Genomic DNA, 54270 nt, shown 5'->3' with positions numbered 1-54270 from the left:
ATTCGCAAGAATGGCGGCCTGCGTTTCAACGATCCGTCCCCCATCGCCGGAGAAGGATGGCCGTCCTCTCCGGCGCTTCTTTATCTCACGAAGAAGCCAGAAAATCATAAGACAAGCGTTTCAGTGTTTCCGTTTAATGCTGAAGCGCTCTAAAGCTACGAGATCGCCCGCCTTTTTGCGCCAGCGACAAGAGATCTGCCCATTTCCAGACATGGGGAACCGTCTTCGGCTTCGGAGGCCGCGGCATGAGATTGCCCAATCGCGTCCAGAGCGGCAGCAATTTCTTGCTCACCGAAGCAAGTTCTTGCCCCGGTGGGCAAGAACTGAAACGGTGTGCTCTCCACTACAGACAAAAAAGTCTTTTCGTGCCAGTGCGTTGATATGGCGATTGCCTCTTCCTCCCGTTCTGGCACGCCGTCTGCATGGGGCGGGTTGACCCACGGAGGGGTCTTTCTTTTGGGAGGAAATCATGAAGTCTTTGATGCGTCACCTGCTGGTGGCTGCTGCAGTCGTTGCTGCAACCTCGGCCCATGCCGCCGACAAGGTCCGGCTCGGCAATCTCAAGTTCGCCCATTACGGGGCCATTTCCTACATGAAGGAACTGGCGCCCAAATATAACCTGCAGATCGAAGAGCGCTTCTTCGCCAAGGGCATCGACATCCTGCCGGCCATCGTCGCTGGCGAAGTCGATGTGGCCGCCAGTGCGGTCGATGCCGCCATTGCCGGCCGCGCCTCGGGTGTGCCTATCTATGCGGTTGCCGGCTTTGCCAAGGGCGGTGCACGCATCGTCGTCGGCGACAAGACCGGGATCAAGTCGGTTGCCGATTTCAAGGGCAAGAAGGTGGGTGTTGCCCGTGGCGGCGCACAGGAGCTTCTGCTTCTGGCCGAACTCAGCAAGGCGGGCCTCACCTGGTCTGAAAAGCCCGGCAAGGATGTCCAGCTCGTCTACATGGCCTTCGCCGATCTCAACCAGGCGCTGATGGCCGGCAATATCGACGCCATGTGCCAGTCGGAACCGCAGGCCAGCCAGGCCGTCAACAAGGGCTTCGGCATCGAGATCCTCAAGCCCTACGACACGCCGATGGGCATGCCCGTCCGCTCCCTCGTTTTCTCGGAAAGCTTCTACAAGAACAAGGATGTCGCCGAGCGCACGATGAAGCTTTTTGTCGAAGCAACGAAGTATTTCATCGACCACCCGGCGGAGGCCGAAAAATACGTCATCAACGACATGTTCAAGGGCCAGATCACCGACCAGGACTTCAAGGACGCGATCGGCAACTCGCCCTACTCCTATGAAATCACACCCGAGCATGTGCAGATCACGACCGACCTGATGGTCAAGTATGGCGTTGGGAAGCTCGCCAATCCACCCAAGGCAACCGACTGGGTCAAGACGGATCTGCTCAGCGACGCATTGAAGGCGAAATAAGCCATGGCGCGCACGCTCTTCAGAAATCTGGCGGTTCCGGTCGTGATCCTCGTGCTGTGGCAGCTGCTGTCGCAGTCCGGGTTCATCAAGCCGGTGATCCTGCCCTCGCCGCTCGCTATTCTCGAAAGGCTCTGGACCTATCTCCTGCCTGCGCAGACGTTTGCGGAAAGCGCCGGCTTTTCCGACTGGATCTGGTCGAGCGAATTGCTGAGCGACCTCGTCGCCAGCATGCGCCGCGTTCTCCTCGGCTTTGCCGTGGGCGCAGGCCTTGCCCTGCCGCTCGGATTGCTGATGGGCACGGATCGCCGGTTCGAGGCCTATCTCAATCCGGTGGTGCAGTTCCTGCGCCCGATCCCGCCGATCGCCTATATTCCGCTGGCGATCCTGTGGTTCGGGCTCGGCGATCCGCCGGCGATCTTCCTGATCTCCATCGGGGCCTTCTTCCCCGTGCTGATCAACACGATCACCGGCGTGCGCAATGTGGACAGCATCTATGTCCGCGCGGCGACCAATCTCGGTGCCGACCGCATGACCATGTTCCGCCGCGTCATCCTGCCGGCCGCCACGCCCTATGTGCTCACCGGCATGCGCATCGGCATCGGCACGGCCTTCATCGTCGTCATCGTGGCGGAGATGATCGCGGTCAATAGCGGGCTCGGTTACCGCATCCTGGAGGCCCGTGAATACATGTGGTCCGACAAGGTGATCGCCGGGATGATCGCCATCGGCCTCCTGGGTCTGGCCATCGATGTCGGCGTCAACCGCGTCAATAACCACCTGCTGCGCTGGCATCGCGGCATCGAATCCTGACGAGACGCGGAGCCCGTCTTGGCGGGCTCCCGCACCGACCGCTCATCGGCGAAGAGAGCAGAGATCAACTCGGGAGGAGAGACATCATGAACGCCCATCACATCGTGAAGGACATGGAAGCCCAGACGAAACCGCTCGTGCGGGCCGCAGGCGTCAACAAGGTTTTCGGCGCACAGCCCGGCGGAGTCGTGGCGCTCAAGGATATCGACCTGGAAATCAGGCCGGGCGAATTCGTCTGCCTTTTGGGCCCTTCGGGCTGCGGAAAATCGACCCTGCTCAACGCCATAGCCGGCTTCTCGCTGCCGACATCCGGCACGCTCGAAGTCTCCGGCCAGCCGGTCACCGCGCCGGGGCCGGATCGCGGCATGGTGTTTCAGGAATATGCGCTGTTTCCGTGGATGACGGTGGAAGCCAACATTGCCTTCGGTCTCGACATCCGCGGCACCGGCAAAGAAGAGAAGGCCCGCATCGTCGATGATCTGCTCGACATGCTGGGGCTGAAGGAGTTTCGGCATCGTTTCCCGAAGGACCTCTCCGGCGGCATGCGCCAGCGCGTGGCGATTGCCCGCGTGCTGGCGCTCGATCCGCCGATCATGCTGATGGACGAGCCTTTCGGCGCGCTCGACGCGCTGACCCGCCGCTCGCTGCAGGACGAGCTTCTGCGCATCTGGCGCAGCGTCGGCAAGACGATCGTCTTCGTGACCCATTCCATCGAGGAAGCCGTCTATCTGGGCTCCCGCGTCGTCATCCTGACCTATCGCCCCGGCACGATCAAACGCGACGTGACCATCGATCTTCCCTATCCGCGCGACAGCAATTCGCCCGAGTTCAACGCCATCAAGAAGGACCTGGCGAGCCTCGTCCATGCCGAGCATGACCGCTTTGCTCTTGACGAACGCAAGGGGCTGACCCTTGATTGAGGGACAGCGCACGGCAGGGGGCCGTGCGGACAATCTTCGCCTGATGGGCGAGGACACGGGTGGAGGATGGGGATTGCGTCGCCGATACTGGCCGCTCTTGCTGTTGCTTGCGATGTGTCTGGCCGCCACCGCCTTTCTGGTCCGGGCAGTGGCAGTCGATTACGGCGCGCGTGACGTTTCCCGCACCGCGCAGGAGCGCCTGCGCCTCATCTCCGCCACGCTTTCGACCAGTATCGAGCGCTTCCGCTATCTGCCGGACGTCGTGGCCCGCTCTCGCGAAATCGAGGACCTGTTCCGCCAAAGCGCGACGCCGGAGCAGGGCCTGGCGGCCAACCTGCTTCTGAAGCGCATTTCCGATGCGTCCGGCGCGATGGCGCTTTTCGTCACTGACAGGACCGGACTGACGATTGCCGCCAGCAATTTCGACAGCCCCGGCAGCTTCATCGGGCAGAATTACAGCTATCGGCCCTATTTCCTGGATGCGATCGCCAAGGGCTTCGGCAACTACTACGCCGTCGGCGCAACCACCGGCCAGCCGGGCTATTTCCTGGCGACCCCCATCACGCTGGATGGCGCCGTCGCCGGGGTCGCCATCGTCAAGATCGATCTTCTCCCGGTCGAGCAGCAATGGCGCGACGCGGGCGAGATGGTCGCGATGAATGACAGCCAAGGTGTGATCTTCCTCTCCTCCGAACCGCAATGGCGCTACACCGCCATCGGCGCGGTGAGCCCCGCGCAACTGAAGCAGCTGACCGAGGAGAGGCGCTACGGTGACGCGACGATCGGCGCGGCGGGCATCACGCTGAGAAACGAAGGCGGCTATGAGAAGGCCCGGCTTGGGAGTGCCGATGCGCCGCAGCGCCTGCGCGCCACCGCATCCTTCGGCCCGGACGGCTGGGTGCTGAACTATTTCGCCGATCTCGGTTCCGTGGAGCGGCTGGCGAACACGCTGGCGCTCGCCGCCGTTCTGGCGCTGATGCTCGCCGCCGCGGCGCTGATGATCTTCCTGCAGAGGCGCAGGGCCCAGGCGGTTGCCCGCCGCGCGATGGAGGTTCTGGAGGCGCGGGTCGACGAACGGACGAGCGAGCTGCGCCAGACAAACGATCGCCTCGCCACCGAAATTGCCGAGCGGCAGGAGGCCGAGCGTCAGCTCGACGTGACCCGCACAAACCTGACGCAGGCCGAGAAGCTGGCGGCCATTGGCCAGAGCTTTGCCGGGCTCGCGCATGAGATCAACCAGCCGCTCGCAGCACTCCAGACCTATATCGCTTCGACCCGGCTTCTGGTCGAGCGGGGAAAGCTCGACGTGGCGAAGGGGAACCTCGACACGATGGGCGATATCGTCGGCCGGGTGTCGGACCTGACCAACCAGCTCAAGCGTCTCGCCCGGCGCAAGGACGAGGATTTTGTCGAGCTCGATCTCGGTCTGCAGGTTCGGCGCACGCTGACGCTGCTGAAATTTCGCTTCGCCGATCTCGGCATTACCGCCATCGACCGGCTGGAAGAGGGCGTGATCGTCCATGGCAGCGGAACGCAGCTCGATCAGGTCGTGCTTAATCTGCTGAACAACGCCGTCGATGCTGTCCGCAATGTCGAGGATCCGCTAATCGAGGTGACCATCGAAGTCGGCGACGGGACCTGTGCGCTCACGGTTTCAGACAATGGCACGGGCATCGATGCGGCCGAGCAGGCGCGGCTCTTCGAGCCTTTCCACACCACCAAGGCCGCCGGCGAAGGTCTCGGTCTGGGGCTTGCAACCGCGAACCGCATCGTCACGGACCATCACGGCCGGCTCTCCTACTTACCCTCACGGCTGGGTGGCGCGGGCTTCCGCATCGAACTGCCGCGCGTCGAGGCGGATCGCGGGAGACTGAGTGCATGAATGCCGCCCTTGTCCTGCTGGTGGAAGACGATCACACATTGCGCCAGTCCATGGCGCAGTGGCTGGAGCTCAACGATTTCCGCGTCACCCAGGCATCCAATGCAAAGGAAGCGCTCAAGATGCTTTCGGCGGAAGAGCCGGATGTGGTTCTCTCCGATGTGCGGATGCGCGGCATGTCGGGGCTGGAACTTCTCGATGCCATCAAGGCCAGCCATCCGGCCCTGCCCGTGATCATCCTGAGCGGCCATGGCGATGTACCGATGGCAGTGGCGGCGATGCAGGGTGGTGCCTTCACCTTCCTGACCAAGCCCTATCTGCCCGATCAGCTCATCGCGACCCTGGCGAACGCGGTCGAGACATCGAGCCTGCGCCGCAAGGTGGCAGCTTATCAAAAAAGTTCCGAACTAGAGGCGCTGATCGACCGCCAGCTCATCGGCGAGGATCAGGCGACGGCGAGGCTCAAGTCGGCGATTGCCCGGCTCGCGGTACTGCCGGTCGATGTGCTGATCCACGGCGAGACGGGCACGGGCAAGGAGGTCGTTGCGCGGCTGCTTCACGATGGCAGCGCGAGGCGCGACAAGCCGTTCGTCGCCATCAATTGCGCGGCCCTGCCTGCCGATATCATCGAAAGCGAGCTGTTCGGGCACGAGACCGGCGCCTTCACCGGTGCCAGCGGGACCCGGCTCGGCAAATTCGAATATGCCGATGGCGGCACTGTCTTTCTGGATGAAGTGGAGAGCATGCCTCTCGCGGCGCAGGCCAAGCTGCTGCGCGTCCTGCAGGAGCGAACTGTGACCCGTCTCGGCTCGAACAAGGATATCAGGATCGACATCCGCATCGTGTCCGCCACCAAGGAAAGCCTGAAAGCGCTCGCCGAGAAGGGCAATTTCCGCGCCGACCTGCATTATCGCCTCATGGGGGCAGAGATCGCCATCCCGCCGCTGCGCCAGCGGGGCCACGATGCGGTCTTGCTGTTCAGCCACTTCATGGCCGCCATGGCCACACGCATGGGAACCCCGAACCGGCCCCTGACAGCGCAGGACATGGAGACCATCCTCGCTTATCCCTGGCCCGGCAATGTCCGCGAGTTGAAACTGCTCGCGGAGCGCCGGGCTCTCGATCTGGATTGGACCCCGGCACCCGCGTCAGGCCAGGATGGGCAAGCGGCGTCCAGCGGGTCGCTCACCGAACAAATGGATCAGTTTGAACTCCGCATTCTCAGGAATGCCCTTGCTCAGGCCGGAAACACTTCGGATGCTGCCAGATTGCTGTCGCTTCCGCTGCGGACATTCAATGAGAAGATTCAGCGCCTGTCGCGTCGTGCGAAGGCTTTGTAGCGCAGTGAGCGAATATGAATTCTGCCAAACGACAAGGCATCCGCCGCGCTCAAGGCGGATTATGAAGCCTCAGGCGAGCATCTTTACCGACGGAAACATTGACGCTGTTTGAATGCCCCGGGTTTTGGCGCTGACCCAGAGCATCACCCTCAAAGACGGAATCAGCAAGCAGGGCGTAGGCGCAGCCGCGCCATCTGGGTCGTATCGCCATAGCGGCCATTGCGGAAGAGATCCATCTTGAACTCGCCCTCGATCTCGAAGCCGAAGCTTCGGTAGAGTGCGATGGCGCGGCTGTTTTCAGACGCCACCGACAATTCGAGGCGGACGAGATTAAGCCAGTTGTCGGAAAGGTTGATCATTTCCGACATCAGCGCCTTCCCCACACCGCGTCCGTGGAACTCAGGATGAACGCAGATACCGAAGCTGCCGACATGCTTGCGGCGCGGCGAACGGTTGAGGATCATGCCGAGATGGCCGACCACGCGGCCATCGATTTCGGCTGCCAGTTCCACGCCTTCCGGGTCGCGCGTGCGGTAGAAATCCCGCCAGAACTGGACATCGCGATGAGGAAGCTGCGCGGTGAATGCAACCACCTCCTCGAAAGCGTAGATGGCGGCGATGTCCTCGCCGTCTTCCGCTCTCGGTCTGCGAACGACGATGCCGGACATCTCCGCCTCTTCTCAGCCGTCAACGTGGAAGGGCTTGCGGGAGAGTTCGGAGAAGACTTCAGCCCCGTCCTTGCCGAGGATCACGATCTCTTCCAGCCGCACGCCGAAGCGGTCGGTGAGATAGATGCCGGGTTCGATGGAGAAGACGTTCCCCGCCTGAAGCACGACATCGGAGGTCGCGGTGATATAGGGCCGCTCGTGCACGTCGATGCCGAGACCGTGGCCAGTGCGATGCAGGAAGCGGTCGCCATAGCCGGCCGCCGCAATCGTTTCGTGGGCGGCGCGGTCGACGTCTGAAGCCTTCACGCCGGGGCGCGCGGCAGCCACGGCCGCCTGCACGGCGCGCTCGACGACGGAGACGACCTCCTCGAAGCCTTCCGGCGGCGTGCCGCAATAGCCGACGCGGGTCATGTCGCTCGGATAGCCATCCTTGCGGCCACCGATATCGACGAGGATCGCATCGCCCGCCTTCAGGCGGCGCTCGCCGGAATGATGGTGCGGGAACGCACCGTTTTCGCCGAAGCAGACGATGACGAATTCGGCCTTGGCGCCCTGTGCCAGAAAGCGCTGCTTGATGACCTCGGCGGCTTCCAGCTCGCTGATGCCGGGCTTGAGCGCCGCAAAGGCCGAACGCATCGTCTCGTCATCGATCAGCGCGTTCATCTTCAGAAGCTTGTATTCGCTCTCGTCCTTGGCTGCACGAAGTGCGCCTACCGTATCGGCAAGGAACGCGCGTTTCGCGCCAGGCAATGCGTCCACGACCATCAGTGCGAAGTCGGCGCGCATGGTTTCATCGAGCGCGATAGACGGGTTTGCGACACCCGCAATGCCGGTCTCCGAGAGCAGCGTGGCGAAGGCATCCGCGGGACCTTCGGCATCGGACCAGGTGAAGAAGGGAAGGTCCGTGTGCTGGCGCGCGCTGTCGGCATTCAGCGCCGGCATCAGGAAGGCGGCGGATTTCGGGCCGACAACCAGCATCACCGGACGCTCGTCGCCATGCGGGTCGAACCCCGCCAGCCACTTCATATTGGAGGTCGGACCGACGAATACGCCATCGGTCTTGGTGTCAGTCATCCGCGCGGTCAGCCGTTTCATGCGCGCCTCGAACATCGGCATCGCTCCTGTGATCCAATGAGGTTAGGGGAAGGCCGCCGAACAACGCCGGCGGCCTGTCATGCAAGTGTTCGTCAGTCCTTCTTGACCAGACGGTAGAAGACGTAGTCCGGCAGCGCGCCGTTGACATAGCCCGAGACGTTCTTCGCAAGCGCAACCTGCTTGGCAGCCTGGAACATGACGACGATCGGCGAGTTGGCCTGCACCTTCTTCTGCAGGTCGATATACATCGCGTCGCGCTTGGCCTGATCGGCTTCGGCGCGGGCGGCCACGGTCGCCTTGTTCATGTCGTCCGGAACGGCCCAGGCGTTGCGCCATGTCGTGGTCGACTGGTAGTGACCGTCGCTGTTGTCGGCATTGTAGGCGAAGGCCGACGCGTTGGAATCCGGATCCATGAAGTCCGGACCCCAATAGAGCAGCATGGCCTCATGCGTGCGGGCGCGATACTTGGTGATGACCTGCGAGCCCGTGCCGGGCACGATCTTGAAGTCGATGCCGCCCTTGGCAAAGCTTGCCTGCAGCGCCTGCGCCATATCGGTGAAGGGCGAGGAGTTGATGACATCGAGCGTCGCGGTGATCGGCGTCTTGATGCCGGCATCGGCGAGGATCTTCTTCGCCTTATCCGGATCATAGGTGTAGGGCGTGTCGTTCAGCGCGCCGGGGAAGCCCTTCGGCCAGAAGGCCTGATGAATTTCCATCTGGCCCTTGAGGATCGTGTCGGTCATGCCCTTGTAGTCGACGAGATAACGCGCGGCTTCCCAGACGGCCGGGTTGGTCAGGTCCTTGTCCTTCTGGTTAAGGCTGAGGAAGTGGACGGCGGCCTGCGGATAGGTCTCGATCTTGAACGTGCCGCTGGTCTCAACGGCGGCAATCTGGTCCGGCGTCAGGTTCTTGGCAATGTCGACATCGCCCGACTTCAGCATGAGCTGCTGCGTGGCCGATTCCGCAACATGGCGGATGGCGACGGACTTCACGGCCGGTGCGCCGCCGAAATAGGACGGGTTGGCGGCAAGATTGATCAGTTGGCCGGGCTTGAAGGCCTTGAGCACGAAGGGGCCGGTGCCGGCGGAATTCGCCTTCAGCCAGGCATTGCCGAGATCGCCGCCCTTGTCATTGGCTTCGACCGTCTTGCCGTCGACGACCGAGGCCGGGCGCGAAGCGAGAACGTTGAGCACGAAGGCGGACGAGAAGTCGCCCGTATACTTGATGGTGACCGTCTTGCCGTCAGCCTTGACCATGCTGTCGAAATTGTCGGCGGTCCAGCCGAGCTGGGTCAGCAGGAAGGCGGGCGCCTTGTTGAGCTTGATGACGCGCTTGAAGGAATAGACGACGTCTTCGGCGCGCAGGGGATTGCCCGAGGAGAACTTGACGCCGTCGCGCAGCGTGAAGGTGATCGTCTTGGCCGCATCGTCGGCCTTCCAGCTGGTGGCAAGGCCGGGCGAAAGCTTCTGCAGGTCGGTCGCGTCATACTGCACCAGACGGTCATAGGTCTGGGTCACATATTCGCCGGAGGAGAATTCGTAAGCCTCTGCGGGGTCGATGCTGACGATGTCGTCGATGTTTTCGGCCACGACCAGCGTGTCCTTTGGGGTCGCGGCATGGGCCTGCAGGGCCGTCAGCGGCAAAAGTGCCGTGGCGGCGAATAGGGCAGCGTGCAAATGTTTCATGACTTTGTTCTCCTCTTTCTCGGATATTCTTGTTCTTAGTTTGGGGTCACTCGGCTTTTGCCCCGGCTTTCGGCGGGGTGGTGCGGTAGACGGGAACAGTGCCGGTCCAGAGCACGCGCACTGTCTCTTGGCTGTCGTTCCACCAGGCATGCGGGCGGTTGCCACGAAAATGCAGGCTGTCGCCGGGACGCATGATATATTCCGCCCCGTCCAGCATCTGCGTCAGCTTGCCTTCGAGCACGAAGAGGATTTCCTCGCCCTCGTGGCTGACGATTTCGGAATGGAAACCCGGCGGGATGTTGAGCACGAAGGATGAGAGCTGGTTACCGGCAAAGTCAGCCGCCACGCGCTCGTAAACCACGTCGGAACCCGGCACGGAAAACGTCTCGCGCTGACCATGGCGGGTCAAGGCATCGTCGGCACCAGGCGAGGCGATGAAGTAATCGACGCCGACATTGAGGCTATGCGCGATCTGCGCCAAGGTGCCGAGAGAAGGCGTGGCAAGGTCGCGCTCCACCTGACTGAGATAGCCGGGCGTGATGCCCGCCGCTTCGCAGATGTCGCGCAATGTCAGCTGCAATTGCCGCCGACGGGCGCGTATCAGCGCGCCGACCTTGGGCGCCTGTGGTTCTTGTGTCGTCAAGGCGAGCGGTGAAGCAGTCATCTTCGGAAACCAGTAAAATTTGTTTGATGAAAGCAAAATTATTTGTATGTTCCAAGCAGAATTTTACTGGAACGAAAATTTTTATGCCGAGGAGGCCGCGCGTGGCGACAGACACACCCTTCCCCGACGCGGGAGCCCAAGCCACTCGCAAGCGCGGCGGCGGCGCCAGGCGCACCCGCAAGGCGGCGCTGCATTTGGGCGGCATCGCTGTTTCGCTGATCGTCACGCTTCTCGGCCTCATCGCCATCACCTTCTTCATCGGCCGCGTCGTGCCGATCGACCCGGCGCTGGCCGTGGTCGGCGACCGTGCACCGAAGGCGGTCTATGAGGCCGCCCGCGTGCAGCTTGGCCTCGACAAGCCGCTGATCGTGCAATTCGTGACTTACGTAAAGGCGGTTGCGACGGGCGACCTGGGCATGTCGGTCTCGACCGGGCGGCCGGTTCTGCAGGACCTCAAGGAAGTCTTCCCCGCGACGCTGGAAATGGCCACACTCGGCATCCTGATCGGCATCGCGCTCGGCGTGCCCATGGGCGTTCATGCCGCCGCCAAACAGGGGAGCCTGACCGATCAGGTCATCCGTGTCGTAGGCCTTGCAGGCTATGCAATCCCCGCCTTCTGGCTCGGTCTTGTCGGGCTTGCGGTCTTCTATGCGCGCCTGCAATGGGTGGACGGACCCGGCCGCGTCGATATCGCCTATGATGGTCTCGTCACACCGGTCACGGGCCTGATGCTTGTCGACAGCCTTCTCGCCGGCGAGACGGACATCTTCTTCAACGCCATCGGCCATCTCGCGCTGCCGGCCTGCATTCTCGGCTTCTTCAGCCTTGCCTACATAGCCCGCATGACGCGGTCCTTCATGCTCGACCAGCTGGCGCAGGAGTATATTACGACCGCCCGCGTGAAGGGCCTGCCGGAGCGGGTGGTCATCTGGCGGCACGCCTTCCGGCCGATCCTCTTGCCGCTCATCACCGTCTGCGCTCTCTCCTATGCCGCACTTCTCGAAGGCTCGGTGATGATCGAGACGATCTTCTCCTGGCCCGGCATTGGCAATTATCTGACCGTCGCGCTGCTCAACGCCGACATGGCCGCCGTCCTCGGCGCGACGCTGCTGATCGGCACGGTCTTCATCATCATCAACAAGGTCAGCGACGCGCTTTACGACGTGCTTGACCCGCGCGCGAGGTAACCGGCATGGCCTTTGCTGACATGCGCAACTGGCTTCTCGACGAAAGCCCCGCCTCGCGCCGGCAGGCCCGCTGGGGCCGCATCTTCCGCATCTCGCTTGCCTTTCGCGGCAACGCGCTGGCCATGGTCGGCCTCGTCATCGTGCTGGCGCTGATCGCCATGGCCGTCTTCGCGCCCTGGATCGCCACGCATGACCCGATCGCCCAGGATACCTATGCGCGCCTGCGCCCGCCAAGTGCTGCCAACTGGATGGGCACGGACGAGCTGGGCCGCGATATCTGGTCCCGCGTCGTCTTCGGTGCGCGCATCACGCTCGCCATCGTCATTCTGGTCGCCGTTCTCGCAGCGCCTGCGGGTCTGCTGATCGGCGCTGCCGCCGGCTATCTCGGCGGCTGGGTCGATCGCGTCCTCATGGGCATCACCGACATCTTCCTCTCCATGCCGAAGCTCATCCTGGCGCTGGCGCTCGTCGCAGCCCTCGGCCCCGGCATTGAAAACGCCATTCTCGCCATCGCCGTCACCTCCTGGCCGAGCTATGCCCGCATCGCACGGGCCGAAACGCTCACCTTCAAGAATGCCGATTTCATTGCCGCAAGCCGGTTGCAGGGCGCATCGAGCCTTCGTATCGTCGTCGGCCATATCCTGCCGCTCTGCACCTCCTCGATGATCGTCCGCGTCACGCTCGACATGGCGGGCATCATCCTTACTGCCGCCGGCCTTGGCTTCATCGGCCTTGGCGCGCAGCCGCCGCTGCCGGAATGGGGCGCGATGATCGCGCGCGGGCGCACCTTCATTCTCGATCAATGGTGGGTCGCCACCATGCCGGGCTTCGCCATCATCGTTGTCAGCCTCGGCTTCTGCTTCCTCGGCGACGGTTTGCGCGACGTTCTCGACCCCAAGAGCGGAGAAAAGCATTGAGCGCGCCCCTTCTTGCCGTCGAAAACCTGAAAGTCACCTTCCCCAGCCCGTCCGGCCCGGTGGATGTGGTCAAGGGCATTTCCTTCTCACTCGGCCGCGAACGCCTCGGCATTGTCGGCGAAAGCGGCTCGGGCAAGTCGATGACCGGCCGCTCCATTCTCGGCCTCGTGCGTGCGCCCGGCAAGGTCAGCGCCACGCGGCTGGAATTCGATGGCATGGATCTTCTGAAGCAGGGCGAAAAGGCCATGCGCAAGATCCGTGGCGCGCGCATTTCCATGGTCATGCAGGACCCGAAATTCTCGCTCAATCCGGTCATGACGGTCGGCGAGCAGATCGCCGAGGCGCTTGTCGCCCACAAGCGGCTGCCGCGCCGCGAGATCGCCGCGCGCGTCCGCGCCATGCTGGAGGCGGTACGCATCAACGATCCGGACCGCGTTGCCGGTCTCTATCCGCACGAGATTTCCGGCGGCATGGGCCAGCGCGTGATGATCGCGATGATGCTCATCCCCGAACCGGATATCCTGATTGCCGACGAACCGACCTCGGCGCTCGACGTGTCCGTGCAGGCGCAGGTTCTCGATATCATAGACGACCTCGTGCGCAACAAGGGCATGGGGCTGATCCTGATCAGCCACGACTTGAACCTCGTGGCGCATTATTGCGACCGCGTGCTGGTGATGAATTCCGGACGGTTGGTCGAGGATTGCGCCGCGTCCGAGCTGAAAAACGCGCAACACCCCTACACACGCGGCCTGCTCGCCGCCCAGCCGCGACTTGACGAGACACGCGACGAACTGCCGGTCATCGACCGCACCACCTGGAGCGCCACATGACCGCGATCCATATCGACAATCTCGACGTCTCCTATGGCGAAACGCAGATCACGCATGGCGTGACCATCGACGTCGAGGAAGGCGGAAGCTTCGCCCTTGTCGGCGAAAGCGGCTCGGGCAAGTCGACCGTGCTGAAGGCGATTGCGGGCCTTGCGCCGGAGTGGCGCGGCACGATCGAGATCTTCGGCAAGCCGCGCAGCCACGGCATCGAAGCCGAATTTGCCCGCACCTGCCAGATGGTCTTCCAGGATCCTTACGGGTCGCTGCATCCGCGCAAGACGGTGGACGCGACGCTGATGGAGCCGCTGAACATTCAAGGGTTAAGCGACCACAACGAGCGCATCGCCGCGATCCTGAAGGATGTCGGCCTCGATAACCGCTTCCGCTTCCGTTATCCGCACCAGCTCTCCGGCGGCCAGCGCCAGCGCGTGGCGATTGCCCGCGCGCTGATCGTCGAGCCGAAGCTGCTGCTACTGGACGAACCGACCTCGGCGCTCGACGTCTCCGTGCAGGCCGAGATCCTCAACCTCCTCAAACGATTGCGGCGCGAGCGCGGGCTGACCTATCTCATGGTCACGCATAACCTGCCGATCGTTTCCTTCCTTTGCGACCGTCTTGCCGTCATGCGCGGCGGGCGGATCGTCGAAACCGCCGATGCCGAAAAGCTGAAAAAGGGGCATCTGCAGAACGAATACAGCCGGGAGCTCTTAAGGCTCTCTGCCCCTCCAGCCGTCTGACAATTCCGGAGAACACCCATGGAAAACAACTACCAGGCAGCCCTTGCCGCCTTCGACAGCGCGATTGCCAATGACACGGCGGGCGACGCACCCTGGATCGCGCTGCAGACGCTGGTTCGCGAGGTCATCGGCGCCAAGCTCTTCACCGTCATGCTTTCCGACATGAAGGCAGGCCTTGCGCGCCGCGCCTATACGTCCGATCCGGCAAACTATCCGGCTTCGGGCACCAAGCCGACGCATCGCAATGAATGGTTCGACATCGTTCACGGCGAACGCCGCGCCTTCGTCGCCAACACGATCGAGGACATCGCCAAGGTCTTCCCCGACCATGAGCTGATCAAGTCGCTCGGCTGCGAATCCGTCATCAACCTGCCGGTCTATATCGGCGGCGAGATGCTGGGCACGGTCAATTGCCTTGACGTCGCGCATCATTACACGCCGGAGCGGGTCGAGCGCGCGACGAGCCTCCTCAACATCCCGTCCAAGCTGGCCTTTATGGTCGCCGGCAAACAGGGGCTCTGAAGCGCGCTATACCCATCGTTTTCGGTTGAATGGATCACTGCCCGGTTGTTTTTGGAGGCAGTAACGGCACGCGTTGATTTGGCCGATTGGAGTGGTCCGTCCCTTGATTGGTACAAGTGAGCGGACGCTGCAGCACCGTATATCTCTGCGCCAATGTCATCGGAAACCCGGCAGCGCGGTCCGCTGCCTTACCGCGCTGCCGGGTTTCGCGTGGATCAGGAGCGCTCGTCGTGAGCTGCGAGAAAATCGGAAACTGTCTTCAGGCACAGTTCCTTTTCCTCGACATGCGGCATGTGGCTGGAATGCTCGAAGAGCACCCAGCAGATATCTGGAACGCGCTCGCGATAGGGGCGCACGACTTCCGGCGTCGCTTCGTCGTAAGCACCGGAAATCAACAGCGTCGGCGCCTTGATACGGTCGAGCCGATCCTCGATCGTCCAGTCCTTCATCGTGCCGATGACGTGGAATTCGGTCGGGCCGTTCATGTTGCGATAGACGGTGTTATCCTCGTCCATGGCAGCAAAGGTGCGCGCAACGTCCTCGGGCCACGGCGTGACGCGGCAGACATGCCGGTCGTAGAACACGCGTGACGCGGCGATATAATCGGGATGCGTCAGCGTGCCTGCTTCTTCATGCGCCAGAAGCGTTGCCTGCACATCGGCCGGAAGATCGCGGCGCAGACGGTTCGCTTCCGCGACCCAGGTATGCATGTTGGCCGGCGAATTGGCGATGACCAGCGCCTTCAGGCCCTCCGGCTGCCGCACCGCATGTTCCGCGCCCAGCATGCCGCCCCAGGACTGGCCGAGGAAGGCGTAGCGATCCGCAATGCCGAGATGCGACAGCAGCGCATCCAGCTCTTCAAGAAACAGTGAGACCGTCCAGAAATCGGGACCCTTGTCCGGCAGATGCGTAGACTTGCCGCTGCCGAGCTGATCGTAATGTATCACTGCGCGTCCATCGAGCGCGGCAATGCCCTTGAAGCTGTCGACATAATCATGTGTGCAGCCGGGACCACCGTGGGCCACGACCAGCGGCAGCCTGCCGCTATCGAGATTGCCGGTGACGCGGTACCAGGTCTGGTAGTCTCGGAATGGCAGGAAGCCTTCGCGGGTTTCGACGGACAGCAATGGGACGCTCCTTGGATTGAAAGTCATTCGGAGCATAGAATAGGCGTGCGACTGCCGAGGCGGCAGCTATCACAACTGATAGGGTATCTGGCTTCAGCTGCGCGGCTGATCGAACATGCGCAGATGCGCGGCGCGGGCCACGGCCTGGGTGCGGTTTCGCGCGCCGAGCTTGCGGGTCGCGGCGTTGAGATGCATGACCACGGTGGGCACCGAACGGTCGATCAGCCGGGAGATCTCCTTGGCCGAATAGCCTTCCGCCGAATAGCGCAGGCATTCGCGCTCGCGCATGGTGAGGCGCGGCAAGCCGGAGAGCGCCTGTTCTCCGGCAATGCGCAGCGCTGCAGTCCGCTGGAAGAGATGTGCCATCAGGCTGAAATCGCCCATGCAGAGCCGCACGTCGCGCTCAAGCCGCACAGGATCGCCGGCGCGAATGCCGGTGACGGTCGCATAGTCACCGCCCGGCAGATGGATCGGCACGGTCACGCCGGCCGTTAGCCCGCGCTCCCACAGAAATTCGGCCACGGGCGCCGTTTCCTCGTTCATGAAGGCATGAATGAGCGTCTGCGCCTTGGGATCGTAGTTCCAGAAGAAGGGGGCCGTGGTGCCGAGCGCCACATGCTGCACGGGATCGTGACGGAAATAGCCGCGCCGGCACCAGTAGTCGCGCATCGTCTCATCGACATTGCGCAGCTCCAGAACCGTCGGGATCATGAGTTCGCCGCTGAGGTCGTAGCGGCCCGGCGTGTAGTCGTAGATCAGCGTATCGAAGCCATAGTCCTGCATGGCCAGGAAAAGCTCGTCGATCTGAAGGTCGAGGCTGGTTGCCGCTGCAAAACGATCCTCGATGCCTGTGACGTTCATGCCAACCTCTTTCGCGCCGAATTTCCAAACCTGCCCCTCGGACAGCTTCACCCTATCACTTCTGATAGCTAGTGTGGAGCCTCAATTGCTCTAGAAATAACCCTGCATAAATGTTGTGCAAATGCAAAGGCGAAACCATGTGGCGCGAAATCGAACCGGACGAGAGGCACGAGCTGACAATCCAGGGCTACCGCGTCGTGGCCTATGTCTTCGGCAACGGCCCGGAAACCCTGCTTTGCCTGAATGGCGGACCAGGTCTGCCCTGCGATTATCTGCGTGAGGCGCATTCCTGTCTGGCAGACGAGGGTTTCCGGGTTGTCGCCTTCGACCAGCTCGGCACGGGCGCATCCGACCGCCCAGATGACGCCAGCCTCTGGACCATCGAACGCTATGTCGAGGAGACGGAAGCGGTGCGCCAAGCGCTCGGTCTCGGGGCCGTTCATCTGCTCGGTCATTCCTGGGGCGGCTGGCTCGCCATCGACTATGCGCTGACCTATCCTGAGGCCATCAAGAGCCTCATCTTGGCCGACACCGTCGCCGACATGCCACATCTGGCGAGCGAACTGGAGCGTCTGCGCGCCGCGCTCGGGTCCGAAACCGTGGCGATGATGCAGGCGCATGAGGCTGCCGGGACCTATGATCATCCGGAATATATGGCGGCCGTCACGCTTTTGAACTACCGCCATGTCTGCCGCCTGCCGGAATGGCCAGCTCCGGTCAACCGCTCGCTCGAAGACTGGAACATGGGGGCCTACATGACCATGCAGGGACCGAACGAATTTCTCTATATCGGCAATCTGAAGGACTGGAACCGCATTCCGGACCTGCCAAAGATTTCCGCGCCCGTGCTGATCGTCGTCGGCGAGCATGACGAACTGACGCCGGCCTGCGCGCTGCGCATGAAGAATGCCCTGCCGGAAGGCGCGCGGATCAATGTGGTGCGCAATGCCAGCCACATGCCCTTCTATGAAAACCCGCAGGGCTATTATCCGCCGCTGCTTTCCTTCCTCAAGGACGTGTCGGGCTAATGCTGCACCGCTATCGCTTCATACTGACCAGACCCCTGCAGTTTCTGCCGGTGATCCTTGGCGTTTCCATCATCACTTTCGTGCTCGTCCGGCTCATTCCCGGAGACCCGGCGCGCGTACTCCTCGGCACCAAGGCAACCCCCGAGGCCATCGCCAATATCCGTTCGCAGTTCGGGCTCGATCTGCCGATGTGGCAGCAATATTTCTACTTCGTCAAAAACCTCCTGCATGGCGAAATGGGCCGCTCGATCATCTTCAAGATCGATGTGCTGCAGCTGATCGTCACCCGCATCGAGCCGACGCTGGCGCTGGTATTTTGCTCGGTGCTTCTCTCCGTCCTGATTGCAGTGCCTCTGGCCGCAGTCGCTGCGCGCAACGAGGGCAGGTTTGTCGATCATGCCGTGCGCGTGGTCTCCACCTTCGGCATCGGCTTTCCCTCCTTCTGGCTGGCGCTCATGCTGATCCTGCTGCTTTCGGTCAGCATTCCGCTCCTGCCCGTCTCGGGCTACGGCAACACGCTGTCGGACAAGCTCGTGCATCTCGTACTGCCGTCGCTGACCATTGCGCTCTCGCTCTCCACCGTGCTGATGCGCTCGCTGCGCGCGGCGATGATCGACTGGCTGAAATCGGATGTGGCGACAGCAGCACGCGCCCGCGGCATGCCTGAGCGAATCGTGTTCTGGCGCCATGTCGTGCCCAATTCCGTCGTCCCGACGATCAACCTCCTGGCCGTCAATATCGGCTGGCTGATCGGCGGCACGGTCGTGGTCGAAAGCGTCTTCGCGCTGCCGGGCATGGGGCAATTGCTGGTGCGCGCCATCTTCTCGCGCGACTATATGGTGGTTCAGGGCGTGGCGATGGTCTTTGCCTGCGCCACCGTCTTCGTCAACTTCCTGGCCGACATCGCCACCGTCGCCGCAGACCCGCGGGTGAAGCTATGAGCGGCGGCATGATCAGGACACGCAACGCAACGCTTTATGCCGGGCTCGCCATCTTCGGCCTCTTCGTGCTGATGGCGCTGCTGGCCCCGCTTGTCGCGCCCTACGATCCGATCTTTCAGGATGCGGCGGCGCGGCTGAAAGGTCCGAGCCTTGCGCACCCCTTCGGCACCGACAATTTCGGCCGCGACATCCTCTCTCGCGTCATGCATTCGGCACGTATCGATCTCCAGATGGCGCTGATCGGGGTTGCCTTCCCCTTCGCCATCGGGACGGTCATCGGGGCCGTTTCCGGCTTCCTCGGCGGCTTCGTTGATGCGGTTCTCATGCGGCTGATTGACGTGATCCTCGCCTTTCCGTTTCTCGTGCTGATGCTTTCCATCATCGCCATTCTGGGACCGGGGCTCACGAGCTTCTACATCGCGATGGCACTGGTCGGCTGGGTCTCCTATGCCCGCCTGATTCGCGCACAGATCCTCGTTCTCAAGAACAGCGATTATGCCATGGCCGCCCAGAGCCTCGGCTTCTCGCGCCTGCGCATTCTCTTCCGGCATCTCCTGCCCAATGCGGTGGCCGGCTCCATCGTCTTTTCCATGTCCGATGTCGTGCTGGTCCTGCTCTCGGGCGCGGCCATCAGCTATCTCGGGCTTGGCGTCCAGCCGCCGACCGCCGAATGGGGTGTGATGGTTGCGGAAGGGCAGAGCTTCGTCACGCAGGCCTGGTGGATCACGCTCTTTCCGGGTCTGTCCATCGTCGTGCTCGCTTTCGGATTTTCCCTCATAGGCGACGGGCTTGCCGAGCGGCTGGGAGTGAACGGATGACCGTGCAACTGAATTCCATCCATCCGCTTCTCGCCGTCCGCGATCTGACCGTCGCCGTCGATGCACTGGATGGGGAACGCATCCTTCTGGACAGCGTCTCGGTCGATCTCGCCCGTGGCGAGGTACTTGGTCTCGTCGGCGAAAGCGGTTCAGGCAAGAGCCTTCTTTGCCGGACGCTGGTCGGCCTCATGCCGTCACGCGCAATTCATCGCAGTGGCGGTTCCATCCTGCTCGACGGGCAGGAGATCGCCGGCGCGGACGAGGCGGCGCTGCAGGCGATCCGCGGCGCCCGCATCGGTATGATCTTCCAGAACCCGACAAGCCATCTCGATCCGGTCATGCGCATCGGCGACCAGATCGTGGAAGGCGTCGTCTTCCATCAACGCCTCTCGCGCGAAGCGGCCAAATCGCTGGCGCTCGACATCATGGGCCAGGTCGGCTTCACCGATCCGCCCCGCCAGTTTTCGAGCTATGCACATGAATTTTCGGGCGGTATGCGGCAGCGGGCGATGATCGCCATTGCGCTTGCCTGCAATCCGGAAATCCTGATCGCCGACGAGCCGACAACGGCGCTCGACGTGACGATCCAGGCGCAGATACTGCATCTCCTGCTGGACTTGCGCGACAAGCGAGGCCTCTCCATCATTCTGGTGACGCATGATCTCGGCGTCGTCGCCCAGACCTGCGACCGGATTGCGGTCATGCGCCAGGGCCGCATCGTTGAGACCGGCAGGAAGCGGCAGATCCTGAAAGCCCCGCAGGCCGAGTATACGAAGACGCTGATCTCGAGCCACCCCTCCATGCCGGTGCAACCAGATGCGGCCACCGTCGCGCCTGCCGCAAGGTCGGCGGACGTTCGGCCGCTGATCGAGATCGACGATCTTGCCGTGCGGTTCCAGACGGGTGGCGGGCTGTTTTCGAAGCGCAAGCATTTCAGCGCGGTCGACGGCGTATCGCTGCAAATCTGGCCGGGTGAGACGGTTGGTATCGTTGGCGAAAGCGGCTCGGGCAAGTCGACACTGGCGCGGGCGATGCTTGGTCTGACACCCGCCTCCTCCGGCCATGTCAGCTTCAACGGTTCGAGCCTCCGCCTGCAGCGGACACAGGCGCTGCAGGCTCTTCGCACCCAGGCGGCGATGGTCTTCCAGGACCCCTACAATTCGCTCAATCCGCGCATGACGATCGGCGAGATGCTCTCCGAAGTGCTGACGGTTCAGAAGAAGATCCCGGCGGTGCAAATACCGGATCGAGTGAACGAACTTCTCGACCTTGTCGAACTCGACCGCAGCTTTGCGCAGCGCAAGCCGCGCACGATGAGCGGCGGGCAATGTCAGCGCGCCGGCATCGCCCGGGCGCTCGCCATCGATCCGCGAGTCATAGTGGCCGACGAGTGCATTGCCGCGCTCGACGTCACCATCCAGGCGCAGATCGTCGCCCTCTTCCGCAAGCTGGTTGCGACCATGGACCTGACGCTGGTCTTCATCGCCCATGACCTCCCGGTCGTTCGCTCGCTCTGCCAGCGGGTTATCGTGATGCATCACGGCCGTATCGTCGAGGAAGGCCCGTCGGATGCTGTCTTCGCCAACCCCCGTGAGGCCTATACCGCCGGCCTCATCGACGCCATTCCCGACATCGACCCGGACCGGCCGCTGTCGAGACACTCCAACCCATAAATAACAACCACCAGAGGATCGATCCCATGCAGTTCAAGATGACGAAAGCCAAAATCGCCGCCTTCGCGGCCGTCCTGTCCCTTTCGGCCTCCTATGCGGAAGCCGCAGGCGTGCTGACCATCGGCCGTAACGAGGACTCCACCACCTTCGATCCGATCAAGTCGGCGCAGAATGTCGACAACTGGGTCTTCTCCAACGTCTTCGACGTGCTCGTCCGTGTCGATGCCACGGGCACCAAGCTCGTGCCCGGCCTTGCCGAAAGCTGGACCGTATCCGACGACGGTCTGACCTATACGTTCAAGCTGCGCGACGCCAAATTCTCGGACGGTAGCCCGGTGACCGCCGGCGACGCCGCCTTCTCGCTCACCCGCATCCGCGACGACAAGGGTTCGCTCTGGGCTGACAGCTTCAAGATCATCGACACCGCGACGGCTGCGGACGACAAGACCCTCGTCGTCAAGCTGAAGAGCAAATCGGTTCCCTTCATCACGATGATGGCGCTGCCGAATGCCTCGGTCCTGCCGAAGAAGATCGTCGAGGCCAATCCCGATGCCTTTGCCGAAAAGCCCGTCGGCTCCGGCGCCTTCACCGTGGCAGACTGGAAGCGCGGCGACCGCGTCATCCTGAAGAAGAACCCGAACTACTGGGACGCCGGCCATGTCAGCCTTGATGGCGTCGAATGGATCGTCATTCCGGACGACAATACTCGCATGCTGGACGTCCAGACCGGTCAGATCGACGTGGCGATCACCGTCCCCTTCTCGCGCGTTGCCGAGATGAAGAAAAACCCGGATCTCACCGTGCGCATGGATCCTTCGACGCGGGAGGATCATCTGCTGATCAACCACCAGCACGGCGCGCTTGCCAAGAAGGAAGTGCGCGAGGCGCTCGATCTCGCCATCGACAAGAAGGCCATTGTAGAGGCCGCCACCTTCGGTCTCGGCGAAGTCGCCAATTCCTACATTCCGAAGGGCGCTCTCTACCACTACGCCGACAACTTGCAGCGTCCCTACGACCCGGAAAAGGCCAAGCAGATGCTGAAAGCCGCCGACGCCGAGGGCCTGACACTGAACTATGTGGTCAATGCCGGCAAGGAAACCGACGAGCAGATCGCCGTTCTCATTCAGCAGCAGCTCGCCAAGGCTGGCGTCACCGCCAATCTCCAGAAGGTCGATCCAAGCCAGAGCTGGGACATGCTGATCGCCGGCGATTACGACATCTCGGTCATGTACTGGACGAACGATATTCTCGACCCGGACCAGAAGACGACCTTCGTACTCGGCGATGACTCGAACATGAATTACATGACCCGCTACAAGAATGAAAAGGTCAAGGAACTGGTCGCCGCCGCCCGTCTCGAAACAGACCCGGCCAAGCGCGAGGCGATGTATGTCGATCTGCAGAAGATGGCCAAGGCCGACGTCAACTGGATCGACCTCTATTACAGCCCCTATATCAACGTGATGCGCAAGAACGTCACCAATTTCTACCAGAACCCTCTCGGCCGCTTCTTCCTCGAAGACACGGTGAAGAACTGATACAAACGCACCATGTCTAAGCGTCACAACTCGCCCAGATTTTCCAATCGAATCCGCATGGCTTGCTGAGATACACAATAAAGAGATGCGACCTGAGCGACGTCACCCAGCCGGCGGCAAGACTGCGTTACCTTATCTGATGGCAAAGGCCGGTTATCGTGTGTTCAAAGGTGTCCGTGCGCGCTGGTTTCATACGGTCAATTGTAATGACTGGCGTTCGGATTCCTTCTGTTTTATGGCGCTTTTGATACATAAGACCGCAAAAAGATGAAACGCCGCCTGTCGAAGCATTAGGCAAGGCGTCGGGTTCCCGCTATGATCCCACCCGAGGATCACGGGAGGCGGCCCTCTAGCCGGTGTGTGTATGGGTTTTTCAGATCACATCAAGGAAATCGAGCGGGTCTGGCGAGGCAGCAATACCGGGCGCGACGCCATCGTCGTGGACTCCTGGCGGCGCTGTCTGGCGACCTATCAGCTTGACCCGACGCGCCCGCAGGAAGCCGTCATCGTGTCCGAAACCCGGCTGCGCGAGCACCGCCAGCAGGCCGAAGATCTCGTGCATATCGCCCGGTCCGGTCTGGAGCGCCTCTACAGGCAGGTCGCCGAGCAGAATTACGTGCTCCTTCTGTCGGATCGTCAGGGCGTCACGGTCGAATTTCTGGGCGATGCCTCGTTCAACAACAACTTGCGCAAGGCAGGACTCTATCTCGGCTCCGAATGGTCGGAGCCCCGCGCCGGCACCTGTGCCGTGGGCGCCTGCATCGCCACCGGCGAGGCGCTGACAATCCACCAGACCGACCATTTCGACATCACCCATACCCCGCTCTCCTGCACGGCGGCGCCCATCTATGACACGCAAGGCGCACTTGCCGCCGTGCTCGACATTTCGCTCCTCAGTTCGCCGATCCTGAAGGCGAGCCAGAACATGGCGCGCCATCTCGTCTCCTCCACCGTGCGGCGGATCGAGCTTGCCAATCTCATGGCCAATAGCCGTCACGATCTGGTTCTACGCTTTGCCGGCGCGCCGGAATTTCTCGATGTCGATCCGGAAGCGGCAATTTCCGTTGATGGCAACGGCTGCATCACCGGCATGACGCATGGCGGCGCACGGCTGCTGGCCAATTCCGGCGGCGTGGACTGGCGAAGCCCAGAGCACCTGATCGGCCGGCCGGTGACGGATTTCTTCGACGCAGGGCTCGACGAGCTGGCCTCGCTAACCCGCGCCAGCCTGCCGCAGGACCGGCGCATCGCCGTGCGCGACGGCAGCCTGCTCTATGCCCATGCGATCGAACCGCAGCAGCGGGTCTCGGGCGTGGCGATCGCGCGAGCGGCGCGGCCGATTCCGGCCCTGGCAAGACTGGGCGGCAGCGTGCCCGGCATCGATGCTCTGCGGCGCAAGGTGGAAAAGCTTGCTCCCAGCCGCCTGCCCATCCTGCTTCAGGGTCAGACCGGAACCGGCAAGGAATATCTGGCGCGCATCGTCCATGAGGCGAGCGGCGTTTCCGGCCGCTTCGTCGCGGTCAACTGCGCGGCAATCCCCGAACAGCTGATCGAAAGCGAACTCTTCGGCTATACGCCGGGCGCCTTTACCGGCGCTCTTGCCAAGGGACGCAAGGGGCTGATCGAAGAGGCCGAGGGCGGCACGCTCTTTCTCGATGAAATCGGCGACATGCCCTTTGCCGCGCAAAGCCGGCTGCTGCGCGTTCTGGCCGAAGGCGAAGTTCTGCCCGTGGGTGGCTCGGAGCCGCGCAAGGTCGATTTCCGCGTCGTGTCGGCATCACACCGGCCGCTCGCGGATATGGTCGCCGCCGGCACGTTCCGCGAAGACCTCTATTACCGGCTGAATGCGGCGGTGCTGGCACTGCCGCCGCTTTGCGAGCGCGAGGATTTCCCGTGGCTTCTCGACCGACTGCTGGAAAAGCACAGCCGGCCAGGGCGGCCCCTGCGGCTCGCCGGCGCGGCAAGGCTTCTGATCCTGAACCATCGCTGGCCCGGCAATATCCGTCAACTCGACAATGCCATCGCCTTCGCTGCGGCGCTCTGCGACGACGGTTTGATCGAGGTTGAGGATCTGCCGGACCAGTTGGCGCAGCGTGCCGATCCGAGCGGTAGCACCAACGAAACCGGCCATGGCCGCGACGAGGCGGATCTGCGCGCCGTTCTCGCCGCCTGCAAGGGCAATGTCTCGGAGGCCGCAAGGCGGCTCGGCATCGATCGCACCACCCTGCATCGCCGCATGCGCCGGCTCGGTATCGACCGGCCCCACTGAGCGCGGCCTGTGGCATCCGCCACAGCCGTAGCGCCACACCTGTGGCGCAGAGGGCGGCGGTTGCGTTGAAAAGCCCAATGTTTTCAATTTCTCTCATTGCCCTGCCGCTCTGGCATGGGCGTTGCTCCCTTGAGTTTCATCAAAAGCAGCCCAGGGAGGAAACATGCGCGCGCTCCGATTTCATGCAGCCAAGGACCTGCGTCTCGAGAACATTGCCGAGCCCGGAAAGCCGGGTCCAGGCCAGATTCTGGTCCGCAACCGCTTCGTCGGTATTTGCGGGACCGATCTTCACGAATACAGCTACGGTCCGATCTTCATACCGACCGAGCCGCATCCGTTCACGGGAGCCCACGGTCCGCAAGTTCTCGGCCACGAATTCGGCGGCGTTGTCGAGGCGATCGGCGAGGGCGTGACCTCCGTCAGGGCCGGCGACCGCGTGTCGATCCAGCCGCTCGTCATGCCGCGCAAGGGCGACTATTTCGCCGATCGTGGCCTTTTTCATCTCAGCACACAGCTCGCCCTTGTGGGTCTGAGCTGGGAGGGCGGCGGAATGGCGGAAGCGGCCCTCGTCAACGAGTATAACGTCCAGAAAATCCCGGACGAGATGACCGATGAGGAAGCAGCCCTTGTCGAGCCGACCGCCGTTGCCGTCTATGCCTGCGACCGCGGCGGCGTGACTGCCGGCAACAGCGTTCTCGTCACCGGCGCCGGCCCGATCGGCATGCTGACGCTTCTGGCTGCAAGGGCGGCCGGCGCGGCGCAGCTTTTCGTCTCCGACCTCAACGACGCGCGGCTTGAACTGGCGAAAAGCGTCGTGCCGGATGTCATCACCATCAACCCGAAGCGCGACAATGTCGGCGATGTCGTCCGCTTGCTGACGGAAGGCAATGTCGGCTGTGATGTCGCCATCGAATGCGTCGGCAACGAGCATGCGCTGAAAGCCTGCGTCGATGCCGCGCGTAAGCAGGGTGTCGTGGTCCAGACTGGCCTCCACCCCCATGAAAACCCCATCGACTGGTTCCAGGTCACGTTCCGCGACCTCGAGATCAAGGGTTCCTGGGCCTATCCGACGCATTACTGGCCGCGTGTCATCCGGCTGATCGCCTCCGGCCTTCTGCCGGCGACGAAGATCGTCACCAAGCGCATCACGCTGGAGACGGCGGTGAAGGAGGGCTTCGACGTCCTGCTCGATCCGGCCGGCACACAACTCAAGATCCTGATCGATCTCTCGAAATAAGCCCTCGCCGCCATCGCCTGCACCGGGAGAGGAGCCCGGCAGGATTATGCGGCAAGGCTTTGGGGACGCCCCGCGCGGGCGTTCCAAGACCACCTACCCCAAGCATTTACGGAGGAGAAAACCATGCTTGATGTCAGCCCCGGAACCAAAATCGACACGATCCTTGCCAAGCTTGGCGACGCGCTCGCCAGCGGCAATATCGACGCCGCCGTCAACCTGTTTCAGGCCGAGTGCTATTGGCGCGATCTGGTGACCTTCACCTGGAACCTGAAGACTATGGAAGGCCATGAACAGGTGCGCGACATGCTGGAAAGCCAGCTTGCCGCCACCAAGCCGTCCAATTTCGTGCAGGACACGAAGGAGGCCGCGTCAGAAGCCGGCGGCGTCACCGAAGGCTGGTTCGAGTTCGAGACCGGCGTGGCACGCGGCTATGGCCATATCCGCCTGAAGGACGGACTGATCTGGACGCTGCTCACCACCATGACGGAACTGAAGGGCCATGAGGAGCCGAAGGGCGTGCGCCGTCCGATGGGCGCCGAACACGGCCATGACCGCAACCGCAGAACCTGGAAGGAAAAGCGCGAAACGGAGGCCGCCGAACTCGGCTATTCCACCCAGCCCTATGTCGTCATCATCGGCGGTGGCCAGGGCGGCATTGCGCTCGGCGCGCGGCTGCGCCAGCTCGGCGTGCCGACGATCATCATCGAGAAGAACGAGCGCCCCGGCGACAGCTGGCGCAAGCGCTACAAGTCGCTCTGCCTGCACGATCCCGTCTGGTACGATCACCTGCCCTACATCCCCTTCCCGGAAAACTGGCCGGTCTTCACGCCCAAGGACAAGGTCGGCGACTGGCTGGAAATGTACACCAAGGTCATGGAGCTGAACTATTGGGGCTCCACGACGGCCAAATCGGCACAGTTCGACGAGAAGACCGGCGAATGGACCGTGATCGTCGACCGCGCCGGCGAGGAAGTCATCCTCAAGCCCAAGCAGCTGGTGCTGGCGACCGGCATGTCCGGCAAGGCCAATGTGCCGAAAATCCCGGGCCAGGATATCTTCAAGGGCGAGCAGCAGCATTCCTCGCAGCATCCGGGCCCGGATGCCTATGCCGGCAAAAAGGTCGTCGTCATCGGCTCCAACAACTCGGCGCATGATATCTGCGCGGCACTCTGGGAAGCCGGTGCGGATGTAACAATGCTCCAGCGTTCGTCCACCCATATCGTCAAGTCGGACTCGCTGATGGAAATCGGGCTGGGCGATCTCTATTCGGAGCGCGCCGTTCAGGGTGGCATGACCACACGCAAGGCCGACCTCATCTTCGCCTCGCTCCCCTACCGGATCATGCATGAGTTCCAGATCCCGATTTACAACCAGATCCGGGAAAAGGATGCGGACTTCTACAAGGCGCTCGAAAAGGCCGGGTTCATGCTGGATTTCGGCGACGACGACTCCGGCCTGTTCATGAAATACCTGCGCCGCGGGTCTGGCTATTACATTGATGTCGGCGCCTGCGATCTCGTCATCGACGGGTCGATTAAGCTGAAATCCGGTTCCGACGTGTCGCATCTCACCGAAAACGCGGTGGTGCTGAAGGATGGCACCGAGCTTCCCGCCGATCTCGTCGTCTACGCCACCGGCTACGGCTCGATGAACGGCTGGGCCGCGGACCTTATCTCGCGCGAGGTCGCGGACAAGGTGGGCAAGTGCTGGGGCCTCGGCTCCAACACGACCAAGGACCCCGGCCCTTGGGAGGGAGAGCAGCGCAACATGTGGAAGCCGACGCCGCAGGAGGCGCTCTGGTTCCACGGCGGCAACCTGCACCAGTCGCGCCACTATTCGCAATATCTCTCGCTGCAGCTGAAGGCCCGTCAGGCCGGCATCGACACGCCGGTCTACGGCATGACGAAGCCGCATCACCTGTCCTGAAATGACGAGAGGCGCCGGTTCAACCGGCGCCCTTCCATCACCTGATCTCGCATCGTCTCGAAGGGCTCCGAAGCGGCGGCCAAGCCAGGTTTCATCATGGGGAATTCAGCTCTTCTGCTCCCAGGTGCGCCGCGCAACAGCGAAGACATGGGAAACGGCTGGATCGTGCATACGCGCCTTGAGGGCAATGAAACTGAGCGCGGTTTCAACCTTCACGGCATTGGCGATGATCAGGCCGTTCGATTGCTGCTCGTGCAGCGCAATGGATTCGCGACAGAGGCTTAAGCCCACACCGGCGCGGACCATGGCCAGCATGGACATTTCCTGATCGATCAGCGCCACGACATTCTGCCGGACGCCAAGCGTACCGAAAATGCGGCCCAGAAGCCGATTGTGCACCGAGGCCGGCGGCGTGCCGATCCAGGGAAGAGCTGCCAGTTCCGCCCAGCTCTTGTCGCGCACATAGGGGCCAAGCGCTGCCGGTGCTACGACACGATAGGTCAGGGGCGCCAGTTCCAGCACATGGAACAGGTTTTCTTCCGGACCAAGCCCCTGCCCCGCCAGCGGATCGAAATCGCGGATATCGCCAAGAAAGAAGCCGACATCCAGCTCGTTGCGCTTCAGCCCCTCCGGCACCTGCCCGCTGATACCGTGACGCAGCTCCGTCTCGACGCTGGGCGCGCTTTCAACCAACGCCTTCAGGAAGGCCCCCAGTCGGGTGAATTCCGGATCGATGATCGTGCCAATGCGCAGCGAGCCGCGGATTTGCGTCACCAGACTGCGCGCTGTCTGTCCGAAATCCATCAGCGAGGCGAAGATGAGCTCCGCCTTGGCGGCCAGCAGCGCCCCGTCATGGGTCAGCTCCAGCCCCCGCGCGGTGCGGCGGAAGAGCTCGACGCCGGTCTCTGTCGCCAGACGTTTCAGCTGCAGGCTGAGCGCCGGCTGCGTCACACGCAATTGCTCGGCCGCGCGGGTCACATTGCCCTCGCGCGCGACCGCCACAAAGGCCCGCAATGTCTTCAGATCGAAGTCAGCCATATTAATCCTGCTTATAATTCTCTCTCGAATTTGTCATTGGATTTCTCGCCAACTTCGCGTTTAGCCTGCGTATCAAGCGGGAGGACGCTTAACATGCCGGTTCAGCTTTTTCAGGCTCTTGCGCTGCCGCGCGAGGTTCTGATCGGGTGATATCGGCATCGGGAGGCTTGGGATTGGCTGCGAAAGCATTCGATTACATTATTATCGGGGGAGGTTCGGCGGGCTGCCTGCTCGCCAATCGGCTGAGCCGTGACCCTGAGGCCCGCGTGCTGCTTCTCGAAGCAGGCCGCAAGGATGATTACCACTGGATCCACATCCCCGTCGGCTATCTCTATTGCATCGGCAATCCCCGCACCGACTGGCTTTACAAGACCGAATCCGAAGCCGGCCTCAACGGCCGCAGCCTCATCTATCCGCGCGGCAAGACGCTGGGTGGCTGCTCCTCCATCAACGGCATGATCTACATGCGCGGCCAGGCACGCGATTACGATCATTGGGCGGCCGTCACCGGAGACGACAGCTGGCGATGGGAAAATGTACTGTCGCATTTCAAGGCACATGAGGATCACTACCGGCTCGACGACGGCCAGGACCCGACGACCGGCGGCAACAGCCGCTTTTCAGATCTCCACGGCCATGGCGGCGAGTGGCGGGTGGAAAAGCAGCGACTCCGCTGGGATCTGCTGGATGCCTTTGCCGATGCCGCCGTTCAGGCCGGCGTGCCCAAGACTGACGATTTCAACAGCGGCGACAACGAGGGCGTGGGCTATTTCGACGTCAACCAGCGCAATGGCTGGCGCTGGAACACGTCGAAGGCCTTTCTACGCCCTGCCCTGTCGCGACCCAACTTGACGGTGTGGACCGAGGCGCAGGTCGAACGCCTGCTGTTCGAGACGGACGACGATGGCGGTTTACGCTGCTCGGGCGCGCGGCTCAATCGCGCCGGCGAAACTGTAGAGGTGGGCGCGATCGCCGAAGTCATCCTGTCGGCGGGGGCTATTGGCTCACCGCAGATCATGCAGCTGAGCGGGCTTGGCGATCCGTCCTTCCTGAAGAGCCTCGGCATCGAGCCGGTGGCCGACCTTCCCGGCGTCGGCGGCAATCTGCAGGACCACCTGCAAATCCGAACCGTCTTCAAGGTGACGGGTGCAAAGACGCTGAACGCACTGACCGCCAGTCTCTTCGGCAAGGTGGCGATCGGCATGGAATATGCGCTGAAGCGCAGCGGCCCGATGAGCATGTCGCCCTCGCAGCTCGGCGCGTTCACCCGCTCTGACGACAGCCAGCCCTACGCCAATCTCGAATATCACGTCCAGCCGCTGAGCCTTGAGGCCTTCGGCCAGCCGCTGCATCGCGAGCCCGCCTTTACCGTCAGCGTCTGCAATCTCAACCCGACCAGCCGTGGTACGGTGCGCATCCGCTCGGTAAATCCCAAGGATGCACCGGCGATTGCGCCAAACTATCTGACGACGCCGGAAGATCGGCGCATCGCAGCCGACAGCATCCGTCAGGCCCGCCATATCGTGTCGCAGCCGGCGCTATCCCGCTACGCGCCGGTCGAGTGGAAACCGGGTGTCGAGTTCCAGAGCGACGAGGAATTGGCGAAGCTCGCCGGCGACATTGCCAGCACGATCTTTCATCCCGTCGGCACGACGAAGATGGGGCGCGCGGACGATCCGCTCGCCGTGGTCGACAGCCGGCTCCGGGTTTATGGTGTGCGCGGTTTGCGCGTGGTGGATGCCGGCGTCATGCCAGCCATCACCAGTGGCAACACCAATTCGCCCACATTGATGATTGCAGAGAAAGCCGCTAGCCTGATTCTGGAGGAGAAGGCGCGCAAGGAAAGACAACCGGAGGCCGACTGGCCACAGGCGCAGAGATCCCGCTGAGCGGGTGCATGGAGGAGACCGGGTCAAGCCCGCAGACAGCCGGAAAGGCGCAGCGGTGAAGGGTCCGTTTTAAAGACAGACCATCTGTCAATCGCGCGGGACACGCTTAAGCCCGCAACTCAAGGAGGAAGAGTGATGAAAGCATTTCTGTACGGAACGGTCAGCGCAGCGGCGGTCGCCCTTGCGGCAACGACAGCCCTTGCCGGCGGCATTTCCAACGATGTCGTCAAGATCGGCGTTCTCGGCGACATGTCGGGCGTCTATTCCACCGGCTTCAGCGGCGATGGCGCGGTGGCAGCCGTGAAGATGGCGGTCGAGGATTTCGGCGGCACGGTTCTCGGCAAGAAGATCGAGGTGATCTCCGCCGACCACCAGAACAAGGCGGATGTCGCCTCCGCCACGGCGCGCCAGTGGATCGACCAGGATCATGTCGACATGATCACCGACCTGACCAACTCGGCCGTCGGCCTTGCCGTGCAACAGCTGGCGTCGGAAAAGAAGGTCATCACCATGAACACGGGCTCGGCGAGTGCCGATCTCACTGGCAAGGCCTGCACGAAATACGGCATTCACTACGGCTACGACACCAATGCGCTCTCCACCGGCACGGCCTCGGCCGTGGTGAAGAATGGCGGCGACAGCTGGTATTTTATCACCGCCGATTATGCCTTCGGCCATGCGCTGCAGAAGGCCACGACCGCCGTGGTCGAGAAGATGGGCGGCAAGGTGCTCGGCAGTTCCGACGTGCCGCTCGCCTCGACCGACTTCTCCTCCTATCTCCTGCAGGCACAGTCTTCGGGCGCCAAGGTCGTCGGCCTTGCCAATGCCGGCCAGGACACGGTGAACTCGATCAAGCAGGCGCATGAATTCGGCCTCACCTCGGCCGGCCAGCAGCTTGCTGGCATGCTGGTCACGATCGCCGACGTCAAGGCGCTCGGCACCGATGTCGCCAAGGGCCTGAACTTCACCGTCGGCTGGTACTGGAACCAGGACGATGCCTCGCGCGCCTGGAAGGAAAAGTACATGAAGTATTCCAACGGTGCCGCCCCGACCTTTATCCACGCCGCCGACTATTCGCTGACCATGGCCTATCTCAAGGCCGTCAAGGCGGCCGGCACGGATGATCCGGACGCCGTGCGCGCCGAGCTTGGCAAGATGAAAATCGACGATTTCTTCGCCAAGGGCGGCCAGATCCGTCCCGATGGCCTGCTCGAGCATGACATGTATCTCGTGCAGGTGCAGGATGCGACGAAGGACCCGTGGGATGTCGTGAAGGTCGTCGAGACCATTCCCGGCAACCAGGCCTATGCCTCGCTGAAGGACGGCGGCTGCCCGCTGGTGAAATAAGCGCTCTCTGCGGGGTGGGCGGCTTGTTTGCCGTCCACCCTGCCATTCCTTGCCAACGACCTGCTCCACGTCTTGCCGAAGGACCATCATGAGCGATTTCATCCTCGAAGCGACTGACCTCAGCCGCAGCTTCGGCGGCTTCATGGCGGTCAGAAACGTCAATCTGAAGATTGCGCGCGGCTCCATCCATGCGCTGATCGGCCCGAACGGCGCCGGCAAGACGACCATGTTCAATCTTCTCACCAAATTCATCACGCCAAGCTCCGGCACGATCACCTTCAACGGACGCAACATCACGCATCTGAAACCGGAGGAGATCGCCAATCTGGGCATCGTCCGGTCGTTCCAGATCTCTGCAGTGTTCCCGCATCTGACGGCGCTCGAAAATGTCCGCATCGCGCTGCAGAAGCGGCTCGATGTCAGCTATCAGTTCTGGCGCTCGCGCAAGATCCTGTCGACGCTGGATGACGAAGCGCTGGCGCGGCTCGATCAGGTCGGGCTGAAGCGCTTCGCCCATGTGCCGGCGGTCGAGCTTCCCTATGGCCGCAAGCGGGCGCTCGAAATTGCCACCACGCTCGGGCTCGAACCGGAACTCATGCTGCTGGATGAGCCGACGCAGGGCATGGGCTCGGAAGATGTCGGCCAGGTTGCCGATCTCATCAAGCGGGTTTCGGTGGGCCGTACCATCATCATGGTCGAGCACAATCTCGGCGTCGTCTCCAAGCTCGCCGATTCCATCACGGTCCTGAGCCGTGGCGAGGTTCTCGCCGAAGGAACCTACGAACAGGTGTCGAAGAACCCCGCCGTCATGGAAGCCTATATGGGCATCAAGGCCGAGGAGGTGGCATGATGGCCGCGCCGCTTCTGAAAACCAGCGGGCTCAATGCGTGGTATGGCGAGTCCCATGTGCTCCACGGCGTCGATATCGAAATTGCCGAGGGCGAGCTGATCACCCTTCTCGGCCGCAATGGCGCCGGCCGCACCACGACGCTGCGCGCCATCATGGGCATGGTGTCGCGCCGCACCGGCTCGGTGACGATCCGCGGCCGCGAGTTCATCGACGTTGCCGATCATCGCATCGCGCCGCTTGGCGGCATCGGCTATTGCCCGGAAGAGCGCGGCATTTTCGCGAGCCTCAATGTCGAGGAAAACCTGATGCTGCCGCCCAGCGTCGGGAAGGACGGCATGAGCCTTGACGAGATTTACCGCATGTTCCCGAACCTGAAAGAGGTGCGCAAGCGCATGGGCACGCGGCTTTCCGGCGGTGAACAGCAGATGCTGGCCATTGCCCGCATCCTGCGCACCGGCGCGAAGCTCCTGCTGCTCGACGAGATCACCGAGGGGCTCGCCCCGGTCATCGTCAAGGCGCTCGGCGAGGCGATCATGCGGCTGAAGGCGCAAGGCTATACGATCGTGCTGGTCGAGCAGAATTTCCGCTTCGCAGCACCCTTGGCCGATCGTCACTACGTCATCGAGCACGGCCGGGTGATCGACCGCATCGAGGGCGGCGAGGTCGCCGCCAGCATGGACCGGCTCAACCATTACCTGAGTGTGTAGAAAGGCGAAAACATGCTGAAGCTTCTGCTCGCCCAGGGCATGCTGGGCCTCAACAACGGCGTCTTCTACGCCATGATGAGCCTCGGCCTTGCCGTCATCTTCGGGCTTCTCAATGTGGTGAATTTCGCCCATGGCGCGCTCTACATGCTCGGCGCCTTCGTGGCGCTGATCCTCTATTCCTATGTCGGCCTGTGGTTCGGGATGAGCGGCTTTCACATCGGCTTCTGGCCGGCGCTGATCCTCACGCCCATCATCGTCGGCGGCTTCGGCATATTGATCGAGCGCTTTCTGCTGCGCTGGCTCTACAAGTTCGACCCGATCTATTCGCTGCTTCTGACCTTCGGCGTTACGCTTGTCCTGCAGGGCCTGTTCGTCAACATCTTCAGCGCCTCGGGCACGCCCTATCCCGGAATGCCGGATGCGCTGAAGGGCGTGGTCAATCTCGGCTTCATGATGTTTCCGAAGTTCCGCCTCTTCGCCATCGTCTTCTCGCTCATCGTCTGCCTGATCGTCTGGTATGTGATCGAGCGGACCAAGGTCGGGGCGCTATTGCGCGCCGGCACGGAAAACCCGGAACTGGTGAAGGCCTTCGGCGTCAACGTGCCGCTGATGGTGACGCTCACCTTCGGCTTCGGCACCGGGCTTGCCGGGCTCGCCGGCGTGCTGGCCGCGCCGATCTATTCGGTCAGCCCGCTGATGGGTGCCGATCTCATCATCATCATCTTTGCGGTTGTCGTCATCGGCGGCATGGGCTCGATCATGGGCGCGGTCGTCTCCGGCATCGCGCTCGGCCTCATCGAGGGCGTAACAAAGGTCTTCTATGCCCCCGCCGCCAATACGGTGATTTTCTTCCTCATGGTCATCGTGCTGCTGGTGCGGCCGTCAGGCCTGTTCGGGCGCGAGGGATAAGCGACATGACGAAACCTGCCACGTCCCATCAGACCCTCGATGAAGCCGGCGAATTCGCCGAAAGCGTGCCCCATGAAAAGCTCGCCCGCAGCCGCGCCGCACAGGCCGTGCTCTGGGTAGTGCTGATCGCGGCGGTGCTCTTGGCACCCGCCGTGCTCTATCCCGTCTTCGTGATGCAGCTTCTCTGCTTCGCGCTCTTTGCCTGCGCCTTCAACCTGCTGATCGGCTTCACCGGCCTTCTCTCCTTCGGCCATGCGGCCTTCTTCGGCGGGGCTGCCTATATCTGCGGCCATGTGGTGAAGGTCTGGGGCCTGCCGCCGCTTGTCGGCATTCTCGCCGGTGGCGTCTTTGCGGCCGCTCTCGGCTATGTCGTCGGCTCGCTCGCCATCCGCCGTCAGGGCATCTATTTCGCCATGATCACGCTGGCGCTCGCCCAGATCGTCTACTTCCTCGCCCTGCAATTACCCTTCACCGGCGGCGAAAACGGGTTGCAGGGCATTCCGCGCGGCACGCTGTTCGGTCTCTTCGACCTGAACGACCCGCTGCCGATGTATTATTTCGTCGCGGCGATCTTCCTGGCCGGTTTCCTGATCATCTATCGCACCATCCACTCGCCCTTCGGGCAGGTGCTGCAGGCGATCCGCGAGAACGAGCCCCGCGCCCGCTCGCTCGGCTACAATGTCGACCGTTTCAAGCTGATCGCCTTCGTGCTCTCCGCATCGCTGGCCGGCGTGGCGGGCTCGACCAAGGCCATCGTCTTCCAGTTCGCCTCGCTCACCGATGCGCATTGGCAGATGTCGGGCGAAGTCATCCTCATGACGCTGATCGGCGGCATGGGCACGATCTTCGGCCCGGTCGTCGGCTCGGTCGTCATCATCACGCTGCAGCACTACCTGGCGGATATCGGCTCCTGGGTGCAGGTGGTCATCGGCGCGATCTTCATCGTCAGCGTGCTCCTCTTCCGCCGTGGTGTTGTCGGCGAGCTGGCACGGATGCTCAAGATTTCCTCGGTTTGAGGCTGCCGGGCGGGACGTCGCCAATTCTGTTCAGGGTTGGCGGATACACCGGTCGTCAGTCCGGCGATTTCAGCAGGGCGGTGAAACCGTCGGGAAAGGCTCACTTACCCATTGATGAGGCCTGGCCGATTTTGACCGAAGGTTCCCGTCCCCAAATCCGCAAGGTCCCGAGCATCGAGACGAAACCGGTCGGGCGCTCCTCACCGGGCAAGGCAATCACACCCTAATCGAGAGCATCCGCCATGCCTGCCTTTTCGAGAAGCGGCATGGCCGATGCGTCGTAGCCGATGAACTTGCAATGCTGGAAGGCGTCGGCGACAAAATCGCGGGCGGTTGCCTCCTGGACAAGATCTGCCATGGCCGCCGCCGAAGTCAGCAGCGCGACGGCGTCGAAAAGTACGGACGGCCCGCCGTCGACCATGTGATGCGCGATCATGCGTTCACGGATGGAGGCCGTTTCCACCTTGCTCAATTCAAATGTCAGGGCGGCGTCTGGCTGATGTAGAACTGCCTTGCTTGGCTGTCATGGTCGGCGAAGCTTTCGGGCCGCAGGCGAGCCTTCGCACCCTGCTCTTCTGCCGGGAAATGCCGATAGCCCCGCTCCGGCGATTCCCGCGGCCCCTCGCCAAACGAGTTCGGCTGATAATTGACCCTGCCAACAGGGTTGCGCATCGCCATGTGGCCATCCTGCTGGAAATTGGCGAAGTTGGATTCGTCCTTCGCATTCACAAACCGGAAGTTATGAACCCCGAAGCCCTCCTTGAAGCGGAAGGAACGCGGAATGGCAGGGTGGACGGGCTCAAGGGTTTCGGGGAACGGATCGAACAGATTTTTCTGGGCCGGCATTCGACAATCCAATCACCTGGTGTGGCAGTTCGAATGCATAACCTGCAACGCATCGGCGGTTCCCGACGAAGGCCTTTCGGGAAGCGACTACGCCTTCGTCCCCATATCCGGGCACACGCCGGCCCGGAACGCCCCAAAGGCCGGACCGACACTCACGAAAACTTCATGCAATCCCAATAAAATCCCAACGGTTTCACATAAGGCCTGTATATTGACAGCGGCTTATGAAGTCTCAAACGAGCGTGCCATCTGACCAACAGACGTTTGGACCGCTGCCGCATGGACATAACATCGGTCTCTCCCTATGTTCTGTGCCATAGCGGAACGGGCGGCATTGCTGGTTCTGGAAAACAAAAAAATAGGACATCATCTGGGATGGAACTGGAAAAAGCGACCCGATCCGAGCCGGTGGAAATGCAGCGCTGGCTAGGCTCTGCCAAATCCTCGGGCGCAGCAATCGTAACGCCGCTGTCCATTGCCCGCTGGCTGCTGGTGCTGGTCATCGCTCTCGGCGTCTATTTCTTTTATGGCTTCGTGGTTCCGATACTCGGCGCGCTGGTCATCGGCTTTGCGAGCTGGCCGCTTTTCAAGATCCTGAAAGCGCGCGTCAATGGCCAGCGAACGATTGCCGCAAGCCTCGCGGTCCTGATGATCGTGGTTTTCGTCATCGTTCCCGTTTTCCTGGCGTCGAGCTACACGCTGCGGGAACTCAGCCGATGGGTGCGATGGGCCGTTGAAGCGAACAAGACCGGAGCCGCGACACCCGGCTGGCTCGCAAACTTGCCGATAATAGGCGAGTGGGCCAATGAGGAATGGACCCGGCTTTTTGCCCACCCTGGCGGCATCGGCGAGCTTATCCAGATCGTGACCGGCAGCAATATCGGTGCCATTTATCATCTCGTCCTCATGACCAGCGCAGGCGTTTTCAACTTCCTGCTGACACTGATCTTCATGATGATCGTTCTGTTTTGCGTCTATCGCGACGGCGAGAATTTCGCGTTGCAGATCGACAAGTTGGGAGAACGGGTTCTGCCGAGACGCTGGGAACGGTTTTCGCGGATCGTGCCGCAAACCGTCAGTGCCACGGTTACCGGAATGACGCTGATCGCCGTCGGCGAAGGGGTTGTGCTCGGCGTGGCATACTGGATTGCGGGAGCGCCCTCCCCGATCACACTGGGCGTCCTGACTGGTATCATGGCGCTCATCCCGGGCGGGGCGCCGCTGTCTTTCTCGCTGGTGTCCCTCTACCTCCTCGGAACCGGATCACCGGTCGCCGCCGTGGCGCTTTTCGCTTGGGGAACAACAGAACTCTTCATCGTCGACAAGACGCTTCGACCGAGGATAGTCGGCGGGCCCATCCAATTGCCGTTTCTTCCCACATTTTTCGGCCTCGTGGGCGGCGTCAAGACAATGGGGCTCTTGGGCCTCTTCATCGGGCCGGTCCTGATGGCAATCCTGGTCGCCATTTGGCGTGAGTGGCTGCGCGAACTCGATGCCCCGAAGGCTGGCAATCAGTAGCGTTCAACGTCTTCAAAGGCCCTGAGAACCGTTTCCGGGCCTTTGTACTGGCCGTATTGGCGACGCGTATCGCGCCGAACGCCTACCAGAGGCGGGCGTGTCGATTGACGTCCTTGTAAAGCAGATAGCGGAACCGGCCCGGGCCGCCGGCATAGCAGGCCTGTGGGCAGAAGGCACGCAGCCACATGAAGTCGCCCGCTTCCACCTCGACCCAGTCATCGTTGAGCCGATAGACAGCCTTGCCCTCCAGCACATAGAGGCCGTGCTCCATCACATGGGTCTCCATGAAGGGGATAATGCCGCCCGGCTGGAAGGTGACGATGTTCAGGTGAAAATCGTAGCGGATATCGTTGGGGTCAATGAAGCGCGTCGTTCCCCAGGCTCCCCCCGTATCCGGCATCATGGCGATCTCGTGCTCGTCTTCATGCGTAAAGATCGCCGGCGGCGGCTCCAGCCCCTCGACGGGCTGGAAGGCTTTCCTGACCCAATGGAACCTGGCGATGGCGTCGCTCCTGTTCTGGACCGACCATGCCGAACCGGCGGGAAGGAAGGCAAACGAACCCGCCCTGACATCATGCGCGGTGCCATCCAGCGTAATCGTCATCGAACCCTCGATCACGAAGATCGCGCCCTGCGCGCGCGCATCCGGCTCCGGCTTGGCGCTGCCGCCTCCAGCCTGAACCTCCATGACATATTGGGAGAACGTCTCGGAAAATCCGGTCATCGGCCGGGCGATGATCCAGGCGCGGGTCTTGTCCCAATGCGGCAGGAGGCTGGTGACGATATCGCTCATCACGCCCTTGGGAATGACTGCATAGGCCGTCTTGAAGACCGCCTTGCCGGACAACAATTGCGTTTGAGGCGGCAGGCCGCCATAGGCGGTGAAATAGGAGTTCTGGCTCATGTCTTCCGGACTTTTCATCGAGATATCGGGGCCGTGTCTCGCCGCAGCGCTGCAAAGATCGGTCATCTCGCGCGGAAGGCTCAAACACGAAAGCAAAGCATGATCATCGAATCCTTCGGAAGCGAAGATCATGCTTTGCTTTAGCGCATAATTTCCACCACCGGAATCGCTGAGCCTGAAAATTCGTGCGCTTCCGGTTACGCGGCGGACGCGGCGAAAAAATTGACCCCACTGCGGAGCAGCGGGGCCAATCTCGTCAGGGATGTCGGGTCGCCTGCTACATCATGCCCAGCATGCGCGGCAGAATGGTCGAAATGGCCGGCACATAGGTGATGAACAGCAGGAAGACGAGCATGGCGAGAAGCCAGGGCATGACGGCGACCGTGAGCTCGGTTATCCCCATGCGCGTGATGCCCGAGGCCACGTAGAGATTGAGCCCCACCGGCGGATGGCACATGCCGACTTCCATGTTGACCACGATCATGATGCCGAAATGGACCGGGTCGATGCCGAGCTTGATAGCGACGGGGAAGAGGATCGGCGCCATGATCAGCACGATGGAGGATGGCTCCATGAAGTTGCCGGCGGCCAGCAGCAGCAGGTTGACGGCAATCAGGAACATCCACCAGTTCAGGCCGGAATTCACCATCCATTCGCCCAGCGCCTGCGGAATGTTCTCGCTGGTCATGAGATAGGAGAACAGTACGGCGTTGGTGATGATGTAGAGCAGCATCGCCGACATGTTGGCGGACGACAGGAGCACGCGCGGCACGTCCGAGAGCTTCAGGTCCTTGTAGACGAAGACCGAGATCACGAAGGCATAGACGGCGCTCATGGCAGCGGCCTCGGTCGGCGTGAAGGCGCCGGTATAGATGCCGCCGATGACGATGACGATCAGCAGCAGGCCCCAGGCCGCCTTGCGGAAGGTGATCAGACGCTCACCCCAGCTGGCTTTTGTCAGGCGAGGATAATCGTTGCGCCAGGCAATCCACCAGGTCACGGCTGCCAGAACACCGGCAAGGATCAGGCCGGGGATGACGCCGGCGATGAAGAGCTGGCCGACGGAAGCGGCAGAGACGACCTTACCGTCCGGACCCGTCGCGGTGATGCCCGATGTCGCCACCGAATACATGACCATGACGATGGATGGCGGGATGAGGATGCCCAGCGCGCCGGACGTGGTGATCACCCCTGCCCCGAACTGCTTCGGGAAACCCTGCCTGACCATGGCCGGCAGGATGACCGAGCCAATCGCGACGACCGTCGCCGGCGACGAACCGGACACGGCGGCGAAGAGCGCGCAGGCCATGACGCCTGCAAGACCCAGGCCGCCATACCAATGCCCCACCATCGATGAGGCGAAGTTGATCATGCGCTTGGCGACCCCGCCATGGGTTAGGAAGTTGCCGGCCAAGATGAAGAACGGGATCGCCATGATCTCGAACTTCTCGATGCCGGTGAAGAGCTTAAGGGCCACCGTGTCCACCGGCACGGAGGTCATGAGATACATGAAGGCCAGAACGGTAAGGCCGAGTGCGATCGAGATCGGCATGCCCGTGAGCATGAGGGCGATCAGACCGCCGAAAATAATGGCTGCGGTCATCTTAGCGATCCTTTGGGGTCAGCGGGCTGTGATTGATGGCGTCTTCGATCTCGTCCATGCCATCGACATGGCCATGGTCGTGATGCGGCAACTCGCCGGTGCGCAGATAGACATAGGCAACCTGCAGGAAGCGGAAGCACATCAGCGACGAGCCCAGCGGGATGGCCAGATAGACGATCCACATCGGCAATTCGAGATCGGGCGAGATCGACGACACGCTGTACATGTGCCAGACGAAATTAGCGCCGAGCGCGGCAATCGTGCCCGTGAAAAAGGCGCCGGCACACAGGCCGAACAGGATGAAGGCGAAGCGGCGCTCCGGGCTCAGCCGGTTGATGACCACGTCAATGCCGACATGGATGCCCGTCCGGACGCCATAGGCCGCACCGAACTTCGCCATCCAGACGAACATGATGATGCAGAGTTCCTGCGCCCAGATCAGATTGACGGCCTTCAGACCGAAATAGGACGATCTCGCCATGCTCATCAGCAGGCCGAAATCGTGGACGCGGGCGTAGGTGATGAGGGCGGCGAGGCCGCTCAGTGCGTAGCGGTGGGTAACCGAGGCGAAAATGATCGCGGTCGCGGCCGCAATCAACGTGGCAATGAGGATTTCCTCAAGCCGGTCCAATAGGCGCAGCATGATATGTTGTCCTGAAAGAATGACGCTGAAACTGGAAAACGGGCCTGCCGGGGTCTAAGGGCAGGCCCGTTCACCGACGCGGGTTATTTCGTCCCTGCAGCCGCTTCGGTGCGTTTGACGAGGTCTGCGCCGATGCGGTCTGCCATCTGCTTGCGAACCGGGGCAAGCGTCGAGCGCCACGTCTTCAGCTCGTCATCCGTCAGCGTATGGAACTGCGTCGTACCGGCAGCCTTCATCGCTTCCAGCGCCTTGTCGTTCTCTTCCTTGGCAATGCCGTTGGCATAGTCGGTCGACTCGTCCATGGCCTTGGTCAGCGAAGCGCGCACATCCTGCGGCAGGCCATCCCAGAACTTCTTGTTCACGATGACCGCATAGCCGAGATAACCATGATTGGTCAGCGTCGCGAACTTCTGCACCTCGTGCATCTTCTGCGTATACATGTTGGACGGCGGATTTTCAGTGCCGTCGACGACGCCGGTCTGCAGCGCCTGATAGACCTCCGAGAAGGCCATGACCTGCGGCACGGCACCCAGCGCATTCATCTGCGCTTCGAGCACCTTGGAGGACTGGATGCGCAGCTTCAGGCCGAGGAAATCTTCCGGCTTGTTGATCTTGGAGTTCGCGCTCATGATCTTGAAGCCATTGTCCCAATAGGCGAGACCCTGGATGCCCTTTTCGCCGAGCTTGTCGAGCAGTTCCTTGCCAACGGCGCCCTTCGTCACCTTGTGCAGCGAATCGTAGTCCGGGAAAATGTAGGGAAGATCGAAGACTTCGAACTCCTTGATACCGAGCGGGCCGAACTTGGCGAGCGACGGGGCGAGCATCTGGACGGCGCCGAGCTGCAGCGCTTCCAGTTCTTCCTTGTCCTTCAGAAGCTGCGAGTTCGGGTAGATCTCCACCTTCACCGCGCCATTGGTGTATTTTTCGGCCAGTTCCTTGAACTTGTCCGCACCCTTGCCCTTGGGCGTGTTCGGCGCCACGACGTGGCTGAACTTGATGACGATCGGGTCGGCGGCGAGCGCCATGCCGGCCGAAAGACCGAATGCCAGAATGCCGGCGGCAACGGTCGTTGACTTGATGAAATTGCGACGATTGATCATGGAATATTCCTCCTCCAAATACGCCCGGCGGCGCGCTGCAGGTCCCCACCCGCGCTTCCTCCGGCCTGTCCGTTTGATAAGTTGCAACTGATGGTTTTTCTATTGTGGATTTCCACATCGGCTTCGCAGGTCACCGTTTAAGGTGTTTCCGGATCTTGCGGACTTGTCTTTCTCTCCGCCACAGGTCAATTTCAGTTCGGGGGGAAGGGACGATATTGCTGAACAGAAGAACGGTGCTGCCGGAAAACCGTGGGGAGCCAAGGGGCTTCGACCTGATCCAGGTCGTGCCGCTGGCAACCATGTTCATTCTTGTCGCTCTCGTCGCGGCGCTCCTGTGGTTCATTAACCGCAATGCCACGGACAGTCTGCGTTCGACGCTGATTTCCGATGCGCTGTGGGTGGAGCAGACACTGCGCTTCCAGCTTTCGACCGATGAGGACGCGGTGCAGCGTCTGGCGCTGGACACCGAGCAGGTCGATGTGACGGAAGAAAGTCTGCGCAACCGCATGCGCATCCATCTGCAGAACAACCCGGAAGTCCTGCGCATGGCACTGATTGCCGACGATGGGGCGCAGGTCGTTTCGGTTCCCAGCGGCTCTGAACATGTGCCCGCCATGCTGCCGAAGATCGCGGCACGAACCTTGAAACCCGTCTACAGTCCGCTCTACACGGTGGATGGCGAACTTCTCACCGACATGTCGATCCATGCCGGAAACCGCGGCACCATCGTCGCCACCGTCTCCGTCAAATCCCTGATCGCCCGGCAGATCCCCTGGTGGATCACGCAGAAATACGCCGTCCAGCTGGTCGATGCCGGTAACGCGGTGCTTTCGGAAAAGACGCGGGTGGAGCCGGTCGATGACGATCTGGTCTACAAGGTCGCGTTCGACCCGCCGCTCGCGGGAACCTGGCTCTCTATCGCCAGCTACCGGGTGGGCAGCGAGCCGACTTATCGGTTGCTGATCGGAGCCATTCTCGCGCTGTCCGTCTTCGTCATGTTGTCCCTGATCATTCTCTACCGCCACGCGGGCCGGCGGCGTCAGGCGGAAGCTCGCCTCAGCGCTGAAATGGCCTTTCGGCGGTCGATGGAGGAGAGCCTGACCGTCGGCCTGCGGGCGCGCGACCATCAGGGCCGGGTGCTTTATGTAAACAACGCATTCTGCCGCATGACGGGTTTTTCGCAGGACGAGCTGATTGGCCGCCTGCCGCCTATGCCCTACTGGCCCAAGGATCGCGTCGAGGAGACGCTCAGCCGGCATGCCGCCCTCAATGCCGGCGGGCCAAAAAATCAGAGCTTCGAGACACGCTTCTGCCGCAAGGACGGAATGGAACTCGACATTCAGGTCTTCGAAGCACCGCTGATCGATGCCGACGGCAAGCACCACGGCTGGATGGGTTCGATCATCGACATCACGGAGCAGAAGAAGGCCGCCCAGAACGCCCGCCTGCAGGACGAAAGCCTGCAGAGAACGGGGCGACTTGTTGCCCTCGGCGAGATGGCCTCCTCGCTTGCCCATGAGCTGAACCAGCCGCTGGCCGCGATCGCGAGCTACGCCGCCGGTTCGCTCAACATTCTGAAAGATGCGAGCGCGCCCAAGGAAACGGTCTCCGGCGCACTGGAAAAGCTTGCGGTGCAGGCGGCGCGCGCGGGCGAGATCATTCGGCGTATCCAGGACTTCGTGCGCAAGCGCGATCCCAAGTTCGAAACCGTCGACCTCGCCTCCGTCGTGATCGACACGACGCAGTTTCTGGCGGCCGATGCGCGCAGTCATCAAGCCAAGATCGAAACCGAAATCGAACCGGGCCTGCCTTCCGTCCGCGCCGACCGTATTCTTCTGGAACAGGTCCTGCTGAATCTGATGCGCAATGGCATCGAGGCGATGCAGTCCGTCGCGCCGGAACAGAAGACGCTGCAGATTAGCGTAACCGGGCGCGACGGATGGGGCACGATCGAGGTGAAGGATTATGGGCCCGGCATTCAGGACGATATCGCACGCCGCATCTTCGAACCCTTCGTGACCAGCAAGAGCGACGGCATGGGCATGGGCCTTAATATTTGCCGGACCATCGTCGAGCTGCATCAGGGCCATCTGTCACACCGGCACCATGAGGGCGGCGGCGCCGTCTTCTCACTGAAACTGCCGCTCGACAGCGCCAGTGCGGAGCGCGCAGCATGACGTTTACACGACATGAGGACGCCCTGGTCTATCTGGTCGACGACGACGAGGCGATCCGCGATGCGCTGGCCTTTCTCTTTCGCTCCCGCAAACTCGCGGTGGCGGAATTCCCCAGCGGAGAGGCGCTTCTGGCCGCCCTGCCATTGCGGCCGCTAGGCTGCATCGTGATGGATATGCGGATGGATGGCCTCACCGGTCTTGAAACATTCGACCGCCTGAAAGCGGCAGGCGTGACACTGCCGGTCGTCTTCCTGACGGGTCATGGCGACGTACCCATCGCCGTCGAGGCACTCAAAAAGGGCGCGGCTGATTTCGTCGAGAAGCCCTTCAACGACAACCAGCTTGTCGATATCGTCGCCGATTGCCTGCTCCGCCGCAGCGAAGAGCTTTGCGAGACAGCCGAGCGCGATGAGCTCGCCAGAAAGTTGAAAAGCCTGTCCGACAGGGAGATCGCGGTACTCAACCTGATGTTGGAAGGACGGTTGAACAAGCAGATCGCCGACGATCTGTCGATTTCCATACGCACCGTGGAGGTTCATCGTGCGCGATTGCTCGAAAAGATGGGTGCCCGAAATGCCGTTGAACTCGCCGGTGTGCTGAAGGCGGCGGGTGTGATGCCCATCCGGCGAGGAGATTAGACGGCGGGCCTGTGCCGTTTCACCCTTGTCTCAACACGCCGTGTCCACTGAGGAAAGTCCGCGTGCTGTTCGGCGACATGCGCCAAAAATGGCGGTAAGTTTTCTCGTCTCCCCTGCGGCCAAAATCTCTTTACGCGATCCCTATAATAAGCAATCACTAAAAATAACGATGCCACTTTAGGGCATGATTAACGTTTAAAAATTCTAATTATGGTTGCGCAACAGATGGTTATGTTGCCACCTCGCATGACGCGAACCTCTAACACATTCCGGGGCCGAGTTTTATTGACCGCTACCGTAGGGTGCAGGCGGCAAGGGGAAATAGAATGTCTTTCTACACGCAAATGAAGAAATCCTCCAGATCACAGGTAGCCCTGTCGGAAATACAGCGCGTTTGTGCCGGCCTTTCGGGTGGAAACCTCTCTGAACGCGCAAACCTCGATCTGGCAACCGGCGACGCCAGAGAGATGCTCGAAGCTGTCAACGCTCTGCTTGATGCGGGCGTCCAGCCCATGCAGAAAATTGCGTCTTCCATCGCGCACATGTCAACGGAACATGATGCGGGCGACATTGATGTGATGTTGCGACCGGATGAGTACAAGGGCGACTTTGCAACGATGGCCAAGGGCATCAATACCATGGTAGGCGGCCATATCGCGGTCAAGAAAAAGGCCATGGCCTGCGTCAAGGAGCTGGGCGAAGGCAATTTCGATGCGCCGCTCGAGCCATTCCCCGGCAAGAAGGCCTTCATCAACGACACGATCGAGACGCTGCGCGGAAACCTGCGCGGGTTGATCAGCGAAATGAACAAGATGTCCTCCGAGCACGACAAGGGAGACATCGACGTCTTCGTCCCCGTCGATCGCTTCAAGGGCGACTTCGGCATCATGGCCCGGGGCATCAACGACATGGTTGCCGGCCATATCGCGGTCAAGAAGAAGGCGATGGCCTGCATCAAGCAGCTCGGCGAAGGCAATTTCGATGCCCCGCTCGAGCAGTTCCCCGGCAAGAAGGCCTTCATCAACGACACGATCGAGACGCTGCGCGGAAACCTGCGGGCCATCACCAGCGAGCTTCAGCGACTGATCGCAGCCTCCACGGCGGGCCAGCTCTCCGAGCGCGGCGCTGCGGACCGTTTCGTCGGCGATTTCGGCAAACTGGTCTCCGGCATCAACGGCATGCTCGACGCGATCATTCTTCCGATCTCCGAAGGTAACCGTGTGCTTCGCCAGGTGAGTGTCGGCGATCTCACGCAACGCGTGGACATCGCATGCGACGGCGATCATGAGCGCATGAAGAATGCGATCAACAGTCTGATCGACAACCTGCGCAACACGGCAGACATTGCAGACCAGATCTCCAACGGCGACCTGACCGTGCAGCCCGAGCCGCTTTCCGAAAACGACACGCTGGGGGTTGCTCTTCTCTCTATGGTCGAACGGCTTCGCGGTGTCGTTGCCGATGCCCTGACCGCAAGCGAAAATGTTTCGGCGGGCTCGCAGCAGCTGTCGTCCGGTTCGGAACAGCTTTCGCAAGGTGCGACGGAGCAGGCAGCGTCGGCGGAAGAAGCGGCGGCCTCGATGGAACAGATGGCGTCGAACATCAAGCAGAATGCCGATAACGCCGCCCAGACCGAAAAGATCGCGCGTCAATCTTCCAAGGATGCCGAAGCGTCGGGCGACGCCGTCAACCGGGCGGTCTCGGCGATGCGCAAGATCGCCGAGAAGATTTCCATCGTGCAGGAAATCGCGCGTCAGACCGACCTTCTCGCCCTGAATGCCGCGGTGGAAGCAGCCCGCGCAGGCGAACATGGCAAAGGCTTCGCGGTCGTTGCCTCCGAAGTGCGCAAGCTTGCGGAACGCAGCCAGGCGGCGGCGGCCGAAATCAGCGGCCTCTCGGGCGAGACCGTCAGCGTTGCGACGGAGGCAGGCGCCATGCTGGCCCGCCTCGTGCCGGACATCCGCAAGACGGCAGAACTGGTCGCCGAAATTTCCGCAGCCTGCCGCGAACAGGATATCGGTGCCGGCCAGATCAATGAAGCAATCCAACAGCTCGACAAGGTGACCCAGCAGAACGCCGGGGCATCGGAAGAGATGTCGGCAACCTCCGAAGAACTGGCCGCACAGGCCGAGGAACTTCAGAACTCGATCGCCTTCTTCAAGGTCGACAACACCGAGAGCGCCAAAGCCCAGCCATTGCTCAAACAAGCGCCCAAGGCCCAGCCCAGAAGCAATGTTGCGGCAAGGAAGCCAGCGGCAGCGTCCCCCAAGGTCGGCCAGACGGTCGCAAGACAACAGGCGCGCGTGAGGGGCCTGATGCTCGACATGACGATGGGTGGACCGGATGCCGACGATTCCGACTTCAGACAAATCGCCTGATGCAGCCTGTGAAGGCGTTTGCTGGGCTTTCCGGCCGGCAGCCCTTCGATGGCGGCATATCTGACCTCAAAAGCCCGCGCCGTACGGTGCGGGCTTTGCCATTCCCTCATCGAAATATCGGGCAGCGTCCGGCGCTTACCCAGGCCATGGGCACGAGGAAGGTAGACGCTTACCTTTTCCAATATCCGGCGATCAGATGATCAAGGTTGTCATGCAGCGCGGCGACCCTGACATGTTTGCGTATCCGCGAGGCGGCGCTCGCCTCGCAGGCAACCCAGACGAACGTCTTTTCCGCCGTCCTTCGGGCAAGAGCGCCGTTGATAGCGCACTCCAGTGCTGCGCCTGCATCATTCTCCCGCGCAAGCCAGGTCAGCGTGATGCCGGGGGGGACTTCAAGGGGAAGTCTTTCTGCACTTTCCTCGGTCTCGATCCACACATCTCCAACGCAATGCTGCGGAAGCAGGCCCATGATCCGGGCGATTGCGGGAAGCGCCGTCTCGTCGCCGGCAATCAGAAAACGCTCAGCCTGGCCGATGCCGCCGCCATTCGGGCCCGCAACGCCCACCAGATCGCCGACACGAAGACTGCGAACCCATGCCGCGCCCGGCCCGGCTTCGCCATGCAGGAAGATGTCGATATCGATCATGCTTGCCGCAAGGTCTACTGCGCGCACCGTGTAGCGACGCCATATCAACGGCGCAGGCGCGCCGCCTGTCGCGGCGACCATGTCGGCGAAATTGACGAGGACCTGAACATGCAGCGCATCGGCGCGGGCAAACCGCGCGGCATCAGGACATTTCAGCGTGACGCGCATCATGCGCGAGGTGATCGTTTGCAACGCCTCAACCTTGAGGACCGAGAAGCTCGGCGGCAAATGGCCGGCATTCCAGTCTTCTTTCCAGGCGATCTCCACCGGCCCCGTCCCGGCCAGATGCCGGAAAACGCCGTCAAGCCAGGTCCGGACGAAATAGGCGGTCTCCGCATCGCTGGAACGGGCATCGACATGAAGCAGCCCGTCATCGCACCACATGCGGCCACGAATATCCGGCAGGGTCACGAGAAAGGCGCCCTCCTCCTCCCGGATTTCCCCGTCATGCTCTCTGAGGTGCTCCACCAGATGCTCCAGACACTGGTCGGGTTCGACCAGTTTCGCGCGGGCCTTCAAACGGAAGGCCGTGGGAAAATTCGCCGTCATCATGGTTCCTTTCGATCGTCGTCCACAGGGTGCCAGAGACGAGCGCCGAAGAACTTGCGGCGGGATATCTCGACGATGGCGGCGCGCTTGCCCGGCAGATCGACCGTGGCGCTCAGCCAGAATCCGGAACGCTGGAGGTTGCGAAGCTGGCGGCTATGGCGCGCGTCCGGCTCCTGAACGATGCGCTCCGTGCGCGGCTCGTCCAGAAACATGAAATGCAGAAGCGAAGGCAGCCAGGCGGTGAACCAACTGCGCCCGCGGCAGGCGTCCTCGCCGATGATGACATGGCAGCCCCTGTCGTAATCGCCTGCTCCGCAGAAGCCGCCGACAATATCTTCCTTGGCCCAATAGACCTCGAAATAGCCGAAGGACCGGCCGTCGAACCGGGCAATCAGAGGAATGACATGCGGATCGGCGATCATGCCGGCGAGGTAGCGCCGATGATGCGTCAGGTCGCCGGCCTCGTGCCAGAATTCGTCGACGCGCGGCAGGTTCATCCAGCGGTGAATGTCCGCAAGATCCTCGAGAGTGGCCACATCCAGCGCGATGTCTCCGCCAAGCCAGGGGATGAAACGCGCATAAACGCGGCCCTCAGGCTTCGGCGGCCGCAAGGGATGAACCGTGCGCCCGTCGAAGACTTCATGTCGCGGGTAGTTCAAGGCCGGCGCGGGCGTCCAGAGCCGCGCGACCTGCCAGAACATGTCTGCCCTCACGCTCAGGGCTCCGCCGCTGACATGTCCACCGATCGCTGTCAGATCGGTGGAGGTCGGCTGCCAGCCGTCGCCGGCGAGTTCAAGCCTCTCGGCCTCCGGCTCCGTCGAAAAGACGAAACCCAGGAGAGCCGAAAGGAAGCGCCGGCACTCGCCGTCCGCAAGTTCATGATTTGATGTCCTTGCGGAGAGCACGCCCTTGGCAAGTTCCGCCTCAAGCCTGTTGCCACGCCCGTCCTCCGCCGCCAGAAGCGCACCCTTGCGGGTCACGTGGATGCTCGCCCCCGGATCGGCGGTAAAGCAGCGATACGGGGCGGAGCCTTCATGGACAGCATGCTTGATGGGCGTGACGAGCAAGGCCTTTCAGTCTCCTCAGAAGACCTTGGTCAACGAAACTGCGAAGGTGCGGCCGCGCCCCTTGTAATCGAAGACCGACTTGTCGGCGAGCGCACCGTAAAGCGCCTTCGCACGGGAGCCCCAGACGGTCGTGTACTGCGTGTCGAAAACATTCTGGACGCCGAAATTGAGGGTCGTCTTGGAGTTTTCGAACGTGTAGCTACCCGCCAGATCGAACAGCGTATAGCCGTCGATCTTGAAGTTGTCTGCGTCTGTCAGGCTGAACACGTGCTGGCCGGACAACCGCAGCGACAGCGCATCGTTGGTCCAGCCGACATAGCCGCCGAGCTTGGAAACGCTGGCCGTTCCCACCGTGTCGTTCACCCAGCCGTTCTTGCCCTTGACCTCGGTCTGGACCCATTGGCCGAGAACCCCGACATTGAAGCCGTTGTCGAACTTCACCCCGGCCGTGCCCTCGATCCCGTAGACCCGCCTGTCGCGGTTGACAACGTCGACGGCAAGCGTCGAGCGGTTGAGCTGGATAGATTTGTCAGAGAAGGAATAGAAGGCGGCAGCCTCGAGATTGTATTTGCCGTCATCGAGACGATAGCCGAATTCGACGGAATTGGTCTTGATCGCCTGCAGCGCCGATGAGCTGACATTCACGCTGTTGACGAGATTGAACACGCCGCCGCTGAGCACGTAGGAGCCGACCCCGTAATATTTCGCCGGATCAGGAAGCTCGAAGCCCTGGCTGAAATTGCCGTAGATCTGCTGATCCGGGCCCAGTTCATAGGTTGCGCCGGCATTGACCAGCAAGGCGTCGTAGTTGACCTCGCCGCCGGGAATGGATGCTGCCGAACGAGCGCGCCCCTGAAGGATCGCCACCTGCTGCGCAGCACCGACGAAATTCGACACTTTGGTGTTGACAAACTGATAGCGCAGACCGCCGCTGATCGTCAGGCGGTCGGTCGCCTCATAGGAGGCCTCCACGAAACCCGCGACGGTGGAGACATCGATGGTCGGGTAAAGCCCGGTGATGCCCATCGTGCGGAAGTTCATGCCACCGGTTCTCGCGGCCGTCAGCGTGTCGAAGACGTTCTGGCGCGACGAGAAGGAATCTCGGTCCGCATCGATCCCGTAGGTGATCTTCAGGCTGTCCAGAGGTTCGGAGACCAGGGCCGCCTTGACGCTGTAATAGTCGGTGTCCTGTGAACTGCCGGCGAAATAGGCGCCCGTGAAGGCGCTGGAAGACGGGAACGGGTTGAATTTCAGCCGCTCGCTACGGAAGGCGCCCTGCAGCAAAAGCTTCTGCCCCAGGAAATCGTCATCCGTGTAGGTGACGTTGAACATGGAGCGGGTGGTCTGCGGGTTGAAGTCTGACTTGTAACCCGGCCGCGTCTCGAACAGGGACGGCTTGGCAAGTGCGGCAAAGTTCAGACCGTAAAAGAGACCGTAATCAGACTCCTGCTTACTGTCGAAATACTGGCCCGAAAGCTCCAGACGCCGATTGTCGTCGATCTGGAAGCCGACCGAACCCATGAGATCGAGGCGCTGGTTGAAGGCCGTCGAGGTCTGCGTGATGTCCGGGATCAGAAGCTTGCCGCCGCCGCCATAGAAGGCGCCGGTCTTGTTGCCCGAGATCGAAAGCCGGCCGTCCCAGGCATCGCTGTTGTAGGTCACGGCCGCGCCGACATTGCTGTCGAGATCATTGCTGCCGCCAAAGCCGGAGCCCAGGCCGCCGGTCACCTCGGCATGGAAGCCCTGCTCGGCATCCTTGCCCTTCTTGGTGATGATGTTGATGATGCCGCCCGTCGCGTTACCGCCATAGATCGACGTCGCCCCGGACAGGACCTCGACGCGCTCGATATTGAACGGATCGATCGAATCGAACTGGCGGCTAAGCGAGCGGGCGGAATTCATCGAAACGCCGTCGATCAGGATCAGCGCGGTGCGGCCGCGCAGGTTCTGGCCATAGGAGGTTCTGGAGCCGACGCTCGCCGGATCGAAGCTCGGAACCTTGTCGGCGAGGATCTGCTGCAGGCTCTTGCCGGATCTCGCTTCGGACGCGATCTCCTTGGAATCGACGACATAGATGGTCTGGGCCGTATCCGAGATCTGCTGCGGCGATCTGGAACCGGTGACGACGATGGCCTGAAGGCTGGTGGCCGGCGTTTGCGCGCCCTGCCCCGCCTGATTTTCCTGTGCAACGGCCCCCGATGTCAACGCGGTCAAGCTGACCGACGTCCAAAGCAGCACGCGTACCCCACGCCCCTTAATCATTCACGCCTCCAGATGCGAAAAATACTCTGGCGGCGGATCAGGCCTCCAGAATTTCAAATACAAGACTATTTAACTCATGTTTTATGAGGTAAAGGATCGGCCTGCTTGGATCACGACGAACCTCATTTGGACTGACGCGAACTTTGAAGGGAAGCCTGAGCCTTGATGGAGACGATCCGCCCCTTGAAACTGGGCACCCAGTCATTGCCGGACAGCGACAGCCGGCTCCTGTGCCGCAACATTCTCTTCGACATGATGGGAGAGGCGACGATCTGCGTGGCAGGCGGTGATCTTGCAGGTCTCACCGGTCTGTACTGGCGTTATGTTTCGCTTTCGCTCGCGACGATCTATCTGCCGAAAGTGCCGCTGACGGTACAGGCAAGGGGCGCGACCGACCAGAGCATCATCGTCCTGCGTCCCATGGAGGGGCGACTGGAGATCCGGCGCCGGAAACGCAAGGTCAGCGTCGCCCAAAGCGACGTCATCTTCACGCCCGCCGACGACGCGATGGATCTGGTCCTTCCAGAGGGCGGCCGGCTCGATATCGCGCATCTGCCCGCCCATTCGGTCGCCGCCAGGGCACATATCCTGAAGCCGCTGATGCTGAAGCCGATCAAGGCCGATTGCCTGCCGCTGCAGCTGCTGACCAATTATGCCGGCTACATGCTGCGCCAGGATGCGCAGAGCCGGGAGGATGCCGCCATGATGGTCCAGCATTTCCACGATCTCCTGCCGGTTCTCGCCCAGCATTTCGGCGATGCACCACGGCCTGCCGCGCGCCAGACCCGGATGGAGTCGATCAAGGCGAGGATCGAGGACAATCTGGCCAAAAGCGGCTATTCCGTCAGCGATGTCGCGGATGCAGAAGGGATTACGCCGCGCGCGGTGCAGAAGTTCTTCAGCCGGGAGGGGACGACATTCTCGCGTTACGTTCTGGAAAGACGCCTTGCCATTGCCAAGGCAATGATGATCGCCGACGGCGCGACCCAGCCGATCAGTCAGGTCGCCTATGGCATCGGCTTCAACGACCTGTCCTATTTCAACCGGACCTTCCGCAGCCGCTATGGCATGAAGCCATCGGAATGGCGCAAGCTTGCGGCGGGCCAGGACGGCGAGACCGAGTTCGGAGGGTTGTCCGGCCAGGATGGCTGAGCGCACCCGCCGCGGCGAACGGATAGGCCCTCATCCGTTCGCCTTTGTCGATGGGACCCGTCAGGCCGCGTTGCTCTGCCGCCAGAAGGCGACGAGCGGATTGTCGACCGCGCCCTGGAAATCGGGAACCGGACGCTCATCGTCATCCGCATAGCCATGCGTGAACAGGCGCACCCGATTGAGGCACAGGCGCGGATATTCCTCGCCGAAGAGATCGAAGATTTCGAAGCGGTCACTCAGGTCCGGGAAGCGGCGCTGATAGCGAAGCACCGCATCGCGCGCGAGCCCCCAGAACGTGCTTTCCTTGAGACCCGATCGCTGATCGAGCAGCACCGACATGTAGCGGAAAACGCAGATGAACAGCGTCGTCTGGATGAAGTGAACCAGAAAATCTGGCGGCAAGCTCAGCAGCACTGCACGGACGGAATGCGGAAGGCTGGCGGTCTCGGGAAAATCGAGATCGCAGACGATCACATCGTCGATGAAATCGCGCAGCGCCAGACGCTTGGGCCGCCCGTTCTCCAGGATCAGGGTCGCATTCTGACCATGGGCGGAGAAGGCCAGACCATGCTTGCACAGCAGATGATAGACCGGCGGAATGACCGCGTCGAAGAACAGTGTGAGCCATTCTTCCACCGACAGTCCCGCCTTGTCGGCCAGCGCCTCGATCACCGGACGTCCGTCGGCACCGGCATGCAGCAACCCGGCCAACGGAATGCCCGTTTCGCCTTCCTTCAGATGGCTGGCAAGGCTGTCGCGCCAAAGGCAACCCAGCATCTCGTTGAACTGATAAGGTGCGCCCTCAACCATAGAGAATTGCGGGTGGACGTAATGCATGCCCGCCCGCTCGCCGAGAAGAGCCAGACCGCAGGTGTCGCGGAGGAAGGTGTCACGCGTCAGAAGGCCATCCAGCCAGCTGGTCAACGG

The 54270-nt window shown here is 61.9% G+C and carries 44 protein-coding genes and 1 pseudogene (1 of these 45 running past the window's edge); 29 read left to right on the top strand and 16 right to left on the bottom strand.

Translation table 11 applies throughout. The features are described 5' to 3' along the window. The first annotated feature begins 469 nt into the window (after positions 1 to 469). The 5 genes from LQK83_RS17235 (at position 470) to LQK83_RS17215 (ending at position 6378) form a co-directional block, all read left to right on the top strand. Positions 470 to 1429, top strand: a complete 960-nt coding sequence (locus LQK83_RS17235; protein ID WP_442966786.1) for an ABC transporter substrate-binding protein — start codon at positions 470 to 472, stop codon at positions 1427 to 1429. A 3-nt stretch (positions 1430 to 1432) separates the two neighbouring features. Continuing rightward, positions 1433 to 2239 (top strand): ABC transporter permease, encoded by an 807-nt coding sequence (locus LQK83_RS17230; protein WP_230838624.1) that lies wholly within the window; start codon positions 1433 to 1435, stop codon positions 2237 to 2239. A gap of 113 nt (positions 2240 to 2352) precedes the next feature. Continuing rightward, positions 2353 to 3159, top strand: coding sequence for an ABC transporter ATP-binding protein (locus tag LQK83_RS17225; protein WP_230838636.1), 807 nt, complete (start codon positions 2353 to 2355; stop codon positions 3157 to 3159). Continuing rightward, the gene (locus LQK83_RS17220; protein ID WP_230838623.1) at positions 3152 to 5041 is read left to right on the top strand and encodes an ATP-binding protein; all 1890 of its coding nucleotides are present in this window, start codon (positions 3152 to 3154) and stop codon (positions 5039 to 5041) included. Before LQK83_RS17225 ends, LQK83_RS17220 begins: the two co-directional genes overlap by 8 nt. Continuing rightward, the gene (locus tag LQK83_RS17215; protein WP_230838622.1) at positions 5038 to 6378 is read left to right on the top strand and encodes a sigma-54-dependent transcriptional regulator; all 1341 of its coding nucleotides are present in this window, start codon (positions 5038 to 5040) and stop codon (positions 6376 to 6378) included. Before LQK83_RS17220 ends, LQK83_RS17215 begins: the two co-directional genes overlap by 4 nt. A gap of 161 nt (positions 6379 to 6539) precedes the next feature. On the opposite strand, the gene LQK83_RS17210 is transcribed toward LQK83_RS17215, so the two are convergent. The 4 genes from LQK83_RS17210 to LQK83_RS17195 all read right to left on the bottom strand — a co-directional run bounded on the left by LQK83_RS17210 (position 6540) and on the right by LQK83_RS17195 (position 10490). Further along, positions 6540 to 7046, bottom strand: coding sequence for a GNAT family N-acetyltransferase (locus LQK83_RS17210; RefSeq protein ID WP_230838621.1), 507 nt, complete (start codon positions 7044 to 7046; stop codon positions 6540 to 6542). Between the two features lie 12 nt (positions 7047 to 7058). Next, positions 7059 to 8156: a M24 family metallopeptidase gene (locus LQK83_RS17205; protein ID WP_230838620.1), complete on the bottom strand. Its 1098-nt coding sequence runs from the start codon at positions 8154 to 8156 to the stop codon at positions 7059 to 7061. A 77-nt stretch (positions 8157 to 8233) separates the two neighbouring features. Further along, positions 8234 to 9826, bottom strand: coding sequence for an ABC transporter substrate-binding protein (locus LQK83_RS17200; protein ID WP_230838619.1), 1593 nt, complete (start codon positions 9824 to 9826; stop codon positions 8234 to 8236). A 46-nt stretch (positions 9827 to 9872) separates the two neighbouring features. Next, positions 9873 to 10490 carry a helix-turn-helix domain-containing protein gene (locus LQK83_RS17195; RefSeq protein ID WP_230838618.1) on the bottom strand — a complete coding sequence of 206 codons (618 nt, stop codon included), beginning with the start codon at positions 10488 to 10490 and terminating at the stop codon, positions 9873 to 9875. Positions 10491 to 10678: 188 nt separating this feature from the next. Here LQK83_RS17195 and LQK83_RS17190 point away from each other — a divergent pair, with 188 nt between their 5' ends. The 5 genes from LQK83_RS17190 to LQK83_RS17170 are packed head-to-tail and all read left to right on the top strand — an operon-like array spanning position 10679 to position 14686. Beyond that, positions 10679 to 11677 carry an ABC transporter permease gene (locus LQK83_RS17190; protein ID WP_442966788.1) on the top strand — a complete coding sequence of 333 codons (999 nt, stop codon included), beginning with the start codon at positions 10679 to 10681 and terminating at the stop codon, positions 11675 to 11677. Positions 11678 to 11682: 5 nt separating this feature from the next. Continuing rightward, positions 11683 to 12594, top strand: a complete 912-nt coding sequence (locus LQK83_RS17185) for an ABC transporter permease (protein WP_230838617.1) — start codon at positions 11683 to 11685, stop codon at positions 12592 to 12594. After that, positions 12591 to 13427: an ABC transporter ATP-binding protein gene (locus LQK83_RS17180; RefSeq protein ID WP_230838616.1), complete on the top strand. Its 837-nt coding sequence runs from the start codon at positions 12591 to 12593 to the stop codon at positions 13425 to 13427. Before LQK83_RS17185 ends, LQK83_RS17180 begins: the two co-directional genes overlap by 4 nt. Then, positions 13424 to 14164: an ABC transporter ATP-binding protein gene (locus LQK83_RS17175; protein WP_230838615.1), complete on the top strand. Its 741-nt coding sequence runs from the start codon at positions 13424 to 13426 to the stop codon at positions 14162 to 14164. The genes LQK83_RS17180 and LQK83_RS17175 overlap by 4 nt, the downstream gene beginning before the upstream one ends. A gap of 18 nt (positions 14165 to 14182) precedes the next feature. After that, on the top strand, positions 14183 to 14686 hold the full coding sequence (locus LQK83_RS17170) for a GAF domain-containing protein (RefSeq protein ID WP_230838614.1): 504 nt from the start codon (positions 14183 to 14185) through the stop codon (positions 14684 to 14686). Between the two features lie 215 nt (positions 14687 to 14901). Here the strand turns inward: LQK83_RS17170 and LQK83_RS17165 are convergent, their stop codons facing one another. Continuing rightward, on the bottom strand, positions 14902 to 15813 hold the full coding sequence (locus LQK83_RS17165; RefSeq protein ID WP_442966785.1) for a proline iminopeptidase-family hydrolase: 912 nt from the start codon (positions 15811 to 15813) through the stop codon (positions 14902 to 14904). Between the two features lie 93 nt (positions 15814 to 15906). Then, positions 15907 to 16674 carry a LuxR family transcriptional regulator gene (locus tag LQK83_RS17160; RefSeq protein ID WP_230838612.1) on the bottom strand — a complete coding sequence of 256 codons (768 nt, stop codon included), beginning with the start codon at positions 16672 to 16674 and terminating at the stop codon, positions 15907 to 15909. Between the two features lie 137 nt (positions 16675 to 16811). On the opposite strand from LQK83_RS17160, the gene LQK83_RS17155 reads away from it, so the two are divergent. From LQK83_RS17155 to LQK83_RS17120, 8 genes are all read left to right on the top strand, one after another. Beyond that, entirely contained in the window at positions 16812 to 17702 is an 891-nt protein-coding gene (locus tag LQK83_RS17155) for a proline iminopeptidase-family hydrolase (protein ID WP_230838611.1), read from the top strand. Positions 17703 to 17704: 2 nt separating this feature from the next. After that, complete coding sequence (locus tag LQK83_RS17150; RefSeq protein WP_230838634.1) at positions 17705 to 18643, top strand: ABC transporter permease; 939 nt, start codon at positions 17705 to 17707, stop codon at positions 18641 to 18643. Between the two features lie 8 nt (positions 18644 to 18651). Next, positions 18652 to 19461, top strand: a complete 810-nt coding sequence (locus LQK83_RS17145) for an ABC transporter permease (protein WP_230838610.1) — start codon at positions 18652 to 18654, stop codon at positions 19459 to 19461. After that, the gene (locus LQK83_RS17140; protein ID WP_230838609.1) at positions 19458 to 21134 is read left to right on the top strand and encodes a dipeptide ABC transporter ATP-binding protein; all 1677 of its coding nucleotides are present in this window, start codon (positions 19458 to 19460) and stop codon (positions 21132 to 21134) included. The genes LQK83_RS17145 and LQK83_RS17140 overlap by 4 nt, the downstream gene beginning before the upstream one ends. A 38-nt stretch (positions 21135 to 21172) precedes the next feature. Beyond that, complete coding sequence (locus tag LQK83_RS17135) at positions 21173 to 22672, top strand: ABC transporter substrate-binding protein (RefSeq protein WP_230838608.1); 1500 nt, start codon at positions 21173 to 21175, stop codon at positions 22670 to 22672. Positions 22673 to 23036: 364 nt separating this feature from the next. Next, positions 23037 to 24941 (top strand): sigma-54-dependent Fis family transcriptional regulator, encoded by a 1905-nt coding sequence (locus LQK83_RS17130; protein ID WP_230838607.1) that lies wholly within the window; start codon positions 23037 to 23039, stop codon positions 24939 to 24941. 163 nt (positions 24942 to 25104) lie between these two features. Then, on the top strand, positions 25105 to 26178 hold the full coding sequence (locus LQK83_RS17125; protein ID WP_230838606.1) for a 2,3-butanediol dehydrogenase: 1074 nt from the start codon (positions 25105 to 25107) through the stop codon (positions 26176 to 26178). Positions 26179 to 26301: 123 nt separating this feature from the next. Next, the gene (locus LQK83_RS17120) at positions 26302 to 28104 is read left to right on the top strand and encodes an NAD(P)/FAD-dependent oxidoreductase (protein WP_230838605.1); all 1803 of its coding nucleotides are present in this window, start codon (positions 26302 to 26304) and stop codon (positions 28102 to 28104) included. A 105-nt stretch (positions 28105 to 28209) separates the two neighbouring features. On the opposite strand, the gene LQK83_RS17115 is transcribed toward LQK83_RS17120, so the two are convergent. Further along, positions 28210 to 29142: a LysR family transcriptional regulator gene (locus tag LQK83_RS17115; protein WP_230838604.1), complete on the bottom strand. Its 933-nt coding sequence runs from the start codon at positions 29140 to 29142 to the stop codon at positions 28210 to 28212. A 173-nt stretch (positions 29143 to 29315) separates the two neighbouring features. On the opposite strand from LQK83_RS17115, the gene LQK83_RS17110 reads away from it, so the two are divergent. The 6 genes from LQK83_RS17110 to LQK83_RS17085 all read left to right on the top strand — a co-directional run bounded on the left by LQK83_RS17110 (position 29316) and on the right by LQK83_RS17085 (position 35860). Then, positions 29316 to 31031, top strand: a complete 1716-nt coding sequence (locus LQK83_RS17110; protein WP_230838603.1) for a GMC family oxidoreductase — start codon at positions 29316 to 29318, stop codon at positions 31029 to 31031. Positions 31032 to 31166: 135 nt separating this feature from the next. Further along, positions 31167 to 32378: an ABC transporter substrate-binding protein gene (locus LQK83_RS17105; protein ID WP_230838602.1), complete on the top strand. Its 1212-nt coding sequence runs from the start codon at positions 31167 to 31169 to the stop codon at positions 32376 to 32378. A gap of 88 nt (positions 32379 to 32466) precedes the next feature. Beyond that, complete coding sequence (locus tag LQK83_RS17100) at positions 32467 to 33228, top strand: ABC transporter ATP-binding protein (RefSeq protein ID WP_230838601.1); 762 nt, start codon at positions 32467 to 32469, stop codon at positions 33226 to 33228. Then, positions 33225 to 33935 (top strand): ABC transporter ATP-binding protein, encoded by a 711-nt coding sequence (locus tag LQK83_RS17095; protein ID WP_269065691.1) that lies wholly within the window; start codon positions 33225 to 33227, stop codon positions 33933 to 33935. Before LQK83_RS17100 ends, LQK83_RS17095 begins: the two co-directional genes overlap by 4 nt. A gap of 15 nt (positions 33936 to 33950) precedes the next feature. Further along, complete coding sequence (locus LQK83_RS17090; RefSeq protein WP_210204263.1) at positions 33951 to 34844, top strand: branched-chain amino acid ABC transporter permease; 894 nt, start codon at positions 33951 to 33953, stop codon at positions 34842 to 34844. Positions 34845 to 34849: 5 nt separating this feature from the next. Continuing rightward, positions 34850 to 35860, top strand: coding sequence for a branched-chain amino acid ABC transporter permease (locus tag LQK83_RS17085; protein ID WP_230838600.1), 1011 nt, complete (start codon positions 34850 to 34852; stop codon positions 35858 to 35860). A 100-nt stretch (positions 35861 to 35960) separates the two neighbouring features. Here LQK83_RS17085 and LQK83_RS17080 read toward each other — a convergent pair. After that, positions 35961 to 36565 (bottom strand): annotated as a pseudogene (locus LQK83_RS17080) (catalase HPII); the annotation flags it as partial. 555 nt (positions 36566 to 37120) lie between these two features. Here LQK83_RS17080 and LQK83_RS17075 point away from each other — a divergent pair. After that, positions 37121 to 38224 carry an AI-2E family transporter gene (locus tag LQK83_RS17075; protein ID WP_230838632.1) on the top strand — a complete coding sequence of 368 codons (1104 nt, stop codon included), beginning with the start codon at positions 37121 to 37123 and terminating at the stop codon, positions 38222 to 38224. An 82-nt stretch (positions 38225 to 38306) separates the two neighbouring features. Here the strand turns inward: LQK83_RS17075 and LQK83_RS17070 are convergent, their stop codons facing one another. The 4 genes from LQK83_RS17070 to LQK83_RS17055 form a co-directional block, all read right to left on the bottom strand. Then, positions 38307 to 39128 (bottom strand): bifunctional allantoicase/(S)-ureidoglycine aminohydrolase, encoded by an 822-nt coding sequence (locus LQK83_RS17070; protein ID WP_230838631.1) that lies wholly within the window; start codon positions 39126 to 39128, stop codon positions 38307 to 38309. Positions 39129 to 39405: 277 nt separating this feature from the next. Then, positions 39406 to 40731 (bottom strand): TRAP transporter large permease, encoded by a 1326-nt coding sequence (locus tag LQK83_RS17065; RefSeq protein ID WP_230838599.1) that lies wholly within the window; start codon positions 40729 to 40731, stop codon positions 39406 to 39408. A 1-nt stretch (position 40732) separates the two neighbouring features. Further along, positions 40733 to 41374, bottom strand: coding sequence for a TRAP transporter small permease (locus LQK83_RS17060; RefSeq protein ID WP_230838598.1), 642 nt, complete (start codon positions 41372 to 41374; stop codon positions 40733 to 40735). Positions 41375 to 41457: 83 nt separating this feature from the next. Further along, positions 41458 to 42474 (bottom strand): TRAP transporter substrate-binding protein, encoded by a 1017-nt coding sequence (locus tag LQK83_RS17055; RefSeq protein WP_442966784.1) that lies wholly within the window; start codon positions 42472 to 42474, stop codon positions 41458 to 41460. 215 nt (positions 42475 to 42689) lie between these two features. Here LQK83_RS17055 and LQK83_RS17050 point away from each other — a divergent pair, with 215 nt between their 5' ends. The 3 genes from LQK83_RS17050 to LQK83_RS17040 all read left to right on the top strand — a co-directional run bounded on the left by LQK83_RS17050 (position 42690) and on the right by LQK83_RS17040 (position 47667). Then, positions 42690 to 44651: a sensor histidine kinase gene (locus LQK83_RS17050; protein WP_230838597.1), complete on the top strand. Its 1962-nt coding sequence runs from the start codon at positions 42690 to 42692 to the stop codon at positions 44649 to 44651. Next, a complete protein-coding gene (locus LQK83_RS17045; protein ID WP_230838596.1) occupies positions 44648 to 45289 on the top strand; it encodes a response regulator transcription factor in 642 nt (213 codons plus the stop codon). Before LQK83_RS17050 ends, LQK83_RS17045 begins: the two co-directional genes overlap by 4 nt. 326 nt (positions 45290 to 45615) lie before the next feature. Next, positions 45616 to 47667 (top strand): methyl-accepting chemotaxis protein, encoded by a 2052-nt coding sequence (locus tag LQK83_RS17040; protein WP_230838595.1) that lies wholly within the window; start codon positions 45616 to 45618, stop codon positions 47665 to 47667. Positions 47668 to 47836: 169 nt separating this feature from the next. Here LQK83_RS17040 and LQK83_RS17035 read toward each other — a convergent pair whose 3' ends face one another. The 3 genes from LQK83_RS17035 to LQK83_RS17025 are packed head-to-tail and all read right to left on the bottom strand — an operon-like array spanning position 47837 to position 52191. After that, the gene (locus tag LQK83_RS17035) at positions 47837 to 48865 is read right to left on the bottom strand and encodes a siderophore-interacting protein (protein WP_230838594.1); all 1029 of its coding nucleotides are present in this window, start codon (positions 48863 to 48865) and stop codon (positions 47837 to 47839) included. Further along, positions 48862 to 49929: a GNAT family N-acetyltransferase gene (locus LQK83_RS17030; RefSeq protein WP_230838593.1), complete on the bottom strand. Its 1068-nt coding sequence runs from the start codon at positions 49927 to 49929 to the stop codon at positions 48862 to 48864. Before LQK83_RS17030 ends, LQK83_RS17035 begins: the two co-directional genes overlap by 4 nt. A 15-nt stretch (positions 49930 to 49944) precedes the next feature. Continuing rightward, positions 49945 to 52191 (bottom strand): TonB-dependent receptor, encoded by a 2247-nt coding sequence (locus tag LQK83_RS17025; protein ID WP_230838592.1) that lies wholly within the window; start codon positions 52189 to 52191, stop codon positions 49945 to 49947. 165 nt (positions 52192 to 52356) lie between these two features. On the opposite strand from LQK83_RS17025, the gene LQK83_RS17020 reads away from it, so the two are divergent. Then, entirely contained in the window at positions 52357 to 53343 is a 987-nt protein-coding gene (locus tag LQK83_RS17020) for a helix-turn-helix transcriptional regulator (RefSeq protein WP_230838629.1), read from the top strand. A gap of 60 nt (positions 53344 to 53403) precedes the next feature. Here the strand turns inward: LQK83_RS17020 and LQK83_RS17015 are convergent, their stop codons facing one another. After that, a protein-coding gene (locus tag LQK83_RS17015; protein WP_230838591.1) for an IucA/IucC family protein crosses the window boundary here: on the bottom strand, positions 53404 to 54270 show its 3' end. It continues 939 nt past the right edge of the window; only the last 867 of its 1806 coding nucleotides appear in the window; its start codon lies beyond the right edge, outside the window; its stop codon occupies positions 53404 to 53406.

The sequence above is a fragment of the Rhizobium sp. C1 genome (assembly GCF_021026335.1).
GTDB lineage: Bacteria > Pseudomonadota > Alphaproteobacteria > Rhizobiales > Rhizobiaceae > Ensifer_A.
This window is presented reverse-complemented; position numbering and strand designations above follow the sequence as displayed.

Excerpts from the sequence above, each read along its gene's own strand:
- LQK83_RS17230 (WP_230838624.1), top strand. The coding sequence starts at position 1,433 with ATGGCGCGCACGCTCTTCAGAAATCTGGCGGTTCCGGTCGTGATCCTC.
- LQK83_RS17095 (WP_269065691.1), top strand. The coding sequence starts at position 33,225 with ATGATGGCCGCGCCGCTTCTGAAAACCAGCGGGCTCAATGCGTGGTAT.
- LQK83_RS17115 (WP_230838604.1), bottom strand. The coding sequence starts at position 29,142 with ATGGCTGACTTCGATCTGAAGACATTGCGGGCCTTTGTGGCGGTCGCG.
- LQK83_RS17210 (WP_230838621.1), bottom strand. The coding sequence starts at position 7,046 with ATGTCCGGCATCGTCGTTCGCAGACCGAGAGCGGAAGACGGCGAGGAC.
- LQK83_RS17135 (WP_230838608.1), top strand. The coding sequence starts at position 21,173 with ATGACGAAAGCCAAAATCGCCGCCTTCGCGGCCGTCCTGTCCCTTTCG.
- LQK83_RS17235 (WP_442966786.1), top strand. The coding sequence starts at position 470 with ATGAAGTCTTTGATGCGTCACCTGCTGGTGGCTGCTGCAGTCGTTGCT.
- LQK83_RS17060 (WP_230838598.1), bottom strand. The coding sequence starts at position 41,374 with ATGCTGCGCCTATTGGACCGGCTTGAGGAAATCCTCATTGCCACGTTG.
- LQK83_RS17215 (WP_230838622.1), top strand. The coding sequence starts at position 5,038 with ATGAATGCCGCCCTTGTCCTGCTGGTGGAAGACGATCACACATTGCGC.
- LQK83_RS17055 (WP_442966784.1), bottom strand. The coding sequence starts at position 42,474 with ATGATCAATCGTCGCAATTTCATCAAGTCAACGACCGTTGCCGCCGGC.
- LQK83_RS17065 (WP_230838599.1), bottom strand. The coding sequence starts at position 40,731 with ATGACCGCAGCCATTATTTTCGGCGGTCTGATCGCCCTCATGCTCACG.
- LQK83_RS17130 (WP_230838607.1), top strand. The coding sequence starts at position 23,037 with ATGGGTTTTTCAGATCACATCAAGGAAATCGAGCGGGTCTGGCGAGGC.
- LQK83_RS17025 (WP_230838592.1), bottom strand. The coding sequence starts at position 52,191 with ATGATTAAGGGGCGTGGGGTACGCGTGCTGCTTTGGACGTCGGTCAGC.
- LQK83_RS17105 (WP_230838602.1), top strand. The coding sequence starts at position 31,167 with ATGAAAGCATTTCTGTACGGAACGGTCAGCGCAGCGGCGGTCGCCCTT.
- LQK83_RS17070 (WP_230838631.1), bottom strand. The coding sequence starts at position 39,128 with ATGAGCCAGAACTCCTATTTCACCGCCTATGGCGGCCTGCCGCCTCAA.
- LQK83_RS17120 (WP_230838605.1), top strand. The coding sequence starts at position 26,302 with ATGCTTGATGTCAGCCCCGGAACCAAAATCGACACGATCCTTGCCAAG.
- LQK83_RS17040 (WP_230838595.1), top strand. The coding sequence starts at position 45,616 with ATGTCTTTCTACACGCAAATGAAGAAATCCTCCAGATCACAGGTAGCC.
- LQK83_RS17075 (WP_230838632.1), top strand. The coding sequence starts at position 37,121 with ATGCAGCGCTGGCTAGGCTCTGCCAAATCCTCGGGCGCAGCAATCGTA.
- LQK83_RS17140 (WP_230838609.1), top strand. The coding sequence starts at position 19,458 with ATGACCGTGCAACTGAATTCCATCCATCCGCTTCTCGCCGTCCGCGAT.
- LQK83_RS17100 (WP_230838601.1), top strand. The coding sequence starts at position 32,467 with ATGAGCGATTTCATCCTCGAAGCGACTGACCTCAGCCGCAGCTTCGGC.
- LQK83_RS17225 (WP_230838636.1), top strand. The coding sequence starts at position 2,353 with ATGGAAGCCCAGACGAAACCGCTCGTGCGGGCCGCAGGCGTCAACAAG.
- LQK83_RS17035 (WP_230838594.1), bottom strand. The coding sequence starts at position 48,865 with ATGATGACGGCGAATTTTCCCACGGCCTTCCGTTTGAAGGCCCGCGCG.
- LQK83_RS17205 (WP_230838620.1), bottom strand. The coding sequence starts at position 8,156 with ATGTTCGAGGCGCGCATGAAACGGCTGACCGCGCGGATGACTGACACC.
- LQK83_RS17195 (WP_230838618.1), bottom strand. The coding sequence starts at position 10,490 with ATGACTGCTTCACCGCTCGCCTTGACGACACAAGAACCACAGGCGCCC.
- LQK83_RS17160 (WP_230838612.1), bottom strand. The coding sequence starts at position 16,674 with ATGAACGTCACAGGCATCGAGGATCGTTTTGCAGCGGCAACCAGCCTC.
- LQK83_RS17175 (WP_230838615.1), top strand. The coding sequence starts at position 13,424 with ATGACCGCGATCCATATCGACAATCTCGACGTCTCCTATGGCGAAACG.
- LQK83_RS17145 (WP_230838610.1), top strand. The coding sequence starts at position 18,652 with ATGATCAGGACACGCAACGCAACGCTTTATGCCGGGCTCGCCATCTTC.
- LQK83_RS17155 (WP_230838611.1), top strand. The coding sequence starts at position 16,812 with ATGTGGCGCGAAATCGAACCGGACGAGAGGCACGAGCTGACAATCCAG.
- LQK83_RS17200 (WP_230838619.1), bottom strand. The coding sequence starts at position 9,826 with ATGAAACATTTGCACGCTGCCCTATTCGCCGCCACGGCACTTTTGCCG.
- LQK83_RS17125 (WP_230838606.1), top strand. The coding sequence starts at position 25,105 with ATGCGCGCGCTCCGATTTCATGCAGCCAAGGACCTGCGTCTCGAGAAC.
- LQK83_RS17045 (WP_230838596.1), top strand. The coding sequence starts at position 44,648 with ATGACGTTTACACGACATGAGGACGCCCTGGTCTATCTGGTCGACGAC.
- LQK83_RS17170 (WP_230838614.1), top strand. The coding sequence starts at position 14,183 with ATGGAAAACAACTACCAGGCAGCCCTTGCCGCCTTCGACAGCGCGATT.
- LQK83_RS17085 (WP_230838600.1), top strand. The coding sequence starts at position 34,850 with ATGACGAAACCTGCCACGTCCCATCAGACCCTCGATGAAGCCGGCGAA.
- LQK83_RS17020 (WP_230838629.1), top strand. The coding sequence starts at position 52,357 with ATGGAGACGATCCGCCCCTTGAAACTGGGCACCCAGTCATTGCCGGAC.
- LQK83_RS17185 (WP_230838617.1), top strand. The coding sequence starts at position 11,683 with ATGGCCTTTGCTGACATGCGCAACTGGCTTCTCGACGAAAGCCCCGCC.